Genomic DNA, 57150 nt, shown 5'->3' with positions numbered 1-57150 from the left:
GCGACCGTCTCCAAACCCCCGCACCCGACCAGCGACACCGACCCACCGGGTCTCGAGACGGGCCCCCGTCCCTCCTCAACCACCAGCACTCACCGCACCCCACCCCACCCCGGTGGTTGAGGAGGTCGCGCAGCGACCGTCCCGAAACCCCCGCACCCGAGAAGCGACACCGACCCACCGGGTTTCGAGACGGGACTCCGTCCCTGCTCAACCACCGTCAGCCGTGGGCGGCGACGTCGGCCCTCAGGATCTCGGGCCACCGGGCCAGGTCCTCCGGCGTCCGGGCGACCTCGAGCCGGGTCTGCGGCAGCAGCCCGGCCAGCGCCTCGGCCGTGGAGACCGGGTGGGCGGGGTCCTCGGTCCACGACAGGATCGTCACGGGTACGGCGAGCGCGGCGATCCGCTCGGCCGGGGGCAGGTCGCTCTGCGCGGCGCCGCGCAGCAGGGACGGCAGCAGCTCCTCCGACACGTCGGGCAGGGTGTCGGGGGTGTGCGCGGTGGCCGGGGGTGACGGGGCGAGCCGACCGGCCTCGACGAACGCCGCCATCCCCGCGGTCTCCACGATCTCGGCGGCCCGGAGGTAGTCGTCGGCCTTGGCCGTCCGGGTCGCCCAGGCGGTGGGCGGGATGACCAGGGTGAGCCCGGCGAACCGCTCCGGCTCGCGCACCGCCGCGTGCAGCAGGGTGCCGGTGCCCATGGACGGGCCGACCCCGTGCACCTGCTCACCCGGGAACGACGCGTCGAGCAGCCGCAGCAGGTCCTCGGCGAGCACCGACCAGCGGTAGTCCTCGGGGACCGCCCGGCCGCCCGAGCGACCGTGGCCGCGGGCGTCGTACCGGAGCAGGCGGGTGCCGCTGAGCCCCCGACCGAGGTCGAGGTCGAGCAGCCGGTCGCGCTGGCGGCTGGAGGTGAGGCCGTGGAGCTGGACGACGGGATGCCCGCCCTCGTCACTCAGCTCCACGTCGAGCTCGGCCCCGGGAACGGTGAACGTCGGCACGTCGGCTCCTCGGACACAGGGTGAGGGCCCTAGGTTAGCGGCATGCGGCTGACCAACGTCGCGCACCTGCGACTGCCGTTCGGTCGGCTCTGGGGCTACGACCTCGAGGTGCGTGGATCCGGCGATCTCCTCCCGGTGTCCTTCGACCAGCGGCGCCACGTCGGCGCCGGTGACCGGCCCGGTTCGTGGATGGCGCTCTCCTTCCGGCTGTCGGCCCCCGTGGCCCGCGACGACCTCGCCGCGGCCTGGCTGGCGGTCGTCGAGCGGCACGGCACGCTGCGCTCCGCCTTCGTCCCGGGTCCCGACGGGCTCCCGGCGCTGCGCGCGATCGAGGTCGCGCCCGGCGGCTGGACCGAGCACGCGGTCGCGTCGGGCCAGGCGCCGAACGACGCCTTGCGCGCCGTGCTCGACGACGCGTGCTCGCCGTACCGTCGGCCCTCGCACCGGCTCTGCGTCCTGGAGACCGCGACCGGTCCGACCGTGGTGATCGCCGCCGACCACGCCCACGTCGACATGTGGTCGATGCTCGTCGTGGCCCGCGACCTCCTCCAGGCGTACGGCGAGGTGCGGGGCGGCCGCTCCCCCGCGCTCACCCCTGTGCCGGCCTTCGCCGAGCACACCCGCGCCCTGCGGGCCCGTCCGTCCGCGCCGCCCGAGGTCCGGTCCCGCTGGGCCGAGGTGCTGGCGGCGTCCGGCGACGTGATGCCCCGCTTCCCGCTCCCGCTGGGCGACGTCTCGGCGCCCCAGCGCGAGCGGGTCGAGGTCCGCGACGTGCTCGACGTCGACGACGCCGCCGCCTTCGCCGCCCAGGCCCGCGAGGACGGCGTCTCGACCCTCTCGCTGGTCGTCTCCGCGATGACCGCGGTGACCCGCGACCTCGGGGACGTGCCGCTGCGGGCGGTCTTCCCCGTCCACAGCCGGTACGACGCCACCTGGCACGACTCGGTCGGCTGGTTCATCACCAACTCGGTCCTCGAGTCGGCCGACCCCGCCCCGAGGGCGTGCTCGGCCGCGGTCAAGGAGGCGATCGGGCTCGGCTCCTGGCCGCTGGAGGACATCCTCGAGCCGTGGGGCGGGATGCCCGAGGCCCCCGGCATGTTCGCCATCTCCTGGCTGGACCTGCGCCGGCTGCCGGTCCGCATCGACGCCGCCGGCCTCGAGGCCCAGTACGTCGGGGCCGCCGTCCGCACCGACGGCGTGATGCTCTGGTTCGTGCTCGACGACGCGGGGCTGCACCTGCGCTGCCGCTACCCCGACACCCCGGAGGCCCGACTCCACGTCGGCGGCTGGCTGGACGCGCTGGTCCAGCGGCTGCGCGCCGACGCCGCCGCCTCGATCGGCGGTCGCCTGGTCCTCGGCGACCGGGTCTTCCGGGTGCAGCGGGCCGCCCGCACCGACGCGGCCGACCTCGTCGCGCTGCTCGCCGACGACGAGATCGGGCGGACCCGCGAGGGCGCCGACCTGGTTCGCTACGAGACGGCGTACGACGCGATCGCGCGCGACCCGGCGCAGTACCTCGCCGCCGTCCGGGACGAGGGCGACCGCATCGTCGGCACCATGCAGCTCACGATCGTCCCGGGCCTGTCCCGCGGCGGCACGACCCGGCTTCAGGTCGAGGGGGTGCGCGTCGCCGGCTCCGCCCGGGGCACCGGCCTCGGCACCGCGATGCTGGAGTGGGCGCACAACCACGGCCGCGCCCGCGGCGCCACCCTCGCCCAGCTCACCACCGACAACGCCCGTGGCCGGGCGCACGAGTTCTACCGACGACTCGGCTACGAGGACACCCACGTCGGGTTCAAGCGGCCGCTCTGACCCCCTGCAGCCGGGGGTCAGAGCGGCTGCAGCCCGGTGATCACCCAGGTCCGCCCGTCCCGCTCGGCCGTCACCCGCAGCTGGGCCGCCGAGACCGACTGCTCCTCGTCGTCCGCCCGACTGCTGCGCTGGTCGAGGAAGACCAGCAAGGTGGCCTTGTCCTTCGTGAGCTCCTGGACGCCGGCCAGCTGGACGACGGCACTGAGCGTGAGCTGCTGGCCCGGGGCACGCTCGGCGAGGCTCTCGAACAGGGTGTCGTACTGCTCGCGGGCCTGGCCGCGGAGCACCTGGTCGGCGAACGCGCGGGTCGCCTCCGGCTGGGTGTAGTCGTAGCTCAGCACCTGGGTCAGGCCCCGGGACACCACGGTCACGATGCCGTTCTCCGTCGACCCGGCCAGCTGGGCCCGGTTGTCGAGCACCGGGTCCTGCTGGAGCGAGTGGGCCTGCCAGGCGAAGGCGCCCGCGACCACGAACAGCACGGCGGAGACGGCCAGCACCAGGCCTCGCCGTACGCCGATCCGGCGCATCACAGTCCCACCGCGACCTGCTGGAGGTTCTCCAGCTTCCACCGACCACCGACCAGGACCAGGTCGGCGGCGAAGCGGTTGCGCTTCACCGTGGGCTCGGCGTCCTCGTCCCCGCTGACGCTGACCTCGACGGCCACGATCAGCGTCGCCGTGCGCTCGGTCAGCTCGGTGAGCGCGGCCTGGACGACCCGCCCCTGGGCCACCTTCTTCTGGTCGGCCAGGAGCTGCTCGTCGTCCGGCTCCATGGCCACGAGCTGGTCGTGCAGCACCCCGGTGGAGACGTCCTGCCAGGCCTTGATGCCGGCCGCGACGTCGCGGTGGTCCATCGAGTTCATGGTCTCGACGGCGGCGGTGCCCTCGATGACCGCCGCGTCGCGCAGCTCCGCCCGGGTCCGGTCGGGATCGTTCGCGGCCGAGCGCCAGAAGAGGACGGCCGCCACCAGCGACAGCACCGCGAGCGCCCCCAGGACCCAGACCGTCAGACCGACGCCCGGTGGTCGCCGCTCGGTGGGTGGCTCCGGGCCTTCCTCCGAGGTCTCGGGATCCTTCACCGGCTCGACCGGTGCCTCCGAGACCTCCGGCGCCTCCGACACCTCCGCCGTCGGACCGGCCGAGCGTCGGTTGCGGATCTCGAAGCGCGGCTCGTCGTCGCTCACTGCGTGCCTCCCAGCAGGTCGTCCATGCTGTCGGGGGGAGCCAGCACCGTCGTCCGGCGGCCCCCCTTCTTCCTGTCGTCCCCGGGCAGTGTCGCGCCCGGCCCGCGCACGTTGCTGCCGGTGGACGGATCAGCGTCGCAGCCGGCATCGGGGTTGAACTTCTGGCCGGGGCTGGTGTCGGTGCCCGGACGCATCTCGGTCTTCTCGTAGCCGTCGGTGCAGGGCAGCGGGGTGAAGAACGACGTCTGCAGACCCGACCGCATGCCCTTGCTGGTCATCACCGCGTACGTGATGGAGATGCCCTCCGGCAGCCGGATGAGCGTCTCCTTCACCCCGGCGGCATGGGTCCCGAAGACCTGGGCCGTCGAGACCAGGTTGCCCATCAGCTGCCCGAGCGGCTGGCCCACGGAGCGGAACAGCGCGTCGAGCTGGCGGGCGGCCGCCGGGGTCTGCTCGACCAGTCGGCGCCAGTCGTCGTCCTGCTCGTCGAGGGCGTGGGCGAGCAGCCGCAGGTCCGAGCTGAAGCTCGTGAAGCTGGCGGCCGCCTTCTCCTGGGTGGCCAGCACCGTCCCGGAGCTGTCGATCAGGCTGACCGTGACGAGGAAGTTGCGGTCGGCGGTCTGCGCGAAGTCGGACGAGGTCTCGATCAGCCGGGCCAGGTGGGCTCCGTTGCCCCGGCTCATCTCGTACCCCTCGTCGATGACGGTGTTCAGCGCGTCCGAGGGCACCGAGGCCACGAAGTCGCGGCTGCTGCGCAGCAGCCCGTCGATCGACGGCGGCAGGTCGGCCGCGGTCAGGGTGAGGTGGGCCCCGTCGGCCAGCAGCTCGTCGCCGACCTCGCCGCCGCGCAGGTCGAGGTACTGCTCGCCGATGGCCGAGCGGTTGACCACCCGGCCCTGCACCTCGGCCGGGATGTCCGGGGCCCCCCGCTCGATCCGGAGTACGGCGTGGGCGCCGTCCCTCGACGCGGTCAACGACTCCACCCGTCCCACCGGCACCCCGCGGTAGGTCACCTCGGAGTTCTCGAACAGGCCGCCGGCCTGGGGCAGGTCGACGGAGACCTGGTAGCCGCCGAGGAACCGGTCCAGCCCGACGTACTGCACCGCCAGGAAGGTGGTGGTCAGCAGGGACAGCACCACGAAGACGACGACCTTGGCGCGGGTCATGGTCGTGAGCATCAGTCCTCCTCCCCCGGCGTGGCGGACTCCGACGAGGAGGCCGCGGCTGTCGGCACCTGCACTGACGGCTCGGGCAGGCCAGGCAGCGCCGAGTCGGTGGGCGGCAGCAAGGACGGTGACGGCGAGACCGACGCTGAGCCCGAGGCCGAGGGCGACGCGCTGGCCGACGGTGAACCGGACCCGCTGGGCGAGCCGCTCGCCGACGGACCGCCTGAAGGACTGGACGACGTGGAGGCCGAGGCCGACGGCGACCCCGACGCACTCGGGAGCGTCATCGGTGCCGACCGGCCCGCGTCCGGGTCGAACGGGTCGATCGGGGGCATCGCCCCGGGGTCGTCCAGCTGCGGCCACGGGCATCCGAGGCCACGGCAGCTGGCCGGGAGCGAGGTGTAGTTGGCGGTGGCGAAGACGTTCAGGTAGTCGCCCTTGATCGCGCCGAGCACCGCGTCGGGGAACGGGTAGGTCAGCAGCAGCTCCAGCGAGTTCGGCAGCGCCGACCCCGACTCGGCCAGCTCCCGCAGGATCGGCTCCAGCAGCTCCAGGTCCTCGACCATGTCCTGCTGGGACGCGTCGAGGGTGCGCAGGGTGACGTCGCTGAGCCTGTCGAGCGATCCGAGCATCTCGACCAGCTGCTCGCGCTGGTCCACCAGGACCTGCAGGCCCGGGCTCAGGCCGTCCAGCGCCGTGGCGATCTTGTCGCGGTCCGTCTCCAGGGTCTCCGACAGCGAGGCCAGGGAGTCGAGCGCGGCGGTCAGGGCGCCCTTGCGCGAGTCGAGCGAGCTCATGAACGTCTCCATGTTGCGCAGGAAGCCGCGGATCTCCTCCGGCCGACCGGCCGAGACCTGCTGGAGCTCGCGCGAGATCTCCTGGAAGCGGCCCAACCCGCCACCGTTCACCACCAGCGAGAGGGCACCCAGGACCTGCTCGACCTCGGCGACCTGGCTGGTGTCGGCGATCGGGATGTTCGCCCCGGTGCTCAGCGAGCCGGGGCCCTCCTTCCCCTCCTCGGGGCGCACCAGGGCCACGTACTTCTCGCCCAGCAGCGACGTCTGCTGCAGCCGGGCGGTCGTGCCGGTCGGCAGGTCGACGTCGCGGCGGACCAGCAGGGTGACCCGCGCGGTCCGCCCGTCGGGATTGAGGTCGATGCTCTGGACCCGGCCGACGGCGATGTTCTCCACCTTCACGCTGCTCTGCGGGACCAGGTCGACCGCGTCCTGGAAGTCCGCGGTGATCCGGACCGGGTCCGAGCCGACGTCGGCACCGCCGGGCAGCGGCGTCTCGTAGAGGTCGTTGCCGAGCCCGCAGCCCGTCAGGAGGGCGGCCAGCCCGAGCGCGGCGGTCCAGCGCGCAGCCGTACGACGTACCGCGGTGCTCATCGCCCGCTCCCGTCCCTGGCACCGTCGACCAGGGTCGGCGGTGCGTTCTCCGAGGTCCGTGCGGTCAGCCCGTCGTCGCTCCAGATCGAGACCTCGTTGACGTTGCCGCGCCCGACGATGGCGTTGTACTTCTCGTCGTAGGCGTCGAGCAGGTTGTGCAACAGCAACGGGGCCAGCCGCACGGTCTCCTCCAGCGACCTGCGCTGCCGCTCGAGCGCCTTGGTGGTCGGCACCAGGTTCCGCACGCTGGTCTGCAGGTGGGCGCGGTTGTCGCGGATGAAGTCGTCGAGGACCGTCATGGCGTCCGCCAGGTTCTGCGCGGCCTCCCCCATGTGCTCGCGGTCCTCGGCGAGGAACCCGGCCACGTCGGCGAACTGCTCGTTGACCTTGGCGACCGTCGCGTCGTTCTCGACGAGCATCTCGTTGAGGTCGTCGAGGTTGGCGACGGTGCCGAAGAAGTCCTCGTCCAGCCCGGCCAGCGTCGCGCTGGCCGCCCCGAACTCGCGGATCATGGTGTTCAGGTCCTTGCCCTGCCCCTCCAGGTTGTCGGCTCCGACTTTGAGGAGCCGGTTCAGGGCCCCGTTCTTGTTCGCGCCGCGGGGACCGAGCGCCTCGGACATCTCCTTCAGCCCGCCGTACAGCTCGTCGATCTCGACAGGTACGGCGGTGCGGTCCTGATCGATGACCGTCCCGCTGCCGAGCCGCTTCTCGCCGGAGTCCTCCACCCACGGCTCGGTCAGCTGCACGAACCGGTCGCTGACCATGGTGGGCGCGATGATGACCGCCCGGGTGTCGGCGGCCACGGCCTGGTCAGGGTCGAGCTCCATCCCCACCCGCACGTGGTCGCCCTCGGCGCTGACCGTGGTGACCCGCCCGACGGGCACGCCGAGCACCTGCACGTCCGAGCCGGGGTAGAGCCCGACGGAGGAGTCGAAGAGCGCCGTGACCCGCACCGGCTCGGTGCCCAGCAGCGACCGTGCCCCGAGAGCACCGACCACCACGAGGCCGGCGACCAGGGCGGCCACCAGGATCGTCCGCATCCGCTTGCTGATCACTGGCTGCCTCCGGGCTTGCAGTCGCGGACGACGTCGTTGCGGAGCTCGGGCAGGCCGAGCTGGTCGAACAGTCCGCACAGGTAGGCGTCGGCCCAGGGGCCGTTGCCGGTGGCCGAGGCCAGGACCCGGTAGTAGGGCCCGAGCTTGCCGAGGGCGTCGTCGAGGTTCTTCTGGTTGCGGTTGAGCAGCGCGCTGACCCGGTCGAGCTTGGCCAGGGCGGGTGCCAGGGTCCGGTCGTTGTCCTCGACCAGGCCCCGCACCTGGGTGCCGAGGTCGCGGGCGCCCAGCCACATGGAGTGGAGGGCCTCGCGCCGGTGCTGCAACTCCCCGAGCAGCGCCGAGCCGTCCTGGAACAGCGCGGCCAGCTCGTCGTTGCGGTCGGCGAGGGTGCCGGTCACGCCCTGGGTGGCGTCGAGGAGCTCGGCCAGCTCGGAGTCGCGCGAGGAGATGGTGCGCGACAGGTCGGTGAGCCCGCCGACCATCTTCTGCACCGACTTGGGGGTGTCCTCGAACGCCGTCGCCAGCGCGTCGAAGCTCTCCTCGAGCTGGACGGTGTCGATCTCGTTGAGCTCGGTGGAGAAGTCCGAGATCGCGGCGTTCACGTCGTACGGCGTGGTGGTGCGCTCCAGCGGGATCGCCCCCTCCAGGGTGCCCTCACCGAGCGGGTCCACGGCCAGGTACTTCTGGCCGAGCATGGTCTTGACCTCGATCGAGGCCGTCGTGGCCGATGGCAGCTCGACGTCCTTGGCGCGGAAGTAGACCCGCACCTGGTCGCCCTCGAGGCGCACGTCGGTCACCTCGCCGACCCGCACCCCGGCGACCCGGACCTCATCCCCGGGTCGCAGGCCGCCGCCCTCGGCGAAGATCGCCTGGTGCACGCGGCCCTCCCCGACGACGGGGAGCGAGGTCATGTTCATCGCGGCGTAGAAGGAGACGCCCAGGACGAGCAGGCCGACCACCGCGATCACGACACGGTTGCGCTCGGCGAACGCGCGGGGGAACCGGGACATCAGCGGCACCTTCCCGCGACCGGCTTGACCCCGACGTCGCCCATGTAGCCCTCGGGCAGCGGGATCCGTCCGTCCATCGAGCACAGGTAGAAGTTGAGCCACGAGCCGTAGCTGGCGGTCCGGCCGATCCGGTCCAGCTTGGTGGGCAGCAGGTTCAGGAACCGCTCGACGTCGGTGCTGTGCTGGTCGAGCGTCTCGGAGAGCGTGCCGAGATGCTCGATCGAGCGCCGGACCGATGGTCGGGTGTCACCGAGCAGGCCGGCCACCCGGTCGGTCAGCTCCCCCAGGCCCTCGATGGACCCGCCGATCGCGGCGCGGTCGGCGGCCAGGCCCGACACCAGCTGCTGCATCGTCCGCACCGTGGTGTCGAGCTGGCCGGACCGGCTGTTCACGGTCTGCATCACGCTGCTGAGGCTGGTGATGAGCTGACCGATCACCTCGTCCTTCTCCGCCAGCGTCGTGGTCAGACCGGCGGTGCTCTCCAGCAGGCCCTCGACCGTGGCGGCCTCGCCCTGGAACACGGCCAGGATCTGCTCGCTGAGCGCGTTCACGTCGTCGGAGTCGAGCAGCCTCATCAGCGGCCGGAAGCCGTTGAACAGGACGGTCAGGCTGAGCGCCGGCCGGGTCTCCTCGAGCCCGAAGGTGTGCCCCGGCTCGACCATCGTGGCGGCACTGGCCGGCACCGGGTCGCCGGCTGTCGTGCCCGCGGCGTCCGAGCCGGGCTGCTTGATCGCGAGGTAGCGCTGCCCCACCAGGTTGCGGAAGTTGATCTGGATGACCGCCCCCCGCTCGACCGGCACCCCCTTGCGGATCGTGAACCGCACCCGGGCCAGCCGCCCCTCGGTGACCGCGACGTCGAGCACGGTGCCGACCTTGACCCCGGCCACCCGGACGTCGTCGCCCCGGTTGACGCTGGTCGCGTCGGCGAAGACCGCGGTGTACTCGACGGCCTCGCCGGACGAGCTGTTGCGGATCGTCATCGCCAGGATGCCGGTGGCCAGCACGGTCACGACCGTGAAGACCAGACTCTTGATCCCGATCACCCAGAGGGGACCGTGGTTGGCGTCCTTCGTCATTGCAGCACCACCTTCGTGTTCCGCAGGCCCGGGCCCAGGAGCAGGCTGTTCCAGCGGGGGTAGTCGTCGGGCGCCAGGCCTTGCGTCGGTGCGACCAGCTCGGCGATCAGCTGGTTCTCGCCCGGGGAGTTGGCGTCTCCGAGCCCGCTCAGCGCGGTCAGGTAGGAGTGGGCGACGTTGCCGGGGGGCGGGCCGATCGGCTCGGGGTCGTCGGTGTCCGCAGTCCTCGTCGTCCGCTCGGTCTGCGGCCACACCAGGTCGGCCGACCGGTCACTCGCCCGGGGCGGCTTCGTCCCGACCTTGCCGGTGACGTAGGGGCAGCGGGGCGCAGGGGTGCCCTTGGTGAACCGGACCTGGTCGTCCTTCGCGAGGTACTTGCTGCGTGCCGGCATCACCGTCAGCACCGCGTGCATCCCGGGCTCGTCGGTGCCGACGCCCAGGGTCGTCTCCATCTTGTCCTTCATCCCGGCCACGGCCCGGAAGAGGCACGGGAACTGCGAGGCGTACGGCGAGGTCGCCCGCAGTGCCGCCTTGCTCTCCTCGCTGAGGACCACGATGGTGTCGTGGTTGTCCGCCACCCAGCCGCGGGTGGTGTCGGAGGAGCTGATGACGCTGGCGTACACCTCGCGCAGCTCGGTCTGCTTGTCGACCAGCGTCGAGGCGGTCGTGGTCATCGTGGCCAGTGCGTCGACCAGGTCGGGCGCGGCCACCTGCCACTGGTCGGCGACCCGGGCCAGGGAGGCCAGGTCGTCGGCCATCTGCGGCACGTGCGGCTCCAGCTTGCGGACGTAGCGCGACCAGGCCACCATCGCGTCGCCGAGCCGCTCCCCCTGGCCGTCGAGCATGTCGGCGAACTCGCCGAGCATCGCCGACAGCTTCTCCGGCTGGACCGCGCGGAGCACGGGCAGCAGTTCGTCGAGGACCTGCTGCAGCTCGGCCGCCTCGGCGGAGGCGTCCTGCCGGATCACGTCGCCGGCCTGCAGCGTGGTGCTGCTCGGATCGGCGGGGACCACGAGGGCGACGTACCGCTCGCCGAACATGGTCTTGGGCAGCAGTCGCGCGACCACGTTGTCGGGCACCAGGTCGAGCGTCTCGGGGTCGAGGGCCAGCTCCAGGTCGGCGCCGGCGTCGGTGGCGCTGATCTCGGTGACCTGCCCGACCGGCACGCCCTGGAACTTCACGTCGGAGCCGACCTTCAGCGCGTTGCCGACCACGTCGGTGCGCAGCGTGACGTCGCGGTGCGGGACCAGCGCCCGGTCGTAGGCCAGGTAGGCCACGGTGAGCAGCCCGGCCAGCACCGCCAGGGCCAGCACGCCGACCAGCAGGTCGAGGGCCTTCCCGGGCCTCATCCGGCGATCCGCACGGTGGTGGAGGCGCCCCACAGCGCCATCGACAGGATCAGGTCGAGCAGGGCCACCGAGACCAGGCTGCGTCGTACGGCGCGGCCCACGGCGACGCCCACGCCGGCCGGCCCGCCGGTGGCCTGGTAGCCCATCCGGCAGTGCACCATGATGATCATCACCGAGAAGATCAGCACCTTCACGAACGACAGCAGGATGTCGATCGGCGGCAGGAACAGGTTGAAGTAGTGGTCGTAGGTGCCGGCCGACTGCCCGTAGACGAAGACCGTCACCATCCGCGCCCCGCCGTACGACGTGAGCAGGCCGATGACGTAGAGCGGGATGATCGCGATGAAGCCGGCGATCACCCGGGTGGTGATGAGGTAGGGAACCGGCGAGACGGCCATCGCCCGGAGCGCGTCGACCTCCTCGTTGATCCGCATCGCGCCGAGCTGGGCGGTGAAGCCGGAGCCGACCGTGGCCGACAGCGCCAGCGCGGCCACCATCGGGGCCACCTCGCGCGTGTTGAAGTAGGCGGAGATGAAGCCGTTGAGGGCCGACGCCCCGATCTGGTCGAGGGCGGCGTAGCCCTGCATGCCGACCACGAACCCGACCGAGAGGGTCAGGCCGAGCATCACGCCGATGGTGCCGCCGATGACGGCCAGCGCCCCGGAGCCGAAGCTCACCTCGGAGAGCAGCCGCAGCACCTCCTTGGGGTAGTGCCGCAGGGTCCGTGGGATGTCGATCAGGACCTGGGCGTAGAAGCGCACGTCCCGGCCGAGCCGGGCGACGCGGCCCACCGGCCGGCCGAAGATCCGGACCGGGGGTGAGGCGGAGCGGGTGCCGGCCACGTCAGGCCCCCTTCATCGGGACGAGCGTCAGGTAGAGCGCGGTGAGCACGAAGTTGACGAAGAAGAGCATCAGGAAGGTGATGACCACGGACTGGTTGACCGCGTCGCCGACGCCCTTGGGACCGGGTGCGGTGTTCAGCCCGCGGTAGCAGGCGATCACGCCGGCCAGGAAGCCGAAGACGATCGCCTTGATCTCGCCGATCCACAGGTCGGAGATCTGGGCCAGGGCCGTGAAGCTGGACAGGTAGGCGCCCGGCGTACCGCCTTGCAGGACGACGTTGAAGAAGTAGCCGCCGAGCACGCCGACCACCGCGACCAGGCCGTTCAGCAGCACCGCGGCCATCACGCACGCCAGGACTCGGGGTACGACGAGGCGCTGCACCGGGTCGAGGCCCATCACCTTCATCGCGTCGATCTCGTCGCGGATGGTGCGCGAGCCGATCTCGGCGCAGATGGCCGCACCGCCGGCGCCCGCGATGACCAGCGTGGTCACGATCGGCGATGCCTGCTGGACGACCGCCAGCACGCTGGCCGCGCCGGTGAACGACTCGGCGCCGATCTGCTTGGTCAGCGTCCCGAGCTGCAGTGCGATCACCGCGCCGAGCGGGATGGAGATGAGCATGGCCGGCACCCAGGAGACGCTGACGACGAACCAGAACTGCTGGAGCAGCTCGGCCGCCGAGAACGGCCGGCGGAAGGTCGCCCGCACGGTGTCGAGGGCGAGGGAGAAGAGGTGCCCGGTCGCGTCGAGCGCCCGGACGGGGAAGGGTGGCCGGCGCAGGGACCGGTCTCGGTCGGTCTCCTCGTCGTCGGCGACATAGAGGCTCGCCGCTCCCGACGTGACCCGCTGCCGGTGCCGCTCGCCGCTCGCGCGCACCGCGCCGGAGCGCGGCTGGAGCTGACGCGGCAGCACCTCGATCGCCCGGGCGGCGGTGTGCACCATCGACCCGCCGGGGTACGGCTCATCGTCGTAGTTGACCGGCTCCGTACGACGGTGGTCGGCCTCCTCGCTCATCCCGATCGGCCCGTCCGGGTCGCCGCTCATGAACTGGCTGACCACCGGGTGGTCGGTGACCAGGAACTCCTCGCGCGGCCCGAACATCACCAGCTCGCGCCGGTAGAGCATGCCGAGGTTGTCGGGCAGCGTCCGCGCGAGCTCGATGTTGTGGGTGACGACCAGCATGGTCGCGTCGGTGGCGGCGTTGACCTCGATGAGCAACTCGGCGAGGTTCGACGTCCGCACCGGGTCGAGGCCCGAGTCGGGCTCGTCGATGAGAATGATCTCGGGGTCGGTGACCAGCGAGCGAGCCAGGCCGGCCCGCTTCTTCATGCCGCCGGAGATCTCGCCCGGCAGCTTGTGCTCCTGCCCGACCAGCCCGACCATGTCGAGCTTCTCCATCACCACCTCGCGCACCTTCGACTCGTTGAACTTCGTGTGCTCGCGCAGTGGGAAGGCCACGTTGTCGAAGACGTTCATCGAGCCGAAGAGCGCGCCGTCCTGGAAGAGCACCCCGAACTTCTTGCGGAGCTCGAGGCGTCGCGACTCCCGGGCCGAGACCATGTCGACCCCGTCGATCAGCACCTGGCCCTCCTCGGGCTTGGTCAGCCCGATGATCGACTTCAGGAAGACCGACTTGCCGGTGCCGGAGGGCCCCATCATCGCGGTGATCTCACCGGGGGGCAGGGTCAGCGTGACGTCGTGCCAGATGTTCTGCCGGCCGTACGTCTTGCTGAGTCCGGTCACTTCGACGGATCCACCCACGGGAGGTCCTCCTGGGTTCGTAGGGGTGGCCCCGAGGGACCGAGTTGAGATGTCGGACAGGCAGCGGTCTCCCGCGGTGTCGTGTGACGCCGATCACCGTTCATCGAGGACAGCCTGCAGCGTCTGGTAAGCAGGTCAGACAGGAACGGGAAGATCGAGGACAACGAGCGCCGCATGTTGTGACGTGAGTGACAACATGCCGCTGCCGATTAGTGTCAGTCGTCCTCGCGAGCGGGATAGGCGAAGGGCTTGACGCCCACACAGCCGTCCGTCACCCGCCCACCGAACTGCGTTTCTCCACCGGCAGCGGAGCCCAGTTTGGGACTCGACACGCCTGGCGGCATCGGCGATTGGGCACCGTTCACCCTGAGGACACAGGGCCACCCGGCCCGCGCGGAGATCGGGTTGTCGGGTCCGGACGCAGAGAGCGTCAGCAGGTCGGACAGGTCGTCGCCAGCGGAAGTCGTGCAGCCGGTGAACGGCGGAATCGTGATGGTGCCGCTCAGCTGTCCGCCCCAACTGGGATGAAAGTAGGTCGCGGGATCCTGGGTTCGATACCAGTCTTCGATCGTGTTCGTCGTGCGATACGCGTCCTCGATAACGTAGGCCGGGCTCAGCAGGCTCACGGGCGCTGGCTCGCGGGTCCGACAGTCCCCGTCGAGCTCCAGGTCCACCCCGTCGATGCGGACCGCGAGGACCCGGACATTGACACTGTCGTTGATCGCAGCCGCCTCGTAGGATCGGTCCAGGCGATCCGATCCGGGATATCGAACAAGTCGATTCCGCATCGTGATGTCAAAGGGAATCGGATAGCCGTCCTCGCGCCGCTGACTCACCTGGATCGTCGCCTCCACCGGCATCATTCCGAAGCCGACCGAGCGAACCGTCATCGATTCCAGATACCCGTAGGTGGCGGGAGCCCCCTGCGGTGACACGAAGTAGGCCTGTCCCCGGACCCAGTTCCTGCCTGGCTCACCGTCTTGGTTCCCGAAGAACACCTCGCTGACGGCCATCCCCGTCGGGCTGCGGAACCACTGCTTGGCCCGCGTGGCGTAGGTCAGTCCACCCTGGGACGTATTGGTCCAGGCTCCGAAGGTCGCGTCGGGCAGACCCGGATACCACTCGTCGGCCTGGGAGGACTGAACCCCTGACATCACCAGGGCCACCAGCGCTGCCGCCACACCTCCGCGGAGCAGGATCCGTGTTCGCATGCGCTCACCCTGGGGGCGTGACGACGGCCACACAAGCGGTTCGTCTCGATCACGTCGAACCGAGCTGTCGAGTTGTGATGCCGGTGACAACTGCTGGCGGCGGCGCCTGGTGGTCAGTGGTAGAAGTTGATGCCGCGGCCGATGGTGCCAGCGGTGACCTTCAGGTTGAACCGGATGTTGTTCAACACGATCGTGCCGCCGTTGGTGACCAGGCCCAGGCAGCCGAAGCTCGGGCTCCGGGTGGTCAGGCCGGTGCCTTTCAGGACGATGTCCTGGTAGGTGACACCGCTGACGGTCTTGATGGCCTCGTCGAAGTCGACACCCATCGTCCCGAGCACGTGGAAGGAGCAACCGCCCAGGATCGAGACGCGCAGGCAGGGTCCCGTCGGAGCAGCCACGACCGGGATGGACGCCGAGCCGTCCACATCCGACGGATCGCCACCTGCTGTGGCGCCGGAGTCGACCGCGTTGGTGTCGTGGACGATCGAGTCGGCCATGGTCACAACGACGCGGCAAGCGGCATCGTTGACCAGCGTGATCACGGCGTCATCACCCCACCACGAGTCGCAGGCGACACTGAGCGAACCGAACCGGAGCTGCGGTGCCGTGTTCGGACCGCGGTCCACCTCGCCCCCGACGGTGCCGCCAATGCAGCCCACGGTGAAGCCGCCGAAGGTCGCGCCGCCGGACTTGAAGATGCCGTTGACGGGAACGGTGCCGGTGGCTCGGACGTCGTTCACGTCGACGCCCGAGATTGGACCGTGCGGGGTCACGGCCTGGACCTGGCCAGAGCCCAACGCCAGGAATCCGGTGACCATCGCGGCCGCACCGAGGGTGAGGATAGTGCGCAGGTTCATGGTTCTGCTCCTTGCGGGAGGCGGCAGGTACGCCGGGCGACGGCCCCGGCGCCAGCCTGCCGCTCCGCGGCGAGGGTCGCCAGAGGATGCCGGGCCCCACGAGAAGGTCGAGCGATTTCCGCTCTTCCTTCTCCGATGCCTTGCCAGGCGCCAGCGCGATCGTGCAAAAGGCGGGTTCCTGATGAAGGCGAAAAGGTGGTGGCCGGCCCCGGAATGGGCCGACCACCACCTTGGAGCCGAGGGGCGGGCTACTTCACCTTGAACTTCTTCACCCCAGCGCTGCCCTTGACTCGCGGAGTGCCCAGGTACTTGATCGTGACGGTGTAGGCACCTCGGTAGCCGGTCCTGGACTTCGACCGGGTCTTCTTGATCGACAGCTTCCCGAACTTCTTGACCGACAGCTTCAGCGCACCGCTCGCCGCCACCGTCACGGTCTTGGACACGATGACCTTCCGGCCCTTCAGGATCGTGACCACGGCCCGCCCGGCGGGCGAGCGAGACGCACCGACCTTGCCGCTCACGTCGAGTTTGGCTGCCCTCTTCGCCACCTTCACCGAGACCACCCGGGTCGACGAGGACACCTGCTGAGGCGCCGGCGGGGTCGCCTTCGGCACGACCACCGAGACCGAGGTCGAGCTCACCGACGGCTCACCGGTCTTGGTCGCTGTCGACCGGTAGGCGATGGTCTTGCCGACCATGCCGGACGTGACCGTCAGCGGACCACCGGCACCGGACACCGGCACGCCGCCCACGAGCCACTGGCTCGCAACCGACTCGGGGCTCGCCGAGAACACACCGGGTACTCCGGTGACCACCGAGCCGACCTTCGCCGTCCCAGAGAGCCGGGGCGCGTCGGCAGGCAAGAGTCGAGTGACGATCGCACCGCCTGACATCAGGTTGGTTGTCGGGGAGAAGTCGTTGCCGAGCGTGAGGTGTGAGATCGGGCGCCCGCTCAATCCGTCGGGCAGACCCTCGGGCGCCTCACCGAAAGGAGGCTGGCCGCCGTCTGCACCGGATGCCCACTGATGGATGACCCGGTCGCGATCGACCATCACGAATCCCGGGCTGTTGCTGTGTCCCAACAGCAGCGGGTCCGCTGCGGCGACCGTGGCCGGCAACGGCATCTGATTTCCCGGGTTGCCCCAGGTGACCAGCGAGTCGTCGGCCAGCCAGGCCAGGACTCCCGCATATCGGCGCGCGATGGCCTTCACGCTGCCGGGCTCCGAGGTCGCCGCCGGGCGACCCTGCATCCCCTGCAGAGCCCCCCACTGGACAATGGAGCCGTCCGTGGTCAGGGCGGTCACCGTGAAACCGTCCTGGAGAATCTGCGAAGCACGCAGACCTGGGGGTACGTCTGTCACCCCGTTCGCCGGGCCGCCCCAGGCCACGACGGTTCCGTCGCCCTTCACCGCCACCGCCAGCTCCTCGCGGAGGTCCAGCTGTGTCACACCCGTGAGCCCCGCTGGGACGTCGAGGGGGGTCGGCCGGGCGCGCTTGGGTCCCCAGACCAGCACTCGGCCGTCACGCGTGACCGCACCGCCGTAGCCACTGGGCGAGTAGGCGATCTGCGCCACCTTCTCCGCAGTCACCACGGTCGGAATCTGCTGGACCCGGAACTGATTCCCTCCCCAGCCCACCACCCGACCGCCCGCGGTCAACGCCAGCACGGCGTCATCTACAGGGAGCACTTGGGAGAACGCGATATTCGCGTACTCCGCAGGGACGCTCCCCTGCCCATAGGTGTCTTCTCCCCACACCACCAGCTCCCCTGCCAGTGCCAGTGGGACTGACCTCCCCGCGACCGACAGTGGCCCCGGGCCCGGTTCCTCGACCTCGGCCGATGCCGGCACCACCGCCGCCGCACCCATCAGCAACCCCGCCACACCGGCCACCATTCCGGCCGTGCGCCACCGTGTCTGCATCGCTCTCCTCCGTAGCTCGTCAAGGCCACACCCGTGACGTGACCCGGGCCACAACGTAGGTCCGGCAGCTACGTCGCGCCCGGGGATGCGCGAACTGAGCCAAGGGAGATCCAGAACTTGTCACCCAGGTGACTAAAGGCCGTGTGCGATCGATCGTTCCGGGCGCCGAATAGCGCACCGAGAGGTCGTCCGACAACCCTGCGGACACAAGTCGACCGAAAATCGTTGCTTCTCGCGGAACCGAGCCCCGATGGCTGGCGAGTGCGTGTTCGGCATCACATCCTGCCGTCAGGTGTCAATCAGGCACCCACCACCTGAAGGCAAGGATCCCCCATGAATCTGCGCAAGGTACTCACCCTCGGCGCCGCAGTCCTGACGGCCGGACTGATGACGCTGAGCTCGGGCATGGCCCAGGCCACCGGCGTGTCCGGTTCGATCGCCGGCGTCGACGTGAACGGCGTCCGGACCACCGGCACCGTGCCCGTCAACGGCATCTTCAAGTCCGGCACCGCCACCTTCGCGGGCTTCACCGCCGGCTGTATCGGCGGCACCGTCGCCGGAGACGTCGACCGCGGACCGAACACCGCGCCGCAGTTCCGGTTCAGCTCGCTCAGCATCACCTGCGACTCGCCGCTCGGCGACGATGCCGTGATCACGCTGGTCAACAACGCTTCGTGCCGCATCAACGTGAACATGGTCGACGACAACGTGCACGACCTCGACTACGTCGACACCGGTGAGCCCAAGGGCGCCAAGATCGGCAACGTGAACGGGTCGGCCTCGATCCCCAACGTCGCGGCCCCCACCGGGCCCTGCCTCCGGGTGACCGTCCTGGGCGCCTGCACCTTCCACGTGCTCGGCACGATGGGCGTCAACTTCGACGAGGCCATCAAGACCGTGAGTGGCGTCACCTACCAGGACATCGTCCTGAAGGGCACCGGCCTCACCACCCGCAGCCCGAGCTTCGGCTGCCTGGGCCTGGTCACCAACGGTGGCTCGATCACGCTGAACAACATCCGGTTCAACGTGAAGGTCACCGCCGGCACCACCGGCCGCGGCATCAACTTCTACAACTGACCCATCCCGCACCACTACCCGGTGGCCCGGCGACAGCGTGCTGTTGCCGGGCCACCGGTCCGTCCGGGCTGTGACGTGAGCACGTCGCGTTTGTGAGGACCATCACAACTTCCAGCCCCGTCTTGCGCGATTTTCGTCCGAACTTCACCGCAGCCGTACGTCGGTCAGCAAGATCGGCGCTCACCTGGGAGGGAACCGCCTCCATCGATCTGGGAGAAACTGACCATGCGATTGCGCACACTTCTGGCCACCACGGTGTCCAGCGCCCTTGCTCTCGGAATCGCGAGCGTCCCGGCGCTCGCCGTACCCGTCCCGGACCCGGCCGGAGCCGGGACCGTGATCGCCTGGGGGGACCCTGAGAACCCCAACGGCGGACCCGCGCTCGCGGTTCCCTCGGACCTCACGCAGCCGGTCCTCTCGATCGCTGCCTCCAACCGGGCCACGGGCGCGGTCACGCTCGACGGCCACGTCCGGGTGTGGGGCGCCGCCGGCGCCGCCGAGGCCGAAGAGGTCCCGTCTGGGATCACCGGTGCCGTCGCGATCTCGATCTCGTCCAACAACGGCGCCGTCCTCCACCAGGACGGCCGGATCACCGGCTGGGGCGCCCCGGTCGGGATCGACCCGGCTCCCGTGAGCCAGGTGCCGACCGACCTGCGGGCCAAGGCCGTCGCGGTGCAGGGAGGTCTCGGCACCGGCTTCGCCGTGCGGACCGACGGCACGCTCGCGGTCTGGGGCACCACCCCCGCGATCACCCCGCCCGAGGGCCTGAGCGGTCTGGTGGACGTGTCGGCGAGCCTCTCCCACATCATCGCCCTGCGCGCCGACGGCACCATCGCGACCTGGGGCAACCCGGGCCCTGCGGTGGACGCCGTCCCCGACTTCGGCGGCAAGAAGGTCGTGAGGATCGCCACCGGACCGAGCCGAAGCGGCGTCGTCTTCGAGGACGGCACCATCGAGATCTGGGGTTCGAGCGTCCCGTCCGGCGAGCCGGCCTTCGACGGCACCACAGCGGCCCAGAAGGTCATCAGCCTCGGCCTCTGGTCGGGCAACGCCGCAGCCGTGACCGCCGACGGCCAGGTGCACGGGTGGGGTTCCGCCGCACCGATGGCCACCGTCCCGAGCACGCTCGAGGACCGACCCGCGTCGGCGGTCGTCGTGGGCAACTTCCACGTCGCGGCCATCGCGATCACCTTCCGTGACCTGACCAAGCCCACGGTCGCCGGCGAGCCCACCGTCGGCGAGACGCTGACCGCCACGCCGGCCACCTTCTCGCTGACGCCCGATGCTCCCGCCACCGGCCAGTGGTACGCCGGCGACGCGCCGATCGAGGGTCAGACCGGCACCACGCTGCCCCTGACCGCCGCTCAGCTGGGCAAGGCGATCAGCTACCGCAGCACCGCCACCCGCGGCGACGACACGGTGATCTCCTCCTCGGTGCCGACCGGAGCGGTGACCCCGGCGGTCGTCGCCTCGACGACGACGCTCAGCGTCAGCCCGGCCAAGGGCGCCGTCGGGACGGCTCGCACCGTCACGGCGACGGTCGGCTCGACCGGCACCCCGACCGGCTCGGTCGCCTTCACGCTGGGTGCCACCACCGTGTCCAAGCCGCTCGCCGGCGGCAAGGCCACGTGGACCCTGCCCACCACGCTGGCCGCCGGCAGCCACCGGATCACTGCCTCCTACGGCGGCGACTCCACCACGGAGCCTTCCACCGCGACCCCGGTCACCATCAGCGTCGCCAAGGCCGTTGCCAAGGTCTCGGGGAAGGCCAAGGCCACCGGCAAGACCAAGAAGACCGCCAAGAGGGTGTCGGTCACCATCACGGTCAAGGCCCCCCGAGGCGTCTCCCCGGCCGGCAAGGTCACCATCGCGCTCAAGGGCGAGAAGAAGCTCACCGTGAGGGTGAACGCGAAGGGCAAGGCCACAGCCACCTTCAAGACGGTCAAGCGCGGCAAGCACACCGCCACCGTCAAGTACGCCGGCAACGCCAACGTCGCCGCCGCCCGCACCAAGGTGAAGCTCAAGGTCTGAGCGACCACCCGACCGGCCGGGGCCGGGGCTCACCTCGGGGTGCGCCCCGGCCCCGACCTCGTTGCCGGAGCGTCGTCCGGCCACCGCGAACAGGAGAAGTCATGACCACCTCCACACCTCGCCAGCGCGGCGCCGCGCTGGGCGCCGTCGCCGTGGCTGCGGCCGGCGTGCTCTGCGCCGTGCTGCTGCCCACCTGGGCGGCCCCCGGCGAGCTCGTCGCTGCCGACCCGATGCCCGGAACCGAGGAAGGAGCTCCCTTCCGGACAGTCGGCGATGGGTCGCTGCCCGAGGCCGCGCCCCCGCTCCGTGGCCCTCACGAGCCGTTGAGCAGTGCCGAGCGCGGCTACGCCTTCCGTCTCGCACGCGAGGCCCTGCCCGACACCGCTCGCGACGTCCGTCGAGAGCCCGGCGGCGAGCTGATCTCCGCGGATCTGCCGGCGCTCGCCGATCGCACCGCCGCGCGGCTGGTCGTCGTCACCGCCTACGACTACGCCACCGACGAGCTCCACCAGCTGCTCCTCGACCTCGGCGCTGGAGAGGTCGTGAGCGATCAGCACGCCTCCGGCCTCCAGCTGCCGCCCACCGAGGCCGAGACCGCCATCGCCCTGGAACTCGCCATCACGGCAGAGCCCGCCCCGACGTTCGTCGTCGAATACCGGGAGCTGAACAACGCCCCACTTCTCACCGCCGACCAGGTCTCGGCCGTCGCCGGGGTCTGGCGACCCGCCGCGGAGGCGCTCGCCGCCCCCGTCACCGACGTCTGCGGACGACACCGCTGCGTACAGCTGCTGGTGGCGCTCCCGACCGGTGAGTACCTCGACACCCACGACATCGTCGTCGACCTCAGCGCGGGCGCCGTGCTGCCCGCCGAGCAGGAGGACCACCGTCATGAGGACTGACCGGCTGATCCCCCTGGTCCTCGGCCTCGCCCTGGCCGCACCCACGGCGACGGCCGTCCCGGCGTACGCCTCGATGGTCGTTGCGCCGGCCGAGCCCGGGCTCGGCTGCGGGTCCGCGGAGGTCACCCGCACCCTCGCGTCGGGGTCGGCCTGGCGGATGTGCGCACGGATCGACCCGATCAAGGGCCTGGTCCTGGAACAGCTGCAGTTCCGCCCGGCCACCGGAGCGCGCGAGACGGAGGGGTGGTTGCCCGTCGTCGACTCCCTCTACCTCGCCCAGCTCGTCGTCCCCTACGACAGCGGTGCGATGGCCTTCAACGACATCACCGGCTACGGCTTCGGGGACTACCAGCTCCTCGCCCAGGACGACCAGCTGTGTCCGGGGTCCACCCTCCCGGTGGAGCAGGCCTTCATGTTCGGACCCCAGCTGGTCGAGCGGACCATCCCCGGGATCTGCCTGACCGAGGTTGCGGACGGTCTCGGGTGGGCCAGCCACGAGTCGAACGACCCCGGCGACGATCGCTACGTCCAGCAGGGCCGGTCCCTCGAGATCTCGTCGGTCACCAAGATCAGCTGGTACGAGTACCAGCAGAAGATCACCCTCAGCGACCAGGGCGCCATCACCGTCGGTCTCGGCGCCACCGGTGACCTCGCCCCCCAGGAGGTCTTCTACCCCGAGGACCCCACCACCGGGTGGCCGATCGGCCCGGACTCCGTAGATCCCACGACGTACGCCACCTCGCACTGGCACAACGCCGTCTACCGCGTCGACTTCGGCATCGGCTCCGGCGACCAACAGGTGGAGCAGTGGGACTACGAGCAGACCGACCCGCTGCAGCCCGCACGGCTCGAAGGGGTCGGCACCACCCGGACCGAGGCCTTCCAGGCCCCTGACGACGCCGACCCGCAGACCTGGTGGCGGGTGCTGAACCCCACGTCCGTCAACCGCGACGGCCACCCACGCTCCTACGAGATCGTCAACGAGGCCATCCAGAACCCCCACGACGCCCTGACCCGTCCGAAGGTCAGCTTCACCAATGACCACGCATGCCAGGAGTACGCCTCGGACAACCTCAACGTCGGTTGCCCCGGTCTGTCAGTTCCCGACTACGTCGCGGCCGAGACCGCGCCGCTGACCGATCCCGTGGCCTGGGTCAACGTCGGCTTCCACCACATCGACCGCGACGAGGACCAGTCCCCGATGCCGACGCACTGGCAGGAGTTCTCGCTCGTCCCCCGTGACCTGCTCGCCCAGCAGGCGACCACCCCGCCTGAGCGCTCCTGCGTCAACGGAGGCCCCGTGACCGACACCGGCTCGTGTGCGGCGATCAACGTCGTGCCGCCCCAGGTCGTGCCCGACGCCACGCCCATCACCGTCGGGACGGTCCTACGCACAGGTCATGGCGCCTGGCGGGCGACCCGGTCCCCGCTCAGCTTCCAGGTCCAATGGCTGCGCGACGGCCAGCCCATCATGGGCTCCCACGGGCTGGGGCACACCGTCACCACCGCCGACCAGGGCCATCGCCTCCAGGTGCGGGTCGACGCGAGCGGCTACCGCCTCGTCCCGGGTACGGCGACGTCCGCGGAGCTCCTGGTCCCGAGCCGCCCCGGCCCGTCGCCCACCACCCAGCCCACCACCCAGCCCACCACCCACCCGCAGCCCCCACGAATCGCTGTCCACCTCGGCCTCGCCGCGTCCCGTGAGAGCCATCCCCGCCTGCGCATCCGGGTGCGCGGTCGGGCCGGCGCGGCCACGGGCACGGTGGTGGTCCGTGGTCCGGGCGGATGGAAGCGCATCCTGAGCCTGCGGAAGGGGCAGGCGGTGGTACTCCTGCCGAGGGCGATGGCCGTGCGGAAGGTGCGCGTCGTCGTCCGCTACCGGGGTGACGAGCGCTACCTGCCGACCCGACGAGCACTCCGCCTTCGCTGAGGGCGACCTCTCCGGCCGATACCAAGGGGGGTATCGGCCTCCAGGCGGTCAAAAGTTGTCATGCAGGTGAGCATTCTGGTGACGACCGTCACAGAAATTGATGCCGACGGGTGACGTTGTCGGCAGAGTGACGTTCAGTCGCCCCGGCGCGAGACGTACGACCCGATACCGGGACGGCACACGGCACACCCCCTGCTGCCGAGAAGGAGTCGACATGCCTCACGCCTCACCCTCGGGTGGTCGAGACCATGCGCGTCAGCTACGCACCAGCCTCGGGACGGATCGGCTGGCCCCGGGCGCGGGCGCAGCCGCTCTGGCCACCTCGCCCAGGACCCAGCGCTGGGCCCTCCGACACCTGACCGGTGCGGTGGGGGCGCCGTTGAGTCCTCAGGCTCTGAAGATCGTCCGGCCCGCGATCTGCGCCGGAGTGCACGAGTTCACTCTGCTCGTTGCCGGTCAGGGGTGCGTGGACCCACCGGCCGCCCAGTACTTCGCCCGGCTCGGGCGACCCGAGGTCCGGGCGCGACTGGGGGCGACCACTCCCGAGCACCTGACCGCGGCGGTCGACGCAGCGATCCGCCACCAGGTCGACCAGGACCTCGTCCTGCAGAGCCAGGCGGACGCCCTGCTCGGGTGCCTCGACCGGTACGTCGCGCACCTGCGAGCCGCAGTCCAGGGCCGGGCGGGCCGCCACCCGCGCCCGGGCGACCTCGACCCGACCAGGGTCCCCGACGACGTCGCGCCGTACCTCTACTACGAGCTCGCCCAGCACTTCGGTCACAGCATCCACCAGGTCTACGTGACCGTGCAGGCCGCCACCGACCAGGCAGCCGGTGACTCGATCGCCACCGTGGAGAGCACCACGTCCTCCCCCGCCGTCACCCTGAGGGCCAGGGACCACCTGGTGTTCCTGCACCCGACGGCCTTCCCGAGGGTGGCCGCCGACCTGCCGGACCTCGGTCCGCTCACCGTCCACGCCGGCCCCGTCTCGCCCGACGAGCTCGTCGACACCTACGAGTCCGCGCTCCTAGTCGCCCGGATGGCCCGCCTGGGCTGGATTCACCCGCCCGGCCCCGTCACGTGGCAGCCGCCGACCCCCCTGGACCTCGCCGCCCATCTCCCCCTCGGCCTCCTGGAGCAGCTGACCCCCTACCTGCGCCCGCTGCTCAACACCCCGCTCCCCCTGCGCCTGGAGATGGCGCGCAGCTTCCACCGCGTCCTCGCCCACTCCTCGTCGACGCTGAAGGAGCACGCCAGGGCGCTCAACATCTCGATCTCGACGTTGCGCCACCACCTCGTGCCCCTGGAGCCCGTGCAGCACGAGCCCTCGTCGACCAAGCTGGTCGCCCTGGCCTCCGTGCTCCCCGACCTGGCCCGACTCTGGACGGTGGAGTTGAGCCACCACACTCGGGTGAAGCGTCGTCTGGACCGGTCGTCAGCCGGCCCCGACGACGCGGTGACCCCGCCCACCGGGGTCTGATTTGTGATGCGCGTCGCAACTTCGGGGCTGCTCTGCCGGTGCACCCTTGCCGCAGACCGGCTCGGAGTGGATGAATCCGGCTCGCGGACCTGTCGAGCGTCACCCTCCCCGATCGCCTCGAGAGGACCTGGAGTCCGGGTCTCCGCCCGCCCGCCGTGGGGCACCCCTCGGGTGTCCCACGGTCGGCCCGACCACCACCTCGCGAGGATCGCCGGGATTCCGCTGACAGGGCGTCGGCGAGGACCTAGTTTTCATGAACCCCTTGATGACAGGTGACGAACCGCATCGGCGTCGAGCTGAGGAGGAACCTGGTGAGCACACCCCCCACGAGCCACAGGACCAGTCCGAGCCGGACGAGGCCGCGGACATGACCGACAGCCCCGTGCTGGCCCCGGAGCCGGTCATCTCCCTGAGCAGCCACCCGTTCCGCCCGGTGCTGCTGAAGATGGCCGATCCCATCGTCGCCCAGGTCCGCGCCGAGGTCCCGGCGTACGCCGGCCCCGACGGCGGCCGCCGCCACCAGCTGATGCTGATGGCGGCCAACGCCGCCGTCGAGGGCTACCTCGACACCTCGCGCCGCCACTCCGCCCAGCGCAAGGTGGACGTGCTGTTCCACCGGATGGGCTGGGGCGAGGCCGAGTCCGGCAACACGACCGACAACCTGGAGGCCGCGCTCGGGGTGGCCTCCCGGGCCGCCTGGCGCCACCTCTGCGACTACGCCGTCGCCAAGGGGCTGACCGCGAAGGCCCTGCGCGACGTGACCCTCGACCTCCTCGAGTACGCCGACCACCTGCGCGCCGAGCTGCTCGCCGGACACGCGCTCCGCGCGGACCGTCCGCAGTTCGAGGGCCAGCGGGCCCGTCAGGAACTGCTCCGGTTCTTCCGCACCGCCTCCGCGGGACGGGTCTCGCCGCTCGCCCCCCTCGGCGTCGACCGCACCCGGCTTGCCGACCTCGCCGAGCGGGCCGGCTGGCCGGTCCCCGACCAGACCGTCGCCCTCGCGGTCTCCTTCCATGGCGACAGCCCCGACGTACCCGACCGGTCCGACGTGCTGTGGGCGCGCGACGGGCAGCGCCTCCAGGTGCTGTGCGCGGCACCGCTGGCCGGCGAGTTGGCCGGCCAGTTCGAGCGCTCCGGGAGCGATCGCCGGGTCGTGATCAGCTGGCCGGTCCCCGCAGCCGAGTCCGGCACCGCGATGCTGTGGACGATCCGCGCGCTCGACCTCGTCCAGGCGGGCGTGATCCCGCCGACGCCGGTGGTGCGCTGCGACGAGCACGTGACCCAGCTGTGGCTGCACGCCGAGCCGTCCATGCGCCGGCGGTTGTGCCAGGACCTCCTCGAGCCGCTGCTCGCCGAGGCACCCAACTCCCGCGAGATCCTCACCGAGACCCTGCTGGTCTGGCTCGAGACCCGCGACAGCGCCCCGGCCATCGCGGCCAAGCTCGACATCCATCCCCAGACCGTCCGCTACCGGTGGCGCCGCCTCAACGAGCTCTTCGGCGAAGCGCTGCGCGACCCGGAGTTCATCCTCCAGATGACCCTGGTCCTGAAGGCCAGCGTTCCCATGTGGAAGGGCGGCGACCAGAGCGACTTCGAGCTGTTCCGCGACACCCGCGACCTGGGCGTATGAACGCCGTCCTGCTCCCGGTCGGCATCGTGCTGCTGGCGGCACCGGTCGCACTCCTGGTCGCCCTCCTCCTGCCCTGGTGGATGGCGCGCCACGTCGGACGCAGGCTCGGGGTCGGCACCATCTCGTCGGAGGCGCCCGCCCTGTGGCCGCAGGTCCAGACCCTGGTCCTGGACCCGTTGACCAGCCTCACCACCGGCCACCTCGTCGTCACCGACGTGCAGCCCACCGATCCCGACCACGAGCGGAACCTGCGCTGGTTCGCCGGTGCCCTCGCCCACTCGTACGACGACCCCGTGGGCCACGCCCTGGCGAAGCTGGCCGGGCGCGGCCGGGTCACGGACGTCGCACAGGAGCCGGGCCGCGGCATCCGGGGCTCCGTGGACCGCCACCCCGTCCGGGTCGGCGAGCCGGCCTGGATCGGCCACGACGAGACCCTGGAGCAGGCGACCGTCGGCACCATGGTGGCCGTCGAGGTCGACCACCGCCCGCTCGGCCGGATCACCGTGGCCGACGAGGTCCGCGCCGACGCCTGCCGGCAGCTGGAGCGACTCCGCACGATCGGCACGCCCCCGGTGCTGGTCTCTCCCGGCAGCGAGGAGGCCGTCGCCCGGGTGGCGCGGCTCGCGGCGAGCACGGTGTGGCACGCCGCCACCGATCCCGCCCGGGTCGCCGACGACCTGGCGGCGGGCGGCGCCACAGTCGGACTGGTCCGGACCGAGCCCGACGGCACCACCACCCTGGTCGTCGTGACCCACGGCCCGGCGGGCCCGGCCCCCCACCGGGGCGCGGTCGCGACCGGCAACGGCGCGGCCGACACCCTGGCCCACGCCGTGGCCCTCACCCTCTGCCTGCACCGCAGCCGCCGACGGGCCGCCGTCGTCGCCTGCGGGCTCGTCCTGGTGCTGCTGCCCCTCGCCGTCCTGGGACTCCTCGTGCCCCTGGTCGCGCTCGCCCTCGCGGCACTCGCCTGGCTCGGCGTCGCCCTGACCGCGGTCTGGGGCTTCACCGACCTCCAGGCGGACGAGGAAGAGGCCGCCTCCCGCTAGGCGGGAGACGGCCTCTGACCTGCATTTTCTTCGGTCGGGCTGACAGGATTTGAACCTGCGACCCCTTGACCCCCAGTCAAGTGCGCTACCAAGCTGCGCTACAGCCCGAACGGTCCCGGCCACGTGCACCGGAAACCGCGTGAACACTACCGCAGGGTGCGCGGGGACCTGGAATCGGGCCGGGGTGTGTCAGCCCATCGACTTCTGGCCGTCGATCGTCTCGCGCAGGATGTCGGCGTGGCCAGCGTGCTGAGCGGTCTCGGCGACCAGGTGCACGAAGACCCGGCGGGCCGACCAGCTCGCGCCGGGCGGGTTCCAGGGCGCAGCCGGGAGCGGCTGGCGGGCGTCCAGGTCGACGTGGCGGAGCAGCTCGTCGGTCGTGGCCGCAGCCTCGTCGTACGACGCCAGCAGGCCCGCGAGCGTCTCGCCCTCGACCATCCGGAAGCCGTTCTGGTAGGCGATCACCTCGGCCGGTGGGTTGGACCAGTCGATGTTCGCCCAGTCGACGTCGGGCTGGACGGCGGGGCCGTCGGTGATGAAGTCGCACCACTGCCCCTCCACCGCGGTCACGTGCTTGACGAGGCCGCCGAGGCAGAGCTCGCTGACGGTCGGACGGGACGCGGCCAGGTCGTCGGAGAGTCCCTGGACGGTGTGGCGGAACAGGTCGCGGTGCTTGTGCAGCGCGTCCAGCAGGTCGGCGCGCTCGGAGGTCAGGGCGGGGGTGTCGGTGGTCGTCATAGGACCAGGCTAGGAACCGCTGCGGTCAGTTCCTGTCCTCAATCCACCCCGGTCCAGGGTTCTACCGCTTGCGCTTCTCCCGCGGCCGCTGCTGGAGCACGATCGGGGTGCCGACGAAGCCGAACTCCTCGCGCAGCCGGCGCTCGATGAACCGCTCGTACGACGCGTCCAGCTTGCCGCTGGTGAACAGGATGAACATCGGCGGCGCCGTCGACGCCTGGGTGCCGAAGAGCACCTTGGGCTGCTTGCCGCTGCGCACCGGGTGGGGGTGCTCGGCGACCAGGCGGCCCAGGAAGTTGTTGAGCGTGCCGGTGCCGACCCGGGTCTCCCAGCCGGCCAGCGCCTTGTCGAGCGCCGGGACCAGCCGGTCGACGTGCCAGCCGGTGCGGGCGGTGATGTTGATCCGCGGGGCCCACTGGACCTGGACCAGGTCGCGCTCGACCTCGCGCTCCAGGTAGTAGCGACGCTCCTCGTCGACCAGGTCCCACTTGTTGAACGCGATCACCAGCGCGCGGCCGGCGTCGCGGACGGTCTGGATGATCCGCATGTCCTGCTCGGACAGCGACTCGCCGCCGTCGACGACCAGGACCGCCACCTCGGCGCGGTCGATGGCGGTCGAGGTGCGCAACGACGCGTAGTACTCGTGGCCGGAGGCGGTCTTGACCCGCTTGCGGATGCCGGCGGTGTCGATGAACCGCCAGGTCTTGCCGCCCAGCTCGATCAGCTCGTCCACCGGGTCGACGGTGGTGCCGGCTGCGTTGTCGACGACCACCCGCTCCTCCCCCGCCAGCTTGTTGAGCAGCGAGGACTTGCCGACGTTCGGGCGACCGACGATGGCGATCCGGCGCGGGCCGCCGGCGACCTCGCCGACGGTCTCCGGCGGGGTCTCGGGCAGCGCGGCCAGGACGGCGTCGAGCATGTCGCCCGAGCCGCGCCCGTGCAGCGCGGAGACCGGGAACGGCTCGCCGAGCCCGAGGTTCCACAGGCCGTACGCCTCGGTCTCGGTGCGCTGGTCGTCGACCTTGTTGGCGGCCAGCACGACGGGCTTGCCCGACGCGCGCAGGATCTTGACGACGGCCGCGTCGCCGTCGGTGATGCCGACGGTCGCGTCGACCACGAACAGCACGGCGTCGGCCAACTGGACGGCCAGCTCGGCCTGGGTCGAGATCATGTGGGCCAGGCCCCGGGCGTCGGGGTCCCAGCCGCCGGTGTCGACGACGGTGAAGGCGCGACCGGCCCAGTTGGCGTCGTACGAGACGCGGTCGCGGGTCACGCCCGGGACGTCCTCGACGACGGCCTCACGACGGCCGATGATGCGGTTGACGAGCGTCGACTTGCCGACGTTGGGGCGACCCACGACAGCGAGGACGGGCACCGGCCCCAGCGGCTCGTCCGGGGACGAGTCGTCGACGGGCAGGTCGGGTCCGGCGGTCATGGTGCTCCTTGGTCGGTGACCCCGGTAGCGGGGTCGGGGTCGAGATCGCCAGGCGGCAGCTCGCCGGGCAGCTCACGGCCGGTCAGCGCCTTGGCATGGTCGAGGTGCACCAGGAGGTGCTCCCTCAGCAACATCGAGGTGTGCTCGACTTGTTCCTTCGTCCGCGGCCACTCCACCGCAGGGACGGTGTACGGCGCGCCGAAGACGATGTCGATGGTCGCACCCTTCGGGGGCAATGAGCCACTCCTGCCGCCCGGCTCGCGCGTGCCGATCATCACGACGGGCACGACAGAGGCTCCCGCGACCATCGCGAGGTACGCCGTACCGCGGTGGAAGCGGTCTAGCTCACCGCTCCCGCGGCGGCCCTCCGGGAAGATGCCGCCGGCCGCGCCGTCGCGCAGCACGCGGAGCATCTGGCGCACCGCACGCGGGTCGGTGTTGAACCGGTCGAGGCGGATCTGGCCGGAGAGGACGAGGAACGTCCCGAGCGGGCCGTCGAACATCTCCTCCTTCGTGAACACGTGGACCGGCCGCGGCGCGTAGACCGCCAGCAGTGGCCCGTCCATCACGCCGGTGTGGTTGGCGGCGAACAGGACCGGTCCCTCGGCGGGGACCAGGTCGAGCCCGTGGAGGCGCACGTCGTAGCGCCGACGGATCAGCCAGCCCGAGATCGGGCGGAGCCCGTGGAGCATGAACCGCCACGGGAAGCGGGTGCGGTCGCTGCGGGGCAGCGAGCCGTGGTCGCTCACGCCACCCGGTCCACGAGGGCGACGACCTGGTCGATCACCTCGTCCAGCGTGTGGTGCGTGGTGTCGAGGTGAGCGGCACCATCGGCCCTCACCAGCGGCGCCGTGGCCCGGCCGGAGTCGATCTTGTCGCGAGCGAGCAGCGACTGCTCGGTGGCGGCGACGTCGGTCCCGCCCTCCTCGGCGGCCCGGCGCAGCGCTCGGGCAGCGGGATCGGCGGTCAGGTAGACCTTCACCTGCGCGTCGGGAGCGACCACGGAGCCGATGTCGCGACCCTCGACGACGATGCCGCCGAGCGCGGCCTCCTCGGCGATGACCGCACGCTGCAGCTCCAGCAGCCACGCGCGCACCTCGGGGACGGCGCTGACCGGGGACACCGCCGCGTTGACCTCGTCGGAGCGGATCTCGACCGCGACGTCGGTCCCGCCGACCTCGATGGTCGGGGCGAGCGGGTCCGTGCCCGACTTGACCTCGAGCTCCGGCACCCGGGCCGCGACGGCCGCAGCGTCCTGGACGTCGACGCCGGCGCGCAGCATCCACCACGTGACGGCCCGGAACATCGCTCCGGTGTCGAGGTAGCGCAGGCCGAGCCGGTCGGCGACGCCGCGCGACGTGCTGGACTTGCCCGACCCCGAGGGGCCGTCGATGGCGACGACGAGGCCGGTGCGGGTGCGGGCCGAGGGGGTGCTCACGGGCCCGCAGCCTACCGGTGGGTGACCCAGTCGCGGGACTCGAGGGACGTGAGCAGGTGCTCGGCGCGTCGCTCCTCGACGACCAGCTCGACCAGTCCGACCGGACGGCCCGGGTCGTGGTCGATCCGGATGTCCTCGATGTTGACCTCGCTGGCCACCGCGTCGGCCAGCAGCCGGGCCAGCTCGCCTGGGTGGTCGGGCACCGACACCCACACGGAGCGCATCGGCCGGACGGGCCCTCCGTGCTTGCCCGGGATCGCCTGGGTGCCCGCCACGCCCTGCTCGAGCATCCCCTGCAGCGCCGTACGGTCCCCGCTGCCGACCGCGTCGATCACCCGGTCCAGCTCGGTGCGGACCTCGCCGAGCAGCGCGAGCACCGCCTCCGCGTTCGCGCTGACGATCTGCCCGTAGAGGCGCGGGTCGCCCGCAGCCACCCGGGTGACGTCGCGGACGCCCTGGCCGGACAGCGCCAGGTGGTTCTCGGGTCCGTCGGCCAGCCGGGCCGCGACGAGGCTGGCCAGCAGGTGCGGGACGTGCGAGGTCCGGGCCACGGCCCGGTCGTGCTCCGCCGGCGTCAGCCACACGGGTACGGCGCCGCAGAGCCGGACCAGCTCCTCGACCAGCTCGACGGCGTCCGGGTCCGACCCGGTGTGCGGGGTGATCGCCCAGGGGCGGCCGTCGAAGAGCGAGCCGGACCCGGCCAGCGGGCCGGAACGCTCACTGCCGGCCATCGGGTGGCTGCCGACGTACCGGTGGGCGCGCGGCTCGCCAGCCACCGCGCTCAGCGGCCCGGACTTCACCGAGCCGACATCGGTCACAACCGCGTCCGTCTCCCGCAGGGCGGTCGCGATCACCGTGCCCAAGTGATCGGGTGGGACCGCGACCACGACCAGCTGCGGACGGTCGTCGTCGGTGCGCGGACGGCCCGCACCCAGCCCGGAGGCGGTCCGGACGTGCTCCGGCGACGAGTCGGACAGCAGCACCTCGAGGCCGGCGCGGCGGCAGGCCAGGCCGATGGACGTGCCGAGCAGGCCGGTGCCGACGATCTCGACCGGCCCGACGAGCTCACTCATCCGCGTCGGGGACGGACCTGGTCCGGGTCAGGTCGCGGCGCAGCGCGGCGGCGCCGTGCAGGTAGACGTGGGTGATGTCGGACTTCGGCAGGTCGGTCTCGACATGCGCCATCATCCGGACCACACGCGGCATCGAGCCCGCGATCTCGAGCTCGCGGGCGCAGATCAACGGCACCTCGCCGAACCCGAGCTGGCGAGCGGCGTACGCCGGGAACTCCGAGACCAGGTCGGAGGTCGCGGTGAAGATCACCGAGATGAAGTCGTCGACCTCGAGTCCGTTGGACGTCATCACGTCGGTGACCATCTCGGCCACCCGGTCGAGCATCTGCTCGCGGACGTCCTCGTCCAGCTGGGTCGCGCCACGCACTGCTCTCACTGCCACATCGCGAACCCTACCGAGGCTGGTAGTCCCCGAACGACCAGTGGTTGCCCTCCGGATCCGCGACGCTGCCGCCGCGGCCGCCGTACTCCTGGTCGACCATGGGCCGCTCGACGCTCGCCCCGGCCGCCACGGCACGGTCGAAGACGGCGTCCGGGTCGTCGACGACGAGGTACGCCGCGGAGCCTCCCACGTTGTCGACAGCCGCGCCGGGGCGCGCGCTCCCGAACATCAGGCCACCACCTCCCCCGGGCCACAGCCACTCGGCGTGCACGACCACCGAGAGGTCCGTCTCGTCGCGGTACGTCGCGTGCTCGGTGAAGCCGACCTCGGTGAGCCAGGCGATCATCGCGTCGGCGTCGCGGAAGGAGAGGGTGTGCCAGAGGCGGACATCGGCTGCTGTGGTCATGGCCTCAGCCTGCTCCGTCGTCGACCCCGCTGTCTTGAAGGAACGGGAACTCCTCGCGCAGCCAGGTGCTCGGCGGACAGCCCGCCAGCGCGACCCACTCGCGAGTGAGGTGGGCCTGGTCGGCGTACCCGCACCGTACGGCGACCTCCCCCAGCGGCGTGGTCCCCACGAGCCGGCGGCTGCGCTCGAAGCGGCCCACCCGCTGCAGCTCCTTCGGCGTCAGGCCGCACTCGGCCCGGACCAGCGTCGCCAGGTGGCGGCGGCTGTAGCCGACCTCGGCCGCCACGTCCTGCACCCGCGCACCCCGGGTGAGCCCGGCGAGCGCCCGACCGACAGCGGCTCGCGGGCGCGACTCGCCGTGCCGGGCCAGCGCGGCCGTCAGCTCGCGCCCGACCAGCGCTGCCCACCGCTGCTCGTCCGGTTCCTCCGCCAGCTGCTCCGGCAGGTGGCGGAGGCACGGCGAGACCTCCGTCAGGTCGAGCAGCTCCCCGCTCAGCTCCGCCGCACCGACGCCCAGCAGCGCCCGCGCACCCGCCGTCGTCAGCGCCAACTGGACGCCCCGCTGGGTGCCGTCGTGATGAATCTCCGCCGCCTCCGTGTGGAGCCCGGACACGCTCGACCACCCGCTCGTCCGAGTCTGCGACCGCCCGACCCACGACACCTGCAGCGGCGCATCCACGGGCAGCACGAAGGTCAGCGACGTCGACGGCAGCCCCCGGTGCACCCCCGGCCCGCCCAGGTCGACGTCGTACGTCGTCAGGGACGAGACGTACGGCGCGAGGGCCCGCGGCACGGCCATGTCGTCAGGCTAGTTCGCCCGCCGGTGGTTGAGCAGATCGCGCGAGCGACCGTGTCGAAACCCCCGCAGCCCAAGAGCCCACGTTGACCCGGCCGACGTGGCGGTCGTGGGCCGCGGACCGCTCCCCGCGACTCCTCCGGAGGGACCTCTCGAACAGTACGCAGTGGGGGCCACCTGGCCCTCACTCACTCCCTCGTTGACCGACTCCCCAAGGCTTCACCCACAGCCCCTCGGAAGGAACAGGCCGGACCACGTTCGAATGGACCACCCCGCGTCGACCCACCGGCACCCACCTCGTCGCTGAGGCAGCGGGCCGAGCACCGACCGCTGCCCAACCTTCAGCGGTGGTCGCCGGACCCGCCGAGGACCGCACGGCGCTGCCGGTCGGCGAGCTTGTCGATGTTGCGCTGCGCGACGTCGTCGAGCGACAGCCCCAGGAAGTCCGCCAGGACGGCGGCGTACCAGAGCACGTCGCCCAGCTCGGCGGCCATGTCGTCTCGATCGAGCTGGGCGAGGTCGCCGTCCTTGTCGCGCACCAGCTTCTTGACCTTCTCGGCGACCTCGCCCGCCTCGCCCACCAGGCCCAGCACGAGGTGCACGAACTCGTGCGGAGCGTCCCGGTCGCGGGCGGTGCGCATCGCGGCGCGCTGGTAGTCGTCGCAGTCCACGGCCGATCCCCTACAGCTTCGCGTTGTCCAGCAGCTCGCCCAGCTCGTCGAGCGTCAGCTCGCGCATCTCCCCCGACTTCAGCCCCCGCAGCACGACGGGACCGAGCTGGGTGCGGGTGAGGCGTCGTACGGGGTGACCGAGGTGGTCCATCAGCCGCCGCACGATCCGGTTGCGGCCCTCGTGGATGACGAGCTCGACGATCGACTTCTCCTTGCCGGACTCGATCATCCGCACCCGCGAGACCGTCACCGGCCCGTCGTCGAGCGTGACGCCCTCGAGCAGCGACTTCAGCGTGCGCCGGTAGATCTCGCCCTCGACCTCGGCGACGTAGGTCTTGTCCACCTCGTACGACGGGTGCGCGAGCCGCTGGGCGAAGTCGCCGTCGTTGGTCAGGATGATGAGCCCGGACGTGTCGGTGTCGAGCCGGCCGACGTGGAAGAGCCGCTCGGGCCGGTCGGCCACCAGGTCCTGGAGGGTACGACGACCCTCGGGGTCCGACATCGTCGAGACGACCCCCCGCGGCTTGTTCAGCACCAGGTAGACCTTCTCCGACACCGGGGGCAGTCGCTTGCCGTCGACGCGGATCACCGCGGTGCGCGGGTCGACCTTGGTGCCGAGGCGGGTGATCACCTCACCGTCCACCTCGACCTTCCCGTCGAGCATCAGCTCCTCGCACTTGCGCCGCGAGGCGACGTTCGACATCGCCAGCAGCTTCTGCAGCCGGATCAGGCCGTCTGCGTCCGTCTGGAGACCGGTCTCGGCGCTGCCGCTGCTCATGTGACGTCCGTTCCGCCATCGGGCTCGGTGCCCTGGCCGCTGTGGGGAGAAGGGTGGTGCTCGGGCGACGTGGCCGGAGTCGGAGTCGGGGCAGCCATCTCGGCCAGCTCCTGCTCGAGATCGTCCATGTCCGGGAGGTACGGCGCCAGCTCCGGCAGCTCGTCGAGCGACGTGACGCCGATCCGCTCCAGGAAGTAGCGGGTGGTCCGGTAGAGGTTGGCGCCGGTCTCGCCGTCCTGCCCGGCCTCCTCGACCAGCCCTCGGGTCAGCAGGGTGCGCATGACCCCGTCGACGTTCACGCCGCGGATCGCCGAGACCCGCGCGCGCGAGACGGGCTGCTTGTAGGCGACGACCGCCAGGGTCTCCAGCGCGGCCTGGGTGAGCCGGGCCTGCTGCCCCTCGAGGACGAACGCCTCCACGACGACGGCGTACTCCTCGCGCGTGTAGAAGCGCCAGCCGCCGGCCACGTGGCGCAGCTCGAAGCCGCGGCCCTGCTCGTCGTACTCCGCCGCCAGCGCGGCGAGCGCGCCGGTCACGTCGTCGACCGGGTAGCCGACCGCGCTGGCCAGGCTCGCCACGTCGAGCGGCTGGTCGGCGACCATCAGCACCGCCTCCAGCGACGGCCGCAAGGCCACCACCGACACCGGCAGCTGGTCCTCGGTCTCGCTCATTGCTCCTCCTCAGGAGTCTCGGGAGTCTCGGCTGTCTCGGGTACGGCGGGCTCCGGCGGCGCGCCCTCGAACTCGTCGGTGACCAGGTCCTCGGCCTCCACGTCGTCGGCGCCGGTCCAGCGCACGGTCAGCTCGCCCAAGGGGGTGACCTGGTCGAAGGAGACCGCCCCCTCGCGGAACAGCTCCAGCAGCGACAGGAACCGGGCCACGGTGGTGAGCGTGTCGGGCGAGTCGCCGCACAGCGCGCGGAAGGTCATCGTGCCCGTACGACGGAGCCGGTCGACCACGATGCCGGCCTGCTCGCGCACGCTCACCTTGGCGGCGTGGATGTGGTGCAGGGTCAGCTCGAGGACCGGCTTCGGCTCCAGCGCCTTGGCGGCGAGCGCCGCGAACTGTTCGAGGCCGATGCCGATCAGCACCTCGGGCAGCAGCTGGGCGAACCGATCCTCCAGCCCGACGGCCCGCGGGTGCCGCTGTGCCTCCCCCGCCAACCGGGTCTCGAGGACGCTCGCCACCTGCTTGAACGCCTTGTACTGCATCAGCCGCGCGAACAGCAGGTCGCGGGCCTCCAGCAGGGCGAGGTCCTCCTCGTCCTCGACGTCGCCCTGAGGCAGCAGCCGGGCGGCCTTGAGGTCGAGCAGCGTGGAGGCGACCAGCAGGAACGAGGTGGTCTCCTCCAGCTCCCACACCGGTCCCCCGGCCTTGACGTGGGCGATGAACTCGTCGGTGACCTTTGACAGGGCCACCTCGGTGATGTCGAGCTTGTGCTTGGAGATCAGGCTCAGGAGCAGGTCGAAGGGACCCTCGAAGTTGTCCAGGTGCAGCGCGAAGCCGGGCGCCTGCTCCGTCTCCTGCTCGGCGACCGGGCCACTCATCCCTCGGTCAGCCGCCGGACCAGCGCGCTGTCGTCGCCGTTCTCCTCGTAGTCGGCCAGCACCAGGGAGATCGCCTCGCGCACCAGCCGGCCGCGGTCGACCGCGAGGCCCTGGCCGCGGCGCAGCGCGAGCCGGGCGTGCTCGATCTCAAGCAGCTCGTCGGACGTGACGTAGACCGTCATCTTCTCGTCGTGACGCACCCGGCCGCTGGGCTTGCGCCGGCCCTCCGGGGCCTCGGGCGCCTCGGGGCCTTCCGGCTCGTCGGGGACGGCGCGCACCGATTTCGGCTGCTCCGCCTCGACGGTGGGGCGGAACAGGTCGTCGGCAGCCGGCATGCTCACGCGTCGGGCCACGCGGCGAGCACCTCCTTGGCCAGCTGGCGGTAGGAGTCGGCGCCGGCCGACGTCGAGGCGTACGACGTGATCGGCTCGCCGGCGACCGTCGAGTCGGAGAACTTGACCGTCCGGCGGATGACGGTGTGGAAGACCTTGTCGCCCCAGGCCTGCACCAGCCGGTCCATGACCTCACGACTGTGCAGGGTGCGGCCGTCGAACATGGTGCCGAGGACGCCGTCGATCTCCAGGCGCGGGTTGAGCCGCTCGCGCACCTTGTCGATCGTGGTCTTCAGCAGCGCGACACCGCGCAGCGCGAAGTACTCGCACTCGAGCGGCACGATCACGCCGTCGGAGGCGGTCAGCGCGTTGACGGTCAGCAGGCCCAGCGAGGGCTGACAGTCGATGAGGATGACGTCGTACTGGGCGATGGCCGGGGCGAGCACCCGCTGCAGGGTCTGCTCGCGCGCGACCTCGTGGACCAGCTGCACCTCGGCGGCGGAGAGGTCGATGTTGGAGGGCAGCAGGTCCATGCCGGCGACGCCGGTCGGGACGATGACGTCCTCGACCCCGACCTCGCGGTCCATCAGCAGGTTGTAGATGGACAGGTCCATCTCGTGCGGGTTCAGGCCCAGCCCGACCGAGAGCGAGCCCTGCGGGTCGAAGTCGACCAGGAGCACCTTGCGGCCGAGCTCGGCCAGCGAGGCACCTAGGTTGATGGTGGTCGTCGTCTTGCCGACGCCGCCCTTCTGGTTGCACATCGACACCACCCGCGCGTTGCCGTGCTCGGTGAGCGCCCGCGGCTCGGGCAGCTCGGGCATCGGGCGTCCGGTCGGGCCGAGCTTCACGTCGGCGTTCGCGGGGCGCTCGAACGGCAGGGGGTCGCTCAAGGGGTGCTCTTCTCCGGTGTCGCGGGTGGGGTGCTGTGCAGGGGAGGGTGTCGACGGGACGGGGACCCGGGTCCGCGGGGGCATCTCCGGCGCACTGCTGTCCTCCATGCGACCGATTCCCCTCACGTGTCGGACCACCGTCCTGGTGGTACCAGTGTGCCTGTCCCGCCCCGCCGTCAATTGTCGACACGGCGACACGGCGGCGGCTTCCGCGCGAGCCTAGGACCGGGGTCCGACGACCCACAACCCGGGGCCGTCAGGCAGGGGTCGAGTGCACCGGTCGGGAGGCCCGCCTGTGCACTCGGCCCCGGTGCTGGTGCACAGGCAGAGACCCGCCTGTGCACCAATCTGTGGAGAACTAGGCGCGCACCAGGTCCGCGTAGTCGGGGTGCTTGTCGATCCAGCCCTTGATGAACGGGCAGCGCGGGACGACCTTGCGCGTGCCTTCACGTCGTACGTCGTCGAGCGCGAACCGGGCCAGCGCGGAGCCGACGCCCTTGCCCTCGAATGCATCGGCGACCTCGGTGTGGGTGAAGATGATCGACTCGGTGCCCTGCAGGACGTAGACGGCGACGCCGGCGAGCTCGCCGTCCACCAGCGCCTCGTAGCGGGACTCGTCGCTGTTGTTGCTGACCTCCACGTCACTCATGGCTCGAGCCTAGCCACCCAGCCGGTGGAAGGCCGTGGTGGCCAGCACCAGCTCGCCGGCCGCGTCGGTGGCGTCCAGGTCGGCGATCGCGTCGATCACCCAGTCGTGGTGGTCCTCGGGGTCGTGGATCGTCTGCCGCAGCCGCCACAGCCGTACGGCGAGCGGCCCGTCCGTGTCGTCCGCGCCGGCCGGGGTGCCGGTGGCCGGCTCGATCTCGAGCAGGGCCGGGCCGCGGGCGTCGCCGTCGGTGCGGACGGTGTCGTGCTCGGCGTAGTAGTCCTCGATCGCCGCGTCCCAGGCCGACCGGGTCATCACGACCTCCCGCGCCGGCTCGGTGCGGTCGGCCGCGGCCCGCTCGAGTGCCATGAGCCCGGTCAGGTCGTCGCGGGCCACCAGCTCGACGCGGCGCCACATCGCGTTGCGGACCATCACCTTGAAGGCCCGGTCCTGCTTCGAGAGCGGCCGGGGCGGGGGCGGCGGCTCGTGGTGCGCGAGCTCGCCGCTGCGACGCGCCAGCGCTGCCGCCGGGTCGCTCAGGGCCTCCCACTCGTCGAGCAGCGAGGAGTCGGTCTGGCGGATGGTCTCGCCCAGCCACTCCCCCAGCTCCTCCAGCTCGGGCGTGCGGTGCGACTCCGGGACGGTCTGGCGCAGCGTGCGGTAGGCGTCGGTGAGGTAGCGCAGCACCAGCCCCTCGGACCGCGCCAGCTGGTAGCGCGAGACGAAGTCGGTGAACGACATCCCCTGCTCGTACATCTCCCGCACGATCGACTTCGGCGACAGCGCGTCCTCGGGCAGCCACGGGTGCCGCCCACGGTAGATCTCGTACGTCGCCCCCAGCAGCTCGGCCAGCGGCTGCGGCCAGGTGATCTCCTCCAGCAGCCGCATCCGCTCCTCGTACTCGATCCCGTCGGCCTTCATCTCGTTGACCGCCTCGCCCCGGGCCGCGTGCTGCTGGGCGAACAGGATCTGCCGGGGCGCCTCGAGCACCGACTCGATCACCGAGACGATGTCGAGCGTGTGCTCGTCCGCCTCCACGTCGAGTACGTCGAGCGCCGCGAGCGCGAAGTGCGCCAGCGGCTGGTTGAGCGCGAAGTCCACGGGCAGGTCCTCGGTCACCACGTAGCGCCGACCGAACTCGTCGGGCTCCTCGAGCCGGGTCAGCACCCCCGAGTGGACCAGCGACCGGGCCAGGCGCAGCGCCCGTCGCGACAGCCGGAGCTGGTTGCGCCGGTCCTCGTGGTTGTCGGTCAGCAGCCGGCGCAGGACGGGGAAGGCGTCCTCCTCGCGCACCAGCACGTTGAGCAGCATCGAGTTGTCGACCCGCATCCGTGAGACCAGCGGCTCGGGAGTGCCGGCGACCAGCTTGTCGAAGGTCTGCTCGGTCCACACCACCGCGCCCTCGGGGGCCTTCTTGAGCTGGGCCTTGCTCTTGCGCTTGGCCTGCTTCTCGACGCTCATCGCGGCGTTCTTGGCGTCGGCCTTGGCCTTGGCCTTCTCGTTCTCGATGACGTGCTCGGGCGCCTGCACCACGACGTAGCCGGCGGTGTCGAAGCCCGCCCGTCCGGCCCGCCCGGCGATCTGCAGGAACTCCCGCGACCGCAGCACCCGTTGCCGGTTGCCGTCGAACTTGGCCAGCCCGGTGAACAGCACCGTGCGGATCGGGACATTGATCCCGACGCCGAGGGTGTCGGTGCCGCAGATGACGGAGAGCAGTCCCTGCTGGGCCAGCTGCTCCACCAGCCGCCGGTAGCGCGGCAGCATCCCCGCGTGGTGGACGCCGATGCCCTTGCGCAGCAGCTTGGAGAGCGTCTTGCCGAACCCGGCGCCGAAGCGGACCTCGTCGAGGATCCGTGAGAACTCGGTGGTTGAGGTGTGAGCGGAGCGAGCCTCGAGACCGGGCTTCGGAATCCACTTCACCGTCGCCAGCCCGGTCGCGTGCTCGACAGCCGCGGCCTGGGTGAAGTGCACGACGTAGACCGGAGCCTGACCGGTCGTGACCAGCTCCTCGAGCCGCTCGGGCATCGGCTCCAGCGACCAGCCGAACGACAGCGGCACCGGCCGCTCGGCCTGGTCCACCACGGTGGTGTCGCGGCCGTTGCGCCGGGTGAGGTCCTCGGCCAGCTCGGTGACGTCGCCCAGGGTCGCCGACATCAGCAGGAACTGGGCCTGCGGCAGCTCCAGCAGCGGGACCTGCCAGGCCCAGCCGCGGTCCGGCTCGCCGTAGAAGTGGAACTCGTCCATGACCACCAGGCCGACGTCCGCGCTGTCGCCCTCGCGCAGCGCGATGTTGGCCAGGATCTCGGCGGTGCAGCAGATGATCGGGGCGTCCGGGTTCACCGCCGCGTCCCCGGTGAGCATGCCGACGTCGGCGGCGCCGAAGATCTCGCACAGTGCGAAGAACTTCTCGCTCACCAGCGCCTTGATCGGTGCGGTGTAGAACGACACCCGGTCGTCGGCCAGCGCGGCCCGGTGCGCCGCCTCGGCCACCAGCGACTTGCCCGAGCCGGTCGGCGTCGCGAGGACCACGTTGTCGCCGGCCAGCAGGGCGAGGATCGCCTCCTCCTGGTGCGGGTAGAGCTCCAACCCGCGCTCGGCGACCGCGGAGGTGATCTGGTCCAGCAGGTCGTCGGCGCTCACGGCCCCATCCTCCCCGACAGGGCTACCGGGCCCGCGGATGGGCCGTGGCGAAGACCTCGCGCAGGTTGTCGACGGTGACCAGCGTGTAGATCTGGGTCGTGGTGACCGAGGCGTGGCCGAGCAGCTCCTGCACGACGCGGACGTCGGCGCCGCCGTCGAGCAGGTGGGTGGCGAACGAGTGCCGCAGGGTGTGCGGGGAGACGTCGCGGGTCACGCCGGCCCGGTCGGCGGCACGCTGCAGGACCGCCCACGCGGACTGCCGCGAGAGCCGGCCACCGCGTGCGTTGAGGAACAGCGCCGGGGTGCCCTTTCCGGTGGCGACCAGCTCGGGACGCCCGCGCACCAGGTAGGCGTCGACCGCCTCCCGCGCGTAGGACCCGACCGGCACGATCCGCTCCTTGCTGCCCTTGCCGCGCAGCAGCACCGTGCCGACCTCCTGCGTGGCATCGACGTCGAGGTCGTCGACGTCGAGCCCGACCGCCTCCGAGATCCGCGCGCCGGTGCCGTAGAGGACCTCCAGCAGCGCGCGGTCCCGCAGCGCGAGCGTCGTACCCGGGGAGCCCGCGGCCTCCAGGATGGCCTCGACGTCCGAGAGCGGCAGCGCCTTGGGCAGCCGCTTCGCCGGCGTCGGCGGCTTCACCGCACCCGCCGGGTCGAGCTCGGCCAGGCCGTCGGCCACGGCGAACTTGTGGAAGCCGCGCACCGCCACCACGGTCCGGGCCGCGGACGTCGAGCTCAGCGGCGGGTGGTCGGCGTCGCCCTCGCGCAGCCGCACCAGGAAGGCCGAGACCGTCGCCTCCGCGATCGCCGAGAGGTCCTCGACCCCGACCTCGGCGAGGTACTCCTGGTAGCGCCGCAGATCGCGCCGGTACGACGTCAGCGTGTTGGCCGCCAGCCCACGCTCGACGGTGAGGTGGTCGAGGTAGGTGCGGACGGCGCGCGCGACGCCGTCCGACCGGACCGCCACCGCCTCAGCCAAGGGCTCGACCCAGGGCACTGTGCAGCACGGTGTCGAGGTCGGTGGCCTCCAGGCCGACCGCGTCGGCGACCGGCTCGTTGGTGAGCAGCCCGTCGTAGGTGTTCAGGCCGAGCGCGAGCGCGTCGTTGTCGGCGCAGGCCGCGGCCCAGCCCTTGTCGGCCAGCGCGACGGCGTACGGCAGCGTGGCGTTGGTCAGGGCGTACGTCGACGTGTTCGGCACCGCGCCCGGCATGTTGGCCACGCAGTAGAACGTCGAGTTGTGGACCGTGTACGTCGGGTCCGCGTGGGTGGTGGGGTGCGTGTCCTCGAAGCACCCGCCCTGGTCGACCGCGATGTCGACCAGCACCGAGCCCGGCTTCATCGCGCTGACGAGCTCGTTGGAGACCAGCTTCGGCGCGGCCGCACCCGGGATCAGCACCGCGCCGATGACCATGTCGGCCTCGGTGACGTGCTGCTCGATGGCCAGCTTCGACGACGCGAGGCCGTGCACCTGGTTGTTGTAGCGCCAGAACGACATCCGCAGCTTGTCGAGGTCGGTGTCGAGCAGGGTCACGTCGGCGCCCATGCCGAGCGCGATGTTGGCGGCGTTCTGACCGCTGACGCCGGCGCCGATGATGACGACCTTGGCGTTCGCGACGCCACCCACCCCGCCCATCAGCACGCCCCGGCCGCCCTGGGCCTTGAGCATCGAGTAGGCCCCGACCTGGGGGGCGAGGCAGCCCGCGACCTCCGACATCGGGTAGAGCAGCGGCAGCCCGCCGCTCGGCAGCTGGACCGTCTCGTAGGCGATGCCGGTGACCTTGCGGGCCAGCAGCTCCTCGGTCAGCGGCTTGTCGGCGGCGAGGTGGAGGTAGGTGAAGAGGGTCAGGCCCTCGCGCATCCGGTGGTACTCCTCGGCCACCGGCTCCTTGACCTTCAGCACCAGGTCGATGCTGCCGTCGGTGCCCCAGGCGGCGTCGGCGTCCGGCACGATGGTGGCGCCCTCGGCGACGTACTCCTCGTCGGTGATCGACGAGCCCACCCCGGCCCCGGTCTCGATGAAGACCTGGTGGCCGTGCGCGACCAGCTCGTGCACCCCGATCGGCGTGATCGCCACGCGGTACTCGTGGTTCTTGACTTCCTTCGGGATGCCGATCTTCACCGTGCGTCTCCTCTGCTCGTCGACCGATCCGAGGGCACGAGACCCCGTGCCTGCGCCATCAGTATTGCCGTGACCAGCGGCGCATCGGTGACACGACCCGCCAGCACGGCCTCCAGCAGCTCGTCGAAGGGCACCCAGGCGGTGTCCATGTCGGCCTCCTCGTGCCGCAGCACGAAGTCGCCGCGGTCGACCGCCCGCAGCCCGCGCGCGAGGTAGAGGTGCTGGACCTCCGCGATGATCCCCGGCGAGGACCACACCGAGGTCAGGTGGGTCCACTCCTCGGCCTCGAGCAGTGCCTCCTCGCGCAGCTCGCGACGGGCGACGTCGAGCGGCGACTCGCCGTCGTCGCCGTCGCAGAGCCCGGCAGGCAGCTCGACGAACCGTCGCCCGGCCGGGTGCCGGTACTGCCAGAGGCAGAAGACCCGCTCCTGCTCGTCGACCGCGAGGATGATCGCCGCGCCCGGGTGCTCCAGCACCAGTCGCGTGAACGGCTCCTCCTCCGGCGTACGGCGGACCGTGTCGGACCGCAGCGCCATCACCCAGTCGTCGCGGTGCAGGTCCTGGGTGGCCACGACCGGCCAGGTCACGGGTACGTCGCGGAGCTCGGGGCGGTCGTCGGGCATGCTCCGGACGCTACCGTGGCGAGCGTGAGCGACCGCAGCCTGACCCGTGCCGAGGCCGAGGGGCGTGCCGCCCTCCTGACCGTGGACCGCTACGACCTCGAGGTCGACCTGCGCGGCCTGCTCGAGGGTGAGCGCTGGTCCTCGGTGGCCACCATCTCGTTCCAGTGCCACGAACCGGGGGCGTCGACGTTCGTGGACGCGGCCGGCGTCGTGCGCCGGGCGACGCTGAACGGCGTCGCGCTGGACCCGGCCGAGGTCGCCGAGGGCCGGCTGCCGCTGCGCGACCTGGCGGCCGACAACGTGCTGGTCGTCGCGATGGACACCGACGAGACGGCCGACGGCCAGGGCATCCTGCGCACCGTCGACACCGACGGCCTGGTCTACGTCTGGTCGTCCTTCGAGCCCGACGAGGCGCGCCGGGCGTGGGCCTGCTTCGACCAGCCCGACCTCAAGGCGCCGCACGCCTTCACGGTGCACGCCCCGACGGCGTGGACGGTCACCAGCTGCACCGCCCCCGACTCCGTGGTCGACGCCGAGGACGGCGGCCGGACCTGGCGGTTCGCCGACACCCCGCCGCTCTCGACGTACGTCGTCGTCGTGAACGCCGGCCCCTTCCACGAGATCCGCGCGCAGCGCGACGGCTACGACCTCGGTCTCTACAGCCGTCAGTCCATCCGCGCCGTCCTCGAGCGCGACGCCGAGGACCTGTTCCGGGTCACCGCGCAGGGGCTCGCGTTCTTCGGGGAGCGGTTCGGCTCCCCGTTCCCCCAGGCCCGCTACGACCAGGTCTTCGTGCCCAACCTCGGCGGTGCGATGGAGAACTGGGGCTGCGTGACGTACGGCGACGGCATCCTGCCGCGCTCCGAGCCGACCCCGGACGACCGCAGCTGGGTGGCCGTCTTCGTGCTGCACGAGATGGCCCACATGTGGTTCGGCGACCTGGTGACCATGCGGTGGTGGGACGACCTCTGGCTCAACGAGGCCTTCGCGTCGTTCGCGTCGACCTGGGCGATGGCGAACGCCACCGAGTTCACCGACGCCTGGGCCACCTTCCTGATCGCCGAGAAGCTCGTCGCGTACGACGAGGACATGTCGCCGGCGACCCACCCGATCCGCAGCGAGGTGCCCGACGTCGCGCACGCGACGGCCAACTTCGACGGGATCACCTACTACAAGGGCCAGGCGGTGCTCCGCCAGCTCGTCGAGTACGTCGGCGAGCCGGCCTTCGTGGCGGGTCTGCAGGCCTACTTCGCCCGGCACGCCTACGCCAACACCGTCCTGGCCGACCTGGTCGGCGCGGTCGCGGAGGCCTCCGGACGCGACCTGGACGCCTGGACGGTCGACTGGCTGGACCGCACCGGCGCCGACACCCTGAGCCTCGGCGGCGGCGAGCTGGTCGGCACCGCCCCCGACGGCGGCCTCCCCCGCCCCCACCGCCTCGACGTCGGCTGCTTCTCCTGGTCCGGCGACCGGCTGGAGCGGCTCGCCCGCGTCCCGGTCGAGCTCAGCGGCGACCGGGTCGCGGTCACGCTCCCCCAGGCCGACCTGCACCTGCTCAACGACGGCGACCTGACGTACGCCGCCGTCCGCACCGACCCGGCGTCCACCCGCACCCTGCTCGCCTCGGCCGGCGCCCTGCCCGACGCGTTGTCCCGGGCGGTCGCCGTCGGGACCGCCTGGGACCTGCTCGTCCGGGGCGAGGCGGCCGCCACCGACGTCGCCGGCTGCCTGCTCGACGTCCTCGAGAAGGAGGACTCCCCGGCGGTGGTCGAGCCGTTCCTGGACCGCGCCTTCGCGCTGGTCGAGCGGTGGTTGCCGAGCGCCGCCCAGCCCGAGGTGCGGGCCCGGCTCGCCGACGTGGCCGCTCGCGTCGCCGAGCGTCCCGGCCTGCGCGGCTCCGCCCTGCGCACCGTCGCCGGGGCCGCCGCGGGCGACGCCCACCGCGCGCTCCTCGACGCCGCGGCGTCCGACGACACCGACCTGGCCTGGCGGCTGCTCGCCCGCCGCGCCGAGCTCGGCGAGCCGGTCGACGACGCGGTCGCCGCCCTGCTCGATCGCGACCCGGACCCGGAGGCCCGGTTCCGGGCGCTCGCCGTACGGGCCTCCGCGCCGGCGGAGGCCGGCAAGGCCGAGGCCTGGACCGCCCTGCTCGTGGACCGCGAGGTCCCGGCCGGCGGAGCGGTCCGCGAGGTCTCCAGCCGGTTCTGGCGGCCCGGCCAGCAGGAGCTGCTGCTGCCCTGGGCGCACCGCTGGTTCGACCAGGTCGCGGCCATGCCGCCGGGTGGGCTGCTGTCGACGATGTCGCTGGTCCGGATGACCTACCCGCCGATCGGCGACGACGCCGTCCTCGCGCGGGCCCGGGAGGCCGCCGCGGCCGACGGCGTCCCCGCGCCCGTGCGCTCGATGCTGGTGATGGGCGCCGACCGGCTCGCCCGGATGCTGCGAGCGCGGTCGGCCTAGCCCCTCGGGACCCGCTCAGTCCTCGTCGACGGGCTCGCGGCGCAGGCCGCTCTCGTCGATCGGGAACCGCAGCTCGCGCTGCCGCTCGATCGCGGCGCCGACCAGGCCCGCGAAGAGCGGGTGCGGGCGGGTCGGCCGCGAGCGCAGCTCGGGGTGCGCCTGCGTCGACACGTAGTAGGGGTGCACCTCGCGCGGCAGCTCGACGAACTCGACCAGATTGTTGTCGGGCGAGACGCCCGAGAACACCAGGCCGGCCTCGGTCAGCTGGTCGCGGTAGGAGTTGTTGACCTCGTAGCGGTGCCGGTGGCGCTCCTCGATCGAGCCCGCGCCGTACGCCTCACGGACCACGGAGCCCTCGGCCAGCTCGGCCGGGTAGAGACCCAGCCGCATGGTGCCGCCCAGGTCGCCGGCACCCTCGACGTACGCCTTCTGCTCGGCCATCGTCGCGATCACCGGCTCCGGGGTGTCCGGGTCGAACTCCGTCGAGCCGGCCTTGGTCAGGCCGAGCACGCTGCGGGAGTACTCGATGACCATGCACTGCAGGCCCAGGCACAGCCCGAGGGTCGGGATCTTGTGGGTCCGGGCGTAGGTGAGCGCGCCGAGCTTGCCCTCGAGGCCACGGATGCCGAAGCCACCCGGGACACAGACCGCGTCCACGTCGCTGAGGTGCTTGGCCGCGCCCTGCGGCGTCCGGCACTCGTCGGAGGGGATCCAGCGCAGGTGCACCTTCGCCTCGTGCGCGAAGCCGCCGGCCCGCAGCGCCTCGGCGACGGACAGGTAGGCGTCCGGCAGGTCGACGTACTTGCCGACCAGCGCGATCGTGACGTCCTCCTTGGGGTGGTGCACCTTGCGCAGCAGGTCGTCCCAGACCTCCCAGTCCACGTCGTGGAAGGGCAGGTCGAGGCGGCGTACGACGTAGGCGTCCAGGCCCTCGCGGTGCAGCACCTTCGGGATGTCGTAGATCGACGGCGCGTCCGCAGCGGTGACGACCGCTTCGGTGTCGACGTCGCACATCAGCGCGATCTTGGCCTTGATGCTGTCCGGGAGCTCGCGGTCGGCGCGGCAGACGATGGCGTCGGGCTGGATGCCGACCTGGCGCAGCGCGGCGACGGAGTGCTGCGTGGGCTTGGTCTTCAGCTCGCCGGACGGCCCGATGTAGGGCACCAGGGAGACGTGGATGAAGAAGCAGTTGTCGCGGCCGACGTCGTGGCGGACCTGGCGGGCGGCCTCGAGGAAGGGCAGCGACTCGATGTCGCCGACCGTGCCGCCGACCTCGGTGATCACGACGTGGACCTGGTCCTCGCCGGTCCCGGCCATCGCCCGGATCCGGTCCTTGATCTCGTTGGTGATGTGCGGGATCACCTGCACGGTGTCACCGAGGTAGTCGCCGCGGCGCTCCTTGGCGATCACGCTGGAGTAGACCTGACCGGTCGTGACGTTGGCGATCTGGTTGAGGTCGGTGTCGAGGAACCGCTCGTAGTGGCCGATGTCGAGGTCGGTCTCGGCCCCGTCGTTGGTCACGAAGACCTCGCCGTGCTGGAACGGGTTCATCGTCCCGGGATCGACGTTCAGGTAGGGGTCCAGCTTCTGCATGGTCACCCGCAGTCCGCGCGAGCGGAGCAGTCGACCCAGGCTGGACGCCGTGAGCCCCTTCCCGAGAGAGGAGGCAACGCCTCCGGTGACGAAGATGTGCTTGGTGGGGGCGCCTGGCTTCACGGAACTCCATCCTATCCGAGTGGGACGGCACCTTCTGCACCCGACGCCCCGAAAGCGCCTCCGGTGCCGCCCAGCTGCCGCAGCAGGGCGAGGACGGCGCTCACCTGGCCGAGCGGCGTGTCGGCCGCGTCGACGGTCGCCAGCTCCTCGCCGGCCGGGTCGGAACGCAGCAGGGCGAGCGCGCCGCCCGGGCGTCCCGAGGCCGTGTCACCGGCCACCACGACCCCGGTGGAGGTCTGGGCGAGACCGGACATCAGCCCGGCCAGCACGGCCGCGTCGGGCTCGTCGCCGACCGCGACCAGCACCAGCGGTGCCTTGGCGGCGTCGTCGTCGACGGTGGTGAGCAGCCCCCCCGCGGCCAGGCTCTCACGCACCGCGGTGGTGTCGGCGTCCGCGGGCGCGCCCGCGGCCGCCGTCGTGGCCGCAGCGACCCCCAGCAGCTGACCCATCCGGACGTACGTCGGCGCCTCCAGGTCGACCGACCCGTCGGGCAGCTGCGTCATCAGCTGGCTGCCCAGCGAGTCGACCAGGCTCCGCTCGCCCGGGTCGAGCAAGGACTCGCGGACGTCGTACCGCCCGGAGACGGTGCCACCGGCCGCCTCCACCTGCGCGGTCAGGGCCTGGACGTCGTCCTCGTCGACGCCGGGCAGCGTCACCAGCGCGGCGGGGTGGCCACGCAGCTTCCCGCCGTACAGGGTCGCGGCCGACTCGGTCGCGAAGTCGTCGCCGAGGGCGGCGGCGCGCCGCGCCTCGGCGAGCTCACGCTCCGCCGCCGAGGTGCTGGAGCCCTCCTCGGCGCGGCCCAGCTCGCTGAGCGGGCCGCCGCCGAGCACGACGCCGACCGCCAGGGCGAGGAAGACGGCGACGAGGGAGGCGATGTGGTGCCGGTAGGTGATCACAGGGAGAGGTCCTAGACGAGGGGCAGAAGGTCGGCCAGCTGGTCGAGCCAGTCCTGGCCGACGGGGGTGACGGACACGGAGGCGGCGAGGGCGACGAAGCCGGCCAGCATCACGAGGAGCAGGTGGTGCGGGCGGACCCGCCCGGAGTAGAGCCGGGGTACGGCGGCCGCGTCGACCAGGCGGGACCCGAGCCGCAGCCGGGTCAGGTAGGTGCTGGCCAGCCCGCCGCGCTGCCGGTCCAGGAACTCCTCGAGGCTGGCGTGCAGCCCGACCCCGATCACGACCTTCGCGTCGCCCGCGTCGGCGATCAGCAGGGCAGCGTCCTCGGCGGTGGCCGAGGTCTCGAAGACCAGCGGTCGCACGCCCATCCGCTCCAGGCCCTCGGCGCCGGAGGGCCGGCCCGGGCCGGTGCGGACGACGACGTCCCGGGCCGCCTTCAGGACCGCGGCACTGGGCCGGTCGGCGTCGTCGTCGGCGTCGAGGACCACGACGTCGGGTCGGTAGCCGCGCTCGCGCAGCCGGTCGGCCACCCGGCCTACCGCCACCAGCACCGGCTCCTGCTCCTTCAGGTACGGCTTGATCGACCGCAGCTCGGCCTCGTGCTCAGGTCCGGCGACCACGACCACCGCGGACCGGTCGGCGAACCGCGTCGCGGTCACCGGGAGACCCTTGCCGTGGAGGAGCAGGTCCTGCTCGCGCCGGAGGAACTCGGTGCTGGTGCGGGTGAGCGACTCCAGCTGGGTGACGAGGCCGGTCCGGGCCGCCTCCATCTCGGCCTCGACCGTCGCGAGGTCGACCACGCGACCGGCGGCCCGCTCCGCCTCGCCGACGTGCACGCGGCCCTCGTGGACCCGGACCTGCCGGCCGTCCGCGATCGCTGCGAAGCCGTCGGCCCCGATCCCGTCGACCAGGTCGATCCCGGCCCGTGCGAGCACCTCGGGACCGAGGTTCGGGAACCGTCCCGAGATCATCGGCTGGGCGTTGACGACGAGGACGGCCCCGCTGTCGGCCAGCGCCCGCGCGCTCTCGCGGTCCAGGTCGGTGTGATCGATCACCGCGATGTCGCCGGGTCGGAGCCGGGGGGCGAGCAGGTCGGCACGACGGCCGACCCGGACGGTCCCGACGACCCCGGGCAGGTCGGTCTCGGTGCGCTGTCGGGAGCTGAGTCTCATGGCCGGTCCAGTGTCACAAACCGTTCCGGCCCGTCCGGGAACCCCGCGCGGCCGGGCGCGTCGACGTGGGGCAGGTCACCCCAGGGCGCGCGCCGGCCCGGCCACCTCGAGCAGCTCACGGGCGTGGGCCAGGCCCGAGTCGGAATCGGCCATGCCGGCCATCATCCGCGACAGCTCGCTGATCCGCTGGGTGTCGTCGAGCACGGTGAGGCCGGAACTGGTGACGGTGCCGTCGCTGGACTTCTCGACCACCACGTGGCGGTCGGCGTACGCCGCGACCTGGGGCAGGTGGGTGACCACCAGCACCTGGGCGGTCCGCGCCAGCTGGGCCAGTCGCCGGCCCACCTCGACCGCGGCCGCACCGCCGACGCCGGCGTCGACCTCGTCGAAGACGAACGTCGGCACCGGGCTGGTGCCCGCCAGGGCCACCTCGAGCGCGAGCATCACCCGCGACAGCTCGCCACCGGACGCGCCCTTGTGGAGCGGACGCGGCTCGGCGCCGGTGTTGGCAGCCAGCAGCAGCTCGACCTCGTCCACGCCGGAGCCGCCGTAGCGCAGCCAGCGCTTCCCGACCTTCAGAGGTGCACCGCGGGTGACGCCGTCGGGCTGAGGCAGCTCGGTCTGCCGGACCTCGATGCGCAGCCGGGCGTGCGGCATCGCGAGCAGCGTGAGCTCGCCCGTGACCACTTCGGCGAGCCGTCCGGCCGCCTCGGTCCGCGCCGCCGAGAGCGCCTCGGCCGCCCGGGCCAGCTCACCGCGCAGCGTCTCCTGCTGGGCCCGGAGCTCGACGATCCGGTCGTCGGTGCCGTCGAGGTCGAGGAGCCGCTGGGCGGACTGGGCCGCCCACGCAAGCACCTCGTCGATGGTGTCGCCGTACTTGCGGGTCAGGGCGGTGAGCGCCGCCCGGCGCTCCGAGACCGTCGCGAGCCGCGCCGGGTCGGTGTCCACCCGTGCGGCGTACGACGCGACGTCGGCCGCCACGTCGGACAGCAGGTAGGTCACCTCGGCCAGCCGGTCGGCCAGCTCGCCGGCCTCGCTGTCGTGCTCGCGGACCCCCGCGAGCGCCGCGCGTGCCGCCGACGTGGTCGCGAGCGCATCGGGTGAGCCCTGCTCGCTGGACAGCGCCTCCCGGGCCTGCTCGGCCGCCGTACGCAGGGTGTCGGCGAAGCCCAGGCGGGTCTCCTCGGCAGCCAGGCTCGTGTCCTCGCCCGGCTCGGGTTCCACGGCCTCGATCTCGCTCAGCCCGAAGCGCAGCAGGTCGGCCTCACGCGCGCGGTCCCGCGCGGTCGCCACGACCTCCTCGAGCTCGCGCTCCGTCGCGTCCAGCCGGCCGTGCAGGTCGGTGTAGTCGGCGACCAGGGCGGCCAGCGGCTCGCCGCCGAACCGGTCCAGCGCCTCGCGCTGGGCCCGGGCCTGGAGCAGCCGGTGCTGGTCGGACTGGCCGTGCACCGCCACGAGTGGCTCGGCGACGCCCGCCAGGGTCGAGATCGGGACGGCCGCACCGCCCACGAACGCCCGCGACCGGCCCTCGGCCGACACGTTGCGCGCCAGCACGACCCGCTCGTCCTCGACCTCGCCGCCGACAGCCTCCACGGCGGTCGCGAACGCGGACAGGCCCGCGACGTGCACCACGCCCTCAACCCGCGCGGTCCGCGCACCCGTGCGCACGGCCCCCGCATCGGCCCGCCCCCCGAGCAGCAGCCCGAGCGCGGTCACCACCATGGTCTTGCCCGCGCCCGTCTCACCCGTGATGACGGTCAGCCCGGGGCCGAGCTCCAGCGTCGAGGCGTCGATGACGCCGAGCGAGCCGATCCGGATCTCCTCAAGCATCGTGGTCCTCCCTCAGCTCGGGACGGCGCCGGCGCTCGGCCGATCCCCGCCAGCCCTCGACCGGCAGACCGAACTTCGCCACCAGCCGGTCCGTGAACGGCGCCTCCTGGAGCCGGACCAGACGAACCGGCACCTCACCCCGTCGGACCTCGATCCGGGCACCCGGCGGCAGGTCGAACGCTCGCCGACCGTCGCACCACAGCACCCCGGCGCCGTCGGCACGTGCGAGCAGCTCGACCGCGAGCACCGAGGTCGGCGCCACGACGAGCGGTCGGGCGAAGAGCGCGTGTGCGCTGATCGGCACCATCAGCAGGGCCTCGACCTCGGGCCACACCACCGGGCCGCCCGCACTGAAGTTGTAGGCCGTCGAGCCGGTCGGCGTGGCGCACACGACCCCGTCGCACCCCCACCGCGACAGCGGCCGTCCGTCGACCTCGACGACAACCTCGAGCATCCGCTCGCGCGCCGCCTTCTCCACGCTGGCCTCGTTGACGGCGAAGGTCCGGAACACCTGCTCGCCGTCGTGGAACACCCGGACGTCGAGCGTCATCCGGTCCTCGGCGCCGTAGCGGCGCTGGACGATGGCGTCGATCGTCGACTCGACGTGGTCGTACTCCGCCTCGGCCAGGAAGCCCACGTGCCCCAGGTTGACCCCGAGCACGGGCGTGCCGGCGGCGTGGGTGATCTCCGCGGCCCGCAGGATGGTCCCGTCGCCACCGATCACCAGCGCCAGCTCGCAACCCTCGCTGGCCCCGACCTCGGCCGCGGTCAGCTCGATCGTCGGGTCGTACGCCGCCGGGTCGAGGCCCAGGTCACGCGCCTCGGACTCGATCAGCCGGACCACGATCCCGTGCCCCGTCAGCGCCTTGCAGAAGGCCAGCGCGACGTCGCGCGCCTCGTCGCGACCCGTGTGGGTCAGCATGAGGACACGTCTCGGGCCGGTCATGGGTCCACCTTCTCACCCGCCACCCCCAGGGAGGCGGCAGCCCGCACCGTGCTGTGGATGTCGTCGGCGGTCACCGTGGCAGGCCCCTGGCGCAGCCACAGGAAGAACTCCACGTTGCCGGACGGCCCCGGCAGCGGGCTGACGGTCACGGCCCGGGCACCCCAGCCCCGCCGGGCGGCCGCGTCCGCCACCCCGGTCACGGCCTCGGCCCGCAGCTCCGGGTCGCGGACCACGCCTCCCTTGCCGACCCGCTCCTTGCCGACCTCGAACTGCGGCTTGACCATGAGGGCCAGGTCGCCGTCGTCCGCCGTCACGCCCAGCAACGCGTCGAGCACGATCTCCAGCGAGATGAAGGAAAGATCGCCGACGACCAGGTCGACCGGGCCGCCGATCAGCTCCCGGGTCAGCTCGCGCACGTTCGTCCGGTCGTGGACGACGACCCGCTCGTCCTGCCGGATCGGCCAGGCCAGCTGGCCGTAGCCCACGTCGACCGCCACCACCTGCGCGGCCCCGTGCCGCAGCAGGACGTCGGTGAAGCCGCCGGTCGACGCCCCCGCGTCCAGGCAGCGCCGGCCCTCCACCGCGAGGCCGAGGGCCCCGAAGGCGCCCAGCGCCCCGGCGAGCTTGTGGCCGCCCCGCGACACGTAGTCCGGCCGGTCCGGGTCGTCGGCCACCACGATCGCGACATCGGTCGTCACGCCGGTGGCCGGCTTGCCGGCCACGGCGCCCTGGACCTTGACCCGCTTCGCGGCGATCAGCTCACTGGCGTGCTCGCGCGACCGGGCCAGTCCACGGCGGACCAGCTCGGCGTCGAGTCGCAGGCGACGCGGTGGCACGGCCCGATCAGGCCGGCTCGTCGGCGGGTACGTCGGGCTCGGCGTCGAGCGCCCGACGAAGCGCCTCGTGGGCGGTCTCGAAGACGCCCACGTGCTCCTCGATCGGCCGCTCCTCGAGCTGCTCGACGGCCTCGATCACCGCGTCCACCCGCGGCACTCCCGTGCGCACCTGCGCCGGGGTCCCGGGTCCGAAGTCGCCGTCCTCGATCATGGGGCCGAGGCTACCCGTCGGCGCTCCCGGAGGAGGCTGGGGGCGGAGTGAGCTGGGCGGCGTCGGCAGGCTCCCCGGCCTCGTCGAGATGGTTCCACCCGGCCACGGCGACCACCCGCCACCAGTCGGCGGGGGCGCCCTCGCCGGACACGGCGAGCGCACCATCGCGCACCTCGGCCGTCCAACCCCCGAGCGCCACCACGGCGCCGTCCACCTCCGGTGCCGTGCAGGGTTCGGTCAACCCGGCCAGGTCCGGTGCCAGGTACGTCGGCCGCTCCCCCGGCTTCGCCGCCACCAGCTCGGTCAGCCCGGTCACGCCGGTCAGCACGAGCAGGGAGTCGATCCCCGCGTTGCACGCGCCCTCGATGTCGGTGTCCAACCGGTCGCCCACCATCAGGGGCTGGCGTCCACCGACGCGTCGCACCGTCTCGTCGAGCAGGGGGCGCTCGGGCTTGCCCGCCGTCGTCGGCGTGATGCCGCTGAACCGCTCGATCGTCTCCACCAGCACCCCGTGCCCCGGTGCGACGCCGTAGGCCGTCGGAATCGTGTAGTCGCGGTTGCTGGCCACCCAGGCGAGCCCCTCCCGCACCCGCACGGCCACTCGCATGATGTCGCGCCACAGCACCTCGGGCCCGTAGCCGGTGACCACCGCGACCGCCTCGTCGTCCACGCCGACCGGGACCAGCCCCTGCTCGGCGAGCGCCGAGCGAAGCCCGTCGGACCCCAGGAGCACGACGCGCGCGCCCGCTCCGAACCGGTCGCCCAGCACCCGCGCCGCCGCCTGCGCGGAGGTCACGACGTCCTCGGTCCCCGCCTCGACCCCGAGGTCACGAAGATGCTCGGCGACCCGCTCCGGCGGCCGGGCCGCGTTGTTCGTGATGAACGCGATCCGCTGGCCGGCGTCCCGAGCGCGCTCGAGATGAGCAGGGGCACCCGGCACCGCATCGCCTCCGACGTACACCACGCCGTCGAGGTCGAGCATCGCCAGGTCGTAGCGTTCCGCGAGCGGGACGTCCGACGACCCGAGCATGCAGCCTCCTCCACGGTGGTGTTGTCGCTGCAGCCTACGATGCGACGATGGACACCAGTGCCGTGGTCACGCCGCCGTACGTGGCGGGACCTCTGCACCTGACTCCGTTCCGAGGACTGATGCTCGCCCCGTCCCGCATCGGCGACCCGTCCTCGGCCCGCGCGTTCGCGCGCCCCTACACCTCCGTGGCCAGCCGCCTCTCGCGCTGGCAGGCCCGCGGACAGATGCATCACGACCCCGAGCCAGCGCTCTACCTCCACGAGTACACCGCCGGCGGGATGACCATCCGCGGTCTCGTGGGTCTCCTCGACCTCTCCCACCGCGCGACCCGCATCGAGGACGCCGCGGTGCTCCCTCACGAGGGGATCCACCCCGCCCAGGCCGACGACCTCGCGGACCGGATGGCCGAGATGGCCCTGAACCCGGCCCCCATCCTGTTGGTCCACCGAGCCGCACCCGCGATACGAGAGATCCTCGACCGGCTCCGCGGCGGCCGCCCTGATCACTCGTTCACCGACCGCGCGGACCAGCACCACCGGGTCTGGGCCCTGCGCGATGCTGAGCAGCTCGCCGTGATCCAGGAGGCTGTCGCCGGCACCCGGACGCTGATCGCGGACGGTCACCACCGCTACGCCGCCTACCTCCGGCTCCAGCAGCGTCGCCCCGGCAGCGCCGCCGACCTGGGGTTGGCCATGCTCGTCGACCACGACGACACGCCGCTCTTTCTCGGCGCCATCCACCGGGTCCTCTCGGGAGTCCGGCTCGAGGACGTCGCCCGCGCCGCCGAGACGATCGGCGCTCACTTCGTGCCCGCGCGCCCGGAGGAGGCTGTCGCCGCCCTCGGACCGTCCACCCTCGTGATCACCGACGGCGAGGGCTGGGCCAACCTCCGGCTAGACGTCCCTCAGGACCGCGCGACCGTCGAGGTCCTCCACGACCTCGTCGTTCCCGCCCTGCCCCGTGGTCCGCGCAGCATCACGCATCACCACTCAGCCGAGGACGCCCTGGGGCTGGCCAGCCCGGACACCGCCGTAGCCGTCCTGCTCCCCGCACCTGACGTCGACCTCGTCCTGCGGATCGTCGCCAGCGGCCGACTGCTGCCGGAGAAGGCCACCTCCTTCCAGCCCAAGCCGAGCCTCGGAGTGCTCATCCGCTCGCTGCGCGACGGATGATGCGACCAGTCGACACCTCGATCTCGACCCGCGACGCGGTACCGCCGGCGCCCCGGAAGAACCGTCGCCTCACGGCCCCGCTGACCTCGACCACGTCGCCTGGCCGCCATCCGGCGACCGAGCGCTGCACGCGCGCCGACCACACGGCACAGTCGAGTACATCGACCGTCTGACGCGACGCCGCCCGATCCTCGGACCGTCCCACCACCAGCCGGAACGTCCACAGGACGTCGCCGCTCGGCAACTCGCGCCGTTCGGGGTCCTGCGAGACCCGACCGACCAGCCGCACGTCGTTGACCGGATCCACCGGCGCCCTCGTCGCAGCGGCCTGATCTTCATCCTTCGTCTGCGCGACCATCGCACACCACCTCCGGATGCACACGCTGCCGCGGAGCTCCGACAACCCGACCTCCACCAAAGCGCAGGTGTGGATAGACCGCGCCGGAGGATTACCTGTGGACGGCGAACGGCCCGCAGCCAAAGCCGACAACCACCGACAAATGCAATCAGGGCCACCCCCGAAGGGATGGCCCTGATTGGAATAGTTGTCCGGCGGCGTCCTACTCTCCCACAGCCTCTCGGCTGCAGTACCATCGGCGCTGAAAGGCTTAACTTCCGGGTTCGGGATGGGACCGGGTGTT

Annotated in this window: 52 protein-coding genes, 1 tRNA gene and 1 rRNA gene; 10 read left to right on the top strand and 44 right to left on the bottom strand. The window is 71.9% G+C overall.

The window, feature by feature from the left end; genetic code table 11:
• Positions 1-217 precede the first annotated feature (217 nt).
• Positions 218-997, bottom strand: a complete 780-nt coding sequence (locus BLT76_RS23845) for an alpha/beta fold hydrolase (RefSeq protein ID WP_090860811.1) — start codon at positions 995-997, stop codon at positions 218-220.
• 42 nt (positions 998-1039) lie between these two features.
• On the opposite strand from BLT76_RS23845, the gene BLT76_RS23840 reads away from it, so the two are divergent.
• On the top strand, positions 1040-2809 hold the full coding sequence (locus BLT76_RS23840; protein ID WP_090860810.1) for a GNAT family N-acetyltransferase: 1770 nt from the start codon (positions 1040-1042) through the stop codon (positions 2807-2809).
• A 17-nt stretch (positions 2810-2826) separates the two neighbouring features.
• Here BLT76_RS23840 and BLT76_RS23835 read toward each other — a convergent pair whose 3' ends face one another.
• From BLT76_RS23835 to BLT76_RS23770, 13 genes are all read right to left on the bottom strand, one after another.
• Positions 2827-3339, bottom strand: coding sequence for a hypothetical protein (locus BLT76_RS23835; protein WP_179714426.1), 513 nt, complete (start codon positions 3337-3339; stop codon positions 2827-2829).
• Positions 3336-3992, bottom strand: coding sequence for a hypothetical protein (locus BLT76_RS23830; protein ID WP_090860808.1), 657 nt, complete (start codon positions 3990-3992; stop codon positions 3336-3338). The genes BLT76_RS23835 and BLT76_RS23830 overlap by 4 nt, the downstream gene beginning before the upstream one ends.
• Positions 3989-5170 (bottom strand): MCE family protein, encoded by a 1182-nt coding sequence (locus BLT76_RS23825; protein ID WP_170867231.1) that lies wholly within the window; start codon positions 5168-5170, stop codon positions 3989-3991. Before BLT76_RS23825 ends, BLT76_RS23830 begins: the two co-directional genes overlap by 4 nt.
• The gene (locus BLT76_RS23820) at positions 5170-6546 is read right to left on the bottom strand and encodes an MCE family protein (RefSeq protein WP_090860871.1); all 1377 of its coding nucleotides are present in this window, start codon (positions 6544-6546) and stop codon (positions 5170-5172) included. Before BLT76_RS23820 ends, BLT76_RS23825 begins: the two co-directional genes overlap by 1 nt.
• The gene (locus BLT76_RS23815) at positions 6543-7586 is read right to left on the bottom strand and encodes an MCE family protein (RefSeq protein WP_139175840.1); all 1044 of its coding nucleotides are present in this window, start codon (positions 7584-7586) and stop codon (positions 6543-6545) included. The genes BLT76_RS23820 and BLT76_RS23815 overlap by 4 nt, the downstream gene beginning before the upstream one ends.
• A gap of 11 nt (positions 7587-7597) precedes the next feature.
• The gene (locus BLT76_RS23810) at positions 7598-8611 is read right to left on the bottom strand and encodes an MCE family protein (protein WP_090860805.1); all 1014 of its coding nucleotides are present in this window, start codon (positions 8609-8611) and stop codon (positions 7598-7600) included.
• A complete protein-coding gene (locus tag BLT76_RS23805; RefSeq protein WP_090860804.1) occupies positions 8611-9687 on the bottom strand; it encodes an MCE family protein in 1077 nt (358 codons plus the stop codon). Before BLT76_RS23805 ends, BLT76_RS23810 begins: the two co-directional genes overlap by 1 nt.
• Positions 9684-11036, bottom strand: a complete 1353-nt coding sequence (locus tag BLT76_RS23800; RefSeq protein ID WP_090860803.1) for an MCE family protein — start codon at positions 11034-11036, stop codon at positions 9684-9686. The genes BLT76_RS23805 and BLT76_RS23800 overlap by 4 nt, the downstream gene beginning before the upstream one ends.
• Entirely contained in the window at positions 11033-11878 is an 846-nt protein-coding gene (locus BLT76_RS23795; protein WP_244509550.1) for an MlaE family ABC transporter permease, read from the bottom strand. The genes BLT76_RS23800 and BLT76_RS23795 overlap by 4 nt, the downstream gene beginning before the upstream one ends.
• A 1-nt stretch (position 11879) precedes the next feature.
• Positions 11880-13622 (bottom strand): ABC transporter permease, encoded by a 1743-nt coding sequence (locus tag BLT76_RS26710; RefSeq protein ID WP_425287103.1) that lies wholly within the window; start codon positions 13620-13622, stop codon positions 11880-11882.
• A gap of 233 nt (positions 13623-13855) precedes the next feature.
• Complete coding sequence (locus tag BLT76_RS23780; protein ID WP_139175836.1) at positions 13856-14851, bottom strand: hypothetical protein; 996 nt, start codon at positions 14849-14851, stop codon at positions 13856-13858.
• 113 nt (positions 14852-14964) lie between these two features.
• The gene (locus BLT76_RS23775) at positions 14965-15708 is read right to left on the bottom strand and encodes a hypothetical protein (RefSeq protein ID WP_090860801.1); all 744 of its coding nucleotides are present in this window, start codon (positions 15706-15708) and stop codon (positions 14965-14967) included.
• Between the two features lie 248 nt (positions 15709-15956).
• Positions 15957-17630, bottom strand: coding sequence for an RCC1 domain-containing protein (locus BLT76_RS23770; protein WP_139175833.1), 1674 nt, complete (start codon positions 17628-17630; stop codon positions 15957-15959).
• A gap of 333 nt (positions 17631-17963) precedes the next feature.
• On the opposite strand from BLT76_RS23770, the gene BLT76_RS23765 reads away from it, so the two are divergent.
• The 7 genes from BLT76_RS23765 (at position 17964) to BLT76_RS23735 (ending at position 27723) form a co-directional block, all read left to right on the top strand.
• Positions 17964-18707, top strand: a complete 744-nt coding sequence (locus BLT76_RS23765) for a hypothetical protein (protein WP_090860799.1) — start codon at positions 17964-17966, stop codon at positions 18705-18707.
• A 225-nt stretch (positions 18708-18932) separates the two neighbouring features.
• Entirely contained in the window at positions 18933-20738 is a 1806-nt protein-coding gene (locus BLT76_RS23760; RefSeq protein ID WP_090860798.1) for an Ig-like domain repeat protein, read from the top strand.
• 101 nt (positions 20739-20839) lie between these two features.
• A complete protein-coding gene (locus BLT76_RS23755) occupies positions 20840-21637 on the top strand; it encodes a hypothetical protein (protein WP_090860797.1) in 798 nt (265 codons plus the stop codon).
• On the top strand, positions 21627-23567 hold the full coding sequence (locus tag BLT76_RS23750; protein ID WP_090860796.1) for a copper amine oxidase: 1941 nt from the start codon (positions 21627-21629) through the stop codon (positions 23565-23567). Before BLT76_RS23755 ends, BLT76_RS23750 begins: the two co-directional genes overlap by 11 nt.
• 466 nt (positions 23568-24033) lie before the next feature.
• Positions 24034-25047 (top strand): hypothetical protein, encoded by a 1014-nt coding sequence (locus tag BLT76_RS26010; RefSeq protein WP_090860795.1) that lies wholly within the window; start codon positions 24034-24036, stop codon positions 25045-25047.
• A gap of 367 nt (positions 25048-25414) precedes the next feature.
• Positions 25415-26677: a PucR-like N-terminal domain-containing protein gene (locus tag BLT76_RS23740; RefSeq protein WP_090860794.1), complete on the top strand. Its 1263-nt coding sequence runs from the start codon at positions 25415-25417 to the stop codon at positions 26675-26677.
• The gene (locus tag BLT76_RS23735) at positions 26674-27723 is read left to right on the top strand and encodes an HAD family hydrolase (RefSeq protein ID WP_090860793.1); all 1050 of its coding nucleotides are present in this window, start codon (positions 26674-26676) and stop codon (positions 27721-27723) included. The genes BLT76_RS23740 and BLT76_RS23735 overlap by 4 nt, the downstream gene beginning before the upstream one ends.
• A 34-nt stretch (positions 27724-27757) precedes the next feature.
• Here BLT76_RS23735 and BLT76_RS23730 read toward each other — a convergent pair.
• The 20 genes from BLT76_RS23730 to BLT76_RS23635 form a co-directional block, all read right to left on the bottom strand.
• Positions 27758-27831, bottom strand: a tRNA-Pro gene (locus BLT76_RS23730).
• An 81-nt stretch (positions 27832-27912) separates the two neighbouring features.
• Entirely contained in the window at positions 27913-28461 is a 549-nt protein-coding gene (locus BLT76_RS23725) for a DinB family protein (protein WP_090860792.1), read from the bottom strand.
• Positions 28462-28522: 61 nt separating this feature from the next.
• Positions 28523-29896 carry a ribosome biogenesis GTPase Der gene (gene der / locus BLT76_RS23720; protein ID WP_090860791.1) on the bottom strand — a complete coding sequence of 458 codons (1374 nt, stop codon included), beginning with the start codon at positions 29894-29896 and terminating at the stop codon, positions 28523-28525.
• A complete protein-coding gene (locus tag BLT76_RS23715) occupies positions 29893-30645 on the bottom strand; it encodes a lysophospholipid acyltransferase family protein (protein ID WP_244509549.1) in 753 nt (250 codons plus the stop codon). Before BLT76_RS23715 ends, der begins: the two co-directional genes overlap by 4 nt.
• Complete coding sequence (cmk, locus tag BLT76_RS23710) at positions 30642-31334, bottom strand: (d)CMP kinase (RefSeq protein ID WP_090860790.1); 693 nt, start codon at positions 31332-31334, stop codon at positions 30642-30644. Before cmk ends, BLT76_RS23715 begins: the two co-directional genes overlap by 4 nt.
• Positions 31335-31345: 11 nt before the next feature.
• Complete coding sequence (locus BLT76_RS23705; RefSeq protein ID WP_090860789.1) at positions 31346-32407, bottom strand: prephenate dehydrogenase; 1062 nt, start codon at positions 32405-32407, stop codon at positions 31346-31348.
• Complete coding sequence (aroH, locus tag BLT76_RS23700) at positions 32400-32789, bottom strand: chorismate mutase (RefSeq protein ID WP_090860788.1); 390 nt, start codon at positions 32787-32789, stop codon at positions 32400-32402. The genes BLT76_RS23705 and aroH overlap by 8 nt, the downstream gene beginning before the upstream one ends.
• A 10-nt stretch (positions 32790-32799) precedes the next feature.
• Positions 32800-33195 (bottom strand): VOC family protein, encoded by a 396-nt coding sequence (locus tag BLT76_RS23695; protein WP_090860787.1) that lies wholly within the window; start codon positions 33193-33195, stop codon positions 32800-32802.
• 4 nt (positions 33196-33199) lie between these two features.
• Positions 33200-33994, bottom strand: a complete 795-nt coding sequence (locus BLT76_RS23690; RefSeq protein ID WP_090860786.1) for a helix-turn-helix domain-containing protein — start codon at positions 33992-33994, stop codon at positions 33200-33202.
• A gap of 338 nt (positions 33995-34332) precedes the next feature.
• Complete coding sequence (locus BLT76_RS23685; protein WP_090860785.1) at positions 34333-34662, bottom strand: nucleoside triphosphate pyrophosphohydrolase family protein; 330 nt, start codon at positions 34660-34662, stop codon at positions 34333-34335.
• 10 nt (positions 34663-34672) lie between these two features.
• The gene (locus tag BLT76_RS23680; protein ID WP_090860784.1) at positions 34673-35440 is read right to left on the bottom strand and encodes a pseudouridine synthase; all 768 of its coding nucleotides are present in this window, start codon (positions 35438-35440) and stop codon (positions 34673-34675) included.
• Entirely contained in the window at positions 35437-36111 is a 675-nt protein-coding gene (scpB, locus tag BLT76_RS23675; protein ID WP_090860783.1) for an SMC-Scp complex subunit ScpB, read from the bottom strand. Before scpB ends, BLT76_RS23680 begins: the two co-directional genes overlap by 4 nt.
• The gene (locus tag BLT76_RS23670) at positions 36108-36986 is read right to left on the bottom strand and encodes a segregation and condensation protein A (protein ID WP_090860782.1); all 879 of its coding nucleotides are present in this window, start codon (positions 36984-36986) and stop codon (positions 36108-36110) included. The genes scpB and BLT76_RS23670 overlap by 4 nt, the downstream gene beginning before the upstream one ends.
• On the bottom strand, positions 36983-37339 hold the full coding sequence (locus BLT76_RS23665; protein ID WP_090860781.1) for a hypothetical protein: 357 nt from the start codon (positions 37337-37339) through the stop codon (positions 36983-36985). The genes BLT76_RS23670 and BLT76_RS23665 overlap by 4 nt, the downstream gene beginning before the upstream one ends.
• Positions 37324-38139: a ParA family protein gene (locus BLT76_RS23660; protein WP_244509552.1), complete on the bottom strand. Its 816-nt coding sequence runs from the start codon at positions 38137-38139 to the stop codon at positions 37324-37326. The genes BLT76_RS23665 and BLT76_RS23660 overlap by 16 nt, the downstream gene beginning before the upstream one ends.
• A 427-nt stretch (positions 38140-38566) precedes the next feature.
• A complete protein-coding gene (locus BLT76_RS23655; RefSeq protein WP_090860780.1) occupies positions 38567-38857 on the bottom strand; it encodes a GNAT family N-acetyltransferase in 291 nt (96 codons plus the stop codon).
• A gap of 9 nt (positions 38858-38866) precedes the next feature.
• The gene (locus tag BLT76_RS23650) at positions 38867-41494 is read right to left on the bottom strand and encodes a DEAD/DEAH box helicase (RefSeq protein ID WP_090860779.1); all 2628 of its coding nucleotides are present in this window, start codon (positions 41492-41494) and stop codon (positions 38867-38869) included.
• Positions 41495-41516: 22 nt separating this feature from the next.
• Positions 41517-42461 (bottom strand): site-specific tyrosine recombinase XerD, encoded by a 945-nt coding sequence (gene xerD / locus BLT76_RS23645; protein WP_179714427.1) that lies wholly within the window; start codon positions 42459-42461, stop codon positions 41517-41519.
• Between the two features lie 4 nt (positions 42462-42465).
• Positions 42466-43614, bottom strand: coding sequence for an alanine dehydrogenase (gene ald / locus BLT76_RS23640; RefSeq protein ID WP_090860778.1), 1149 nt, complete (start codon positions 43612-43614; stop codon positions 42466-42468).
• Entirely contained in the window at positions 43611-44237 is a 627-nt protein-coding gene (locus tag BLT76_RS23635) for an NUDIX domain-containing protein (protein WP_090860777.1), read from the bottom strand. Before BLT76_RS23635 ends, ald begins: the two co-directional genes overlap by 4 nt.
• Positions 44238-44261: 24 nt before the next feature.
• On the opposite strand from BLT76_RS23635, the gene pepN reads away from it, so the two are divergent.
• A complete protein-coding gene (gene pepN, locus BLT76_RS23630) occupies positions 44262-46697 on the top strand; it encodes an aminopeptidase N (protein WP_090860865.1) in 2436 nt (811 codons plus the stop codon).
• A gap of 15 nt (positions 46698-46712) precedes the next feature.
• Here the strand turns inward: pepN and BLT76_RS23625 are convergent, their stop codons facing one another.
• From BLT76_RS23625 to BLT76_RS23590, 8 genes are all read right to left on the bottom strand, one after another.
• Entirely contained in the window at positions 46713-48413 is a 1701-nt protein-coding gene (locus BLT76_RS23625) for a CTP synthase (RefSeq protein ID WP_090860776.1), read from the bottom strand.
• Between the two features lie 11 nt (positions 48414-48424).
• Positions 48425-49312: a copper transporter gene (locus BLT76_RS23620; protein WP_170867230.1), complete on the bottom strand. Its 888-nt coding sequence runs from the start codon at positions 49310-49312 to the stop codon at positions 48425-48427.
• A gap of 11 nt (positions 49313-49323) precedes the next feature.
• Positions 49324-50484, bottom strand: a complete 1161-nt coding sequence (gene steA / locus BLT76_RS23615; protein WP_090860774.1) for a putative cytokinetic ring protein SteA — start codon at positions 50482-50484, stop codon at positions 49324-49326.
• A gap of 75 nt (positions 50485-50559) precedes the next feature.
• Complete coding sequence (gene recN / locus BLT76_RS23610) at positions 50560-52314, bottom strand: DNA repair protein RecN (RefSeq protein ID WP_090860773.1); 1755 nt, start codon at positions 52312-52314, stop codon at positions 50560-50562.
• Positions 52307-53260 (bottom strand): NAD kinase, encoded by a 954-nt coding sequence (locus BLT76_RS23605; protein ID WP_090860772.1) that lies wholly within the window; start codon positions 53258-53260, stop codon positions 52307-52309. The genes recN and BLT76_RS23605 overlap by 8 nt, the downstream gene beginning before the upstream one ends.
• Positions 53257-54096: a TlyA family RNA methyltransferase gene (locus BLT76_RS23600; protein WP_090860771.1), complete on the bottom strand. Its 840-nt coding sequence runs from the start codon at positions 54094-54096 to the stop codon at positions 53257-53259. Before BLT76_RS23600 ends, BLT76_RS23605 begins: the two co-directional genes overlap by 4 nt.
• 7 nt (positions 54097-54103) lie before the next feature.
• The gene (locus tag BLT76_RS23595) at positions 54104-54307 is read right to left on the bottom strand and encodes a hypothetical protein (protein WP_090860770.1); all 204 of its coding nucleotides are present in this window, start codon (positions 54305-54307) and stop codon (positions 54104-54106) included.
• A 10-nt stretch (positions 54308-54317) separates the two neighbouring features.
• Positions 54318-55337 carry an HAD-IIA family hydrolase gene (locus tag BLT76_RS23590; protein WP_090860769.1) on the bottom strand — a complete coding sequence of 340 codons (1020 nt, stop codon included), beginning with the start codon at positions 55335-55337 and terminating at the stop codon, positions 54318-54320.
• Positions 55338-55384: 47 nt separating this feature from the next.
• Here BLT76_RS23590 and BLT76_RS23585 point away from each other — a divergent pair, with 47 nt between their 5' ends.
• Positions 55385-56509 carry a DUF1015 family protein gene (locus BLT76_RS23585; RefSeq protein ID WP_090860768.1) on the top strand — a complete coding sequence of 375 codons (1125 nt, stop codon included), beginning with the start codon at positions 55385-55387 and terminating at the stop codon, positions 56507-56509.
• On the opposite strand, the gene BLT76_RS23580 is transcribed toward BLT76_RS23585, so the two are convergent.
• A complete protein-coding gene (locus tag BLT76_RS23580) occupies positions 56484-56867 on the bottom strand; it encodes a single-stranded DNA-binding protein (RefSeq protein ID WP_090860864.1) in 384 nt (127 codons plus the stop codon). The two genes, BLT76_RS23585 and BLT76_RS23580, sit on opposite strands and share 26 nt — an antisense overlap.
• A gap of 189 nt (positions 56868-57056) precedes the next feature.
• A 5S ribosomal RNA gene (rrf, locus tag BLT76_RS23575) occupies positions 57057-57150 on the bottom strand; the annotation flags it as partial.

The sequence above is a fragment of the Nocardioides lianchengensis genome (genome assembly GCF_900101465.1).
Lineage (GTDB): Bacteria > Actinomycetota > Actinomycetes > Propionibacteriales > Nocardioidaceae > Nocardioides > Nocardioides lianchengensis.
The sequence above is the reverse complement of the archived record's forward strand: the minus strand, read 5'-3'. Positions and strand labels throughout refer to the sequence as shown.

What these genes read in the sequence shown, in the direction of transcription:
- BLT76_RS23740 (WP_090860794.1), top strand. Translation starts at nt 25,415, where the DNA reads ATGACCGACAGCCCCGTGCTGGCCCCGGAGCCGGTCATCTCCCTGAGC.
- BLT76_RS23635 (WP_090860777.1), bottom strand. Translation starts at nt 44,237, where the DNA reads ATGCCCGACGACCGCCCCGAGCTCCGCGACGTACCCGTGACCTGGCCG.
- BLT76_RS23800 (WP_090860803.1), bottom strand. Translation starts at nt 11,036, where the DNA reads ATGAGGCCCGGGAAGGCCCTCGACCTGCTGGTCGGCGTGCTGGCCCTG.
- BLT76_RS23655 (WP_090860780.1), bottom strand. Translation starts at nt 38,857, where the DNA reads ATGAGTGACGTGGAGGTCAGCAACAACAGCGACGAGTCCCGCTACGAG.
- BLT76_RS23755 (WP_090860797.1), top strand. Translation starts at nt 20,840, where the DNA reads ATGACCACCTCCACACCTCGCCAGCGCGGCGCCGCGCTGGGCGCCGTC.
- BLT76_RS23725 (WP_090860792.1), bottom strand. Translation starts at nt 28,461, where the DNA reads ATGACGACCACCGACACCCCCGCCCTGACCTCCGAGCGCGCCGACCTG.
- BLT76_RS23595 (WP_090860770.1), bottom strand. Translation starts at nt 54,307, where the DNA reads ATGATCGAGGACGGCGACTTCGGACCCGGGACCCCGGCGCAGGTGCGC.
- BLT76_RS23760 (WP_090860798.1), top strand. Translation starts at nt 18,933, where the DNA reads ATGCGATTGCGCACACTTCTGGCCACCACGGTGTCCAGCGCCCTTGCT.
- BLT76_RS23690 (WP_090860786.1), bottom strand. Translation starts at nt 33,994, where the DNA reads ATGGCCGTGCCGCGGGCCCTCGCGCCGTACGTCTCGTCCCTGACGACG.
- BLT76_RS23820 (WP_090860871.1), bottom strand. Translation starts at nt 6,546, where the DNA reads ATGAGCACCGCGGTACGTCGTACGGCTGCGCGCTGGACCGCCGCGCTC.
- BLT76_RS23605 (WP_090860772.1), bottom strand. Translation starts at nt 53,260, where the DNA reads ATGACCGGCCCGAGACGTGTCCTCATGCTGACCCACACGGGTCGCGAC.
- BLT76_RS23680 (WP_090860784.1), bottom strand. Translation starts at nt 35,440, where the DNA reads ATGAGCAGCGGCAGCGCCGAGACCGGTCTCCAGACGGACGCAGACGGC.
- BLT76_RS23780 (WP_139175836.1), bottom strand. Translation starts at nt 14,851, where the DNA reads ATGCGAACACGGATCCTGCTCCGCGGAGGTGTGGCGGCAGCGCTGGTG.
- BLT76_RS23695 (WP_090860787.1), bottom strand. Translation starts at nt 33,195, where the DNA reads ATGACCACAGCAGCCGATGTCCGCCTCTGGCACACCCTCTCCTTCCGC.
- BLT76_RS23670 (WP_090860782.1), bottom strand. Translation starts at nt 36,986, where the DNA reads ATGAGTGGCCCGGTCGCCGAGCAGGAGACGGAGCAGGCGCCCGGCTTC.
- BLT76_RS23775 (WP_090860801.1), bottom strand. Translation starts at nt 15,708, where the DNA reads ATGAACCTGCGCACTATCCTCACCCTCGGTGCGGCCGCGATGGTCACC.
- BLT76_RS23590 (WP_090860769.1), bottom strand. Translation starts at nt 55,337, where the DNA reads ATGCTCGGGTCGTCGGACGTCCCGCTCGCGGAACGCTACGACCTGGCG.
- steA (WP_090860774.1), bottom strand. Translation starts at nt 50,484, where the DNA reads ATGAGACTCAGCTCCCGACAGCGCACCGAGACCGACCTGCCCGGGGTC.
- BLT76_RS23805 (WP_090860804.1), bottom strand. Translation starts at nt 9,687, where the DNA reads ATGACGAAGGACGCCAACCACGGTCCCCTCTGGGTGATCGGGATCAAG.
- BLT76_RS23585 (WP_090860768.1), top strand. Translation starts at nt 55,385, where the DNA reads ATGGACACCAGTGCCGTGGTCACGCCGCCGTACGTGGCGGGACCTCTG.
- scpB (WP_090860783.1), bottom strand. Translation starts at nt 36,111, where the DNA reads ATGAGCGAGACCGAGGACCAGCTGCCGGTGTCGGTGGTGGCCTTGCGG.
- der (WP_090860791.1), bottom strand. Translation starts at nt 29,896, where the DNA reads ATGACCGCCGGACCCGACCTGCCCGTCGACGACTCGTCCCCGGACGAG.
- BLT76_RS23770 (WP_139175833.1), bottom strand. Translation starts at nt 17,630, where the DNA reads ATGCAGACACGGTGGCGCACGGCCGGAATGGTGGCCGGTGTGGCGGGG.
- BLT76_RS23660 (WP_244509552.1), bottom strand. Translation starts at nt 38,139, where the DNA reads ATGCCCGAGCTGCCCGAGCCGCGGGCGCTCACCGAGCACGGCAACGCG.
- BLT76_RS23750 (WP_090860796.1), top strand. Translation starts at nt 21,627, where the DNA reads ATGAGGACTGACCGGCTGATCCCCCTGGTCCTCGGCCTCGCCCTGGCC.
- BLT76_RS23735 (WP_090860793.1), top strand. Translation starts at nt 26,674, where the DNA reads ATGAACGCCGTCCTGCTCCCGGTCGGCATCGTGCTGCTGGCGGCACCG.
- BLT76_RS23705 (WP_090860789.1), bottom strand. Translation starts at nt 32,407, where the DNA reads ATGAGTGAGCTCGTCGGGCCGGTCGAGATCGTCGGCACCGGCCTGCTC.
- BLT76_RS23825 (WP_170867231.1), bottom strand. Translation starts at nt 5,170, where the DNA reads ATGCTCACGACCATGACCCGCGCCAAGGTCGTCGTCTTCGTGGTGCTG.
- BLT76_RS23810 (WP_090860805.1), bottom strand. Translation starts at nt 8,611, where the DNA reads ATGTCCCGGTTCCCCCGCGCGTTCGCCGAGCGCAACCGTGTCGTGATC.
- recN (WP_090860773.1), bottom strand. Translation starts at nt 52,314, where the DNA reads ATGCTTGAGGAGATCCGGATCGGCTCGCTCGGCGTCATCGACGCCTCG.
- BLT76_RS23580 (WP_090860864.1), bottom strand. Translation starts at nt 56,867, where the DNA reads ATGGTCGCGCAGACGAAGGATGAAGATCAGGCCGCTGCGACGAGGGCG.
- BLT76_RS23840 (WP_090860810.1), top strand. Translation starts at nt 1,040, where the DNA reads ATGCGGCTGACCAACGTCGCGCACCTGCGACTGCCGTTCGGTCGGCTC.
- BLT76_RS23815 (WP_139175840.1), bottom strand. Translation starts at nt 7,586, where the DNA reads ATGCGGACGATCCTGGTGGCCGCCCTGGTCGCCGGCCTCGTGGTGGTC.
- BLT76_RS23765 (WP_090860799.1), top strand. Translation starts at nt 17,964, where the DNA reads ATGAATCTGCGCAAGGTACTCACCCTCGGCGCCGCAGTCCTGACGGCC.